53 protein-coding genes and 1 tRNA gene (1 of these 54 running past the window's edge) are annotated in these 56,981 nt (G+C 61.6%); 15 read left to right on the plus strand and 39 right to left on the minus strand.

Going from position 1 to position 56,981, the window contains the following annotated elements:
- Positions 1–266: 266 nt before the first annotated feature.
- Positions 267–1,391 (minus strand): AI-2E family transporter, encoded by a 1,125-nt coding sequence (locus SB822_RS43125; RefSeq protein WP_086915818.1) that lies wholly within the window; start codon positions 1,389–1,391, stop codon positions 267–269.
- Positions 1,392–1,651: 260 nt separating this feature from the next.
- Here SB822_RS43125 and SB822_RS43130 point away from each other — a divergent pair, with 260 nt between their 5' ends.
- From SB822_RS43130 to SB822_RS43145, 4 genes are all read left to right on the plus strand, one after another.
- Positions 1,652–2,866, plus strand: a complete 1,215-nt coding sequence (locus tag SB822_RS43130; RefSeq protein WP_007588103.1) for a DUF2863 family protein — start codon at positions 1,652–1,654, stop codon at positions 2,864–2,866.
- A 198-nt stretch (positions 2,867–3,064) separates the two neighbouring features.
- Complete coding sequence (locus tag SB822_RS43135; protein ID WP_007733697.1) at positions 3,065–3,946, plus strand: DNA-binding response regulator; 882 nt, start codon at positions 3,065–3,067, stop codon at positions 3,944–3,946.
- A 92-nt stretch (positions 3,947–4,038) separates the two neighbouring features.
- Positions 4,039–4,713: an energy-coupling factor ABC transporter permease gene (locus SB822_RS43140; protein WP_007733694.1), complete on the plus strand. Its 675-nt coding sequence runs from the start codon at positions 4,039–4,041 to the stop codon at positions 4,711–4,713.
- Positions 4,714–4,916: 203 nt separating this feature from the next.
- Complete coding sequence (locus SB822_RS43145) at positions 4,917–5,597, plus strand: BspC domain-containing protein (RefSeq protein ID WP_007733692.1); 681 nt, start codon at positions 4,917–4,919, stop codon at positions 5,595–5,597.
- A 124-nt stretch (positions 5,598–5,721) separates the two neighbouring features.
- On the opposite strand, the gene SB822_RS43150 is transcribed toward SB822_RS43145, so the two are convergent.
- Entirely contained in the window at positions 5,722–6,888 is a 1,167-nt protein-coding gene (locus SB822_RS43150; protein ID WP_007588107.1) for a M14-type cytosolic carboxypeptidase, read from the minus strand.
- A 29-nt stretch (positions 6,889–6,917) separates the two neighbouring features.
- Entirely contained in the window at positions 6,918–7,700 is a 783-nt protein-coding gene (yaaA, locus tag SB822_RS43155) for a peroxide stress protein YaaA (RefSeq protein WP_410857538.1), read from the minus strand.
- Positions 7,701–7,758: 58 nt separating this feature from the next.
- On the opposite strand from yaaA, the gene SB822_RS43160 reads away from it, so the two are divergent.
- Positions 7,759–8,277 carry a putative toxin-antitoxin system toxin component, PIN family gene (locus tag SB822_RS43160; protein ID WP_007588114.1) on the plus strand — a complete coding sequence of 173 codons (519 nt, stop codon included), beginning with the start codon at positions 7,759–7,761 and terminating at the stop codon, positions 8,275–8,277.
- Between the two features lie 140 nt (positions 8,278–8,417).
- Positions 8,418–9,608: a pyridoxal phosphate-dependent aminotransferase gene (locus SB822_RS43165; RefSeq protein ID WP_007588116.1), complete on the plus strand. Its 1,191-nt coding sequence runs from the start codon at positions 8,418–8,420 to the stop codon at positions 9,606–9,608.
- 92 nt (positions 9,609–9,700) lie between these two features.
- Here the strand turns inward: SB822_RS43165 and SB822_RS43170 are convergent, their stop codons facing one another.
- Positions 9,701–10,348 carry a glutathione S-transferase family protein gene (locus SB822_RS43170; RefSeq protein WP_410857539.1) on the minus strand — a complete coding sequence of 216 codons (648 nt, stop codon included), beginning with the start codon at positions 10,346–10,348 and terminating at the stop codon, positions 9,701–9,703.
- A gap of 127 nt (positions 10,349–10,475) precedes the next feature.
- Here SB822_RS43170 and SB822_RS43175 point away from each other — a divergent pair, with 127 nt between their 5' ends.
- From SB822_RS43175 to SB822_RS43200, 6 genes are all read left to right on the plus strand, one after another.
- Positions 10,476–12,044 (plus strand): 3-hydroxyacyl-CoA dehydrogenase, encoded by a 1,569-nt coding sequence (locus SB822_RS43175; protein WP_410857540.1) that lies wholly within the window; start codon positions 10,476–10,478, stop codon positions 12,042–12,044.
- Complete coding sequence (locus SB822_RS43180; RefSeq protein WP_410857541.1) at positions 12,044–12,832, plus strand: oxepin-CoA hydrolase, alternative type; 789 nt, start codon at positions 12,044–12,046, stop codon at positions 12,830–12,832. Before SB822_RS43175 ends, SB822_RS43180 begins: the two co-directional genes overlap by 1 nt.
- Positions 12,829–13,560 carry a histidine phosphatase family protein gene (locus SB822_RS43185; RefSeq protein WP_410857542.1) on the plus strand — a complete coding sequence of 244 codons (732 nt, stop codon included), beginning with the start codon at positions 12,829–12,831 and terminating at the stop codon, positions 13,558–13,560. The genes SB822_RS43180 and SB822_RS43185 overlap by 4 nt, the downstream gene beginning before the upstream one ends.
- 34 nt (positions 13,561–13,594) lie before the next feature.
- The gene (locus tag SB822_RS43190) at positions 13,595–14,683 is read left to right on the plus strand and encodes a phosphotransferase (RefSeq protein WP_410857543.1); all 1,089 of its coding nucleotides are present in this window, start codon (positions 13,595–13,597) and stop codon (positions 14,681–14,683) included.
- Between the two features lie 80 nt (positions 14,684–14,763).
- Positions 14,764–15,981, plus strand: coding sequence for an acyl-CoA dehydrogenase family protein (locus tag SB822_RS43195; protein ID WP_007588124.1), 1,218 nt, complete (start codon positions 14,764–14,766; stop codon positions 15,979–15,981).
- Between the two features lie 861 nt (positions 15,982–16,842).
- Positions 16,843–17,544 carry a glutathione binding-like protein gene (locus tag SB822_RS43200; RefSeq protein ID WP_410857544.1) on the plus strand — a complete coding sequence of 234 codons (702 nt, stop codon included), beginning with the start codon at positions 16,843–16,845 and terminating at the stop codon, positions 17,542–17,544.
- A gap of 26 nt (positions 17,545–17,570) precedes the next feature.
- On the opposite strand, the gene SB822_RS43205 is transcribed toward SB822_RS43200, so the two are convergent.
- The 28 genes from SB822_RS43205 to SB822_RS43340 form a co-directional block, all read right to left on the minus strand.
- A complete protein-coding gene (locus tag SB822_RS43205) occupies positions 17,571–18,035 on the minus strand; it encodes a MaoC family dehydratase (RefSeq protein WP_410857545.1) in 465 nt (154 codons plus the stop codon).
- Positions 18,032–18,490 carry a MaoC family dehydratase gene (locus tag SB822_RS43210; RefSeq protein WP_079499164.1) on the minus strand — a complete coding sequence of 153 codons (459 nt, stop codon included), beginning with the start codon at positions 18,488–18,490 and terminating at the stop codon, positions 18,032–18,034. Before SB822_RS43210 ends, SB822_RS43205 begins: the two co-directional genes overlap by 4 nt.
- A 34-nt stretch (positions 18,491–18,524) precedes the next feature.
- A complete protein-coding gene (locus tag SB822_RS43215; protein ID WP_410857546.1) occupies positions 18,525–19,652 on the minus strand; it encodes an acyl-CoA dehydrogenase family protein in 1,128 nt (375 codons plus the stop codon).
- Positions 19,653–19,662: 10 nt separating this feature from the next.
- Positions 19,663–20,859 carry an acyl-CoA dehydrogenase family protein gene (locus SB822_RS43220; protein WP_007743903.1) on the minus strand — a complete coding sequence of 399 codons (1,197 nt, stop codon included), beginning with the start codon at positions 20,857–20,859 and terminating at the stop codon, positions 19,663–19,665.
- 54 nt (positions 20,860–20,913) lie between these two features.
- Entirely contained in the window at positions 20,914–21,357 is a 444-nt protein-coding gene (locus SB822_RS43225; RefSeq protein ID WP_007588129.1) for a DUF1178 family protein, read from the minus strand.
- Positions 21,358–21,596: 239 nt separating this feature from the next.
- Positions 21,597–22,187 carry an NUDIX domain-containing protein gene (locus SB822_RS43230; RefSeq protein WP_410857547.1) on the minus strand — a complete coding sequence of 197 codons (591 nt, stop codon included), beginning with the start codon at positions 22,185–22,187 and terminating at the stop codon, positions 21,597–21,599.
- 41 nt (positions 22,188–22,228) lie between these two features.
- Positions 22,229–22,525, minus strand: a complete 297-nt coding sequence (locus tag SB822_RS43235) for a DUF2818 family protein (protein WP_007588131.1) — start codon at positions 22,523–22,525, stop codon at positions 22,229–22,231.
- Entirely contained in the window at positions 22,525–24,003 is a 1,479-nt protein-coding gene (gene nuoN, locus SB822_RS43240; protein ID WP_007588132.1) for an NADH-quinone oxidoreductase subunit NuoN, read from the minus strand. Before nuoN ends, SB822_RS43235 begins: the two co-directional genes overlap by 1 nt.
- 25 nt (positions 24,004–24,028) lie before the next feature.
- Positions 24,029–25,522 (minus strand): NADH-quinone oxidoreductase subunit M, encoded by a 1,494-nt coding sequence (locus SB822_RS43245; protein WP_007588133.1) that lies wholly within the window; start codon positions 25,520–25,522, stop codon positions 24,029–24,031.
- A 23-nt stretch (positions 25,523–25,545) separates the two neighbouring features.
- A complete protein-coding gene (gene nuoL, locus SB822_RS43250) occupies positions 25,546–27,612 on the minus strand; it encodes an NADH-quinone oxidoreductase subunit L (RefSeq protein WP_007588135.1) in 2,067 nt (688 codons plus the stop codon).
- Between the two features lie 18 nt (positions 27,613–27,630).
- A complete protein-coding gene (gene nuoK / locus SB822_RS43255; protein ID WP_007588140.1) occupies positions 27,631–27,936 on the minus strand; it encodes an NADH-quinone oxidoreductase subunit NuoK in 306 nt (101 codons plus the stop codon).
- An 18-nt stretch (positions 27,937–27,954) separates the two neighbouring features.
- Positions 27,955–28,623, minus strand: coding sequence for an NADH-quinone oxidoreductase subunit J (locus tag SB822_RS43260; protein WP_007743900.1), 669 nt, complete (start codon positions 28,621–28,623; stop codon positions 27,955–27,957).
- Between the two features lie 156 nt (positions 28,624–28,779).
- Positions 28,780–29,268: an NADH-quinone oxidoreductase subunit NuoI gene (gene nuoI, locus SB822_RS43265; RefSeq protein ID WP_007588142.1), complete on the minus strand. Its 489-nt coding sequence runs from the start codon at positions 29,266–29,268 to the stop codon at positions 28,780–28,782.
- 14 nt (positions 29,269–29,282) lie between these two features.
- Positions 29,283–30,347 (minus strand): NADH-quinone oxidoreductase subunit NuoH, encoded by a 1,065-nt coding sequence (gene nuoH / locus SB822_RS43270; RefSeq protein WP_410857548.1) that lies wholly within the window; start codon positions 30,345–30,347, stop codon positions 29,283–29,285.
- Positions 30,348–32,681: an NADH-quinone oxidoreductase subunit NuoG gene (gene nuoG, locus SB822_RS43275; protein ID WP_086914648.1), complete on the minus strand. Its 2,334-nt coding sequence runs from the start codon at positions 32,679–32,681 to the stop codon at positions 30,348–30,350.
- A 121-nt stretch (positions 32,682–32,802) separates the two neighbouring features.
- Positions 32,803–34,131, minus strand: a complete 1,329-nt coding sequence (gene nuoF / locus SB822_RS43280) for an NADH-quinone oxidoreductase subunit NuoF (protein WP_007588145.1) — start codon at positions 34,129–34,131, stop codon at positions 32,803–32,805.
- Positions 34,128–34,613, minus strand: coding sequence for an NADH-quinone oxidoreductase subunit NuoE (gene nuoE / locus SB822_RS43285; RefSeq protein ID WP_007588146.1), 486 nt, complete (start codon positions 34,611–34,613; stop codon positions 34,128–34,130). Before nuoE ends, nuoF begins: the two co-directional genes overlap by 4 nt.
- A gap of 160 nt (positions 34,614–34,773) precedes the next feature.
- On the minus strand, positions 34,774–36,027 hold the full coding sequence (locus SB822_RS43290; RefSeq protein WP_007588148.1) for an NADH-quinone oxidoreductase subunit D: 1,254 nt from the start codon (positions 36,025–36,027) through the stop codon (positions 34,774–34,776).
- Positions 36,028–36,036: 9 nt separating this feature from the next.
- The gene (locus SB822_RS43295) at positions 36,037–36,639 is read right to left on the minus strand and encodes an NADH-quinone oxidoreductase subunit C (RefSeq protein WP_007588149.1); all 603 of its coding nucleotides are present in this window, start codon (positions 36,637–36,639) and stop codon (positions 36,037–36,039) included.
- Between the two features lie 21 nt (positions 36,640–36,660).
- Positions 36,661–37,140 carry a NuoB/complex I 20 kDa subunit family protein gene (locus tag SB822_RS43300; RefSeq protein ID WP_006052903.1) on the minus strand — a complete coding sequence of 160 codons (480 nt, stop codon included), beginning with the start codon at positions 37,138–37,140 and terminating at the stop codon, positions 36,661–36,663.
- A 62-nt stretch (positions 37,141–37,202) separates the two neighbouring features.
- On the minus strand, positions 37,203–37,562 hold the full coding sequence (locus SB822_RS43305) for an NADH-quinone oxidoreductase subunit A (RefSeq protein WP_007588164.1): 360 nt from the start codon (positions 37,560–37,562) through the stop codon (positions 37,203–37,205).
- Positions 37,563–37,733: 171 nt separating this feature from the next.
- Positions 37,734–37,818: transfer RNA gene (locus SB822_RS43310), tRNA-Leu, on the minus strand.
- Positions 37,819–37,930: 112 nt separating this feature from the next.
- Positions 37,931–38,320, minus strand: a complete 390-nt coding sequence (secG, locus tag SB822_RS43315) for a preprotein translocase subunit SecG (RefSeq protein ID WP_007588165.1) — start codon at positions 38,318–38,320, stop codon at positions 37,931–37,933.
- 87 nt (positions 38,321–38,407) lie between these two features.
- The gene (gene tpiA / locus SB822_RS43320; RefSeq protein ID WP_410857549.1) at positions 38,408–39,187 is read right to left on the minus strand and encodes a triose-phosphate isomerase; all 780 of its coding nucleotides are present in this window, start codon (positions 39,185–39,187) and stop codon (positions 38,408–38,410) included.
- A gap of 155 nt (positions 39,188–39,342) precedes the next feature.
- Positions 39,343–40,359 carry an NAD(P)H-quinone oxidoreductase gene (locus SB822_RS43325; protein ID WP_007588167.1) on the minus strand — a complete coding sequence of 339 codons (1,017 nt, stop codon included), beginning with the start codon at positions 40,357–40,359 and terminating at the stop codon, positions 39,343–39,345.
- Between the two features lie 127 nt (positions 40,360–40,486).
- Positions 40,487–42,625: a polyribonucleotide nucleotidyltransferase gene (gene pnp, locus SB822_RS43330; RefSeq protein WP_007588168.1), complete on the minus strand. Its 2,139-nt coding sequence runs from the start codon at positions 42,623–42,625 to the stop codon at positions 40,487–40,489.
- 316 nt (positions 42,626–42,941) lie between these two features.
- The gene (gene rpsO / locus SB822_RS43335) at positions 42,942–43,214 is read right to left on the minus strand and encodes a 30S ribosomal protein S15 (RefSeq protein ID WP_007588169.1); all 273 of its coding nucleotides are present in this window, start codon (positions 43,212–43,214) and stop codon (positions 42,942–42,944) included.
- Positions 43,215–43,385: 171 nt separating this feature from the next.
- Positions 43,386–44,657: a branched-chain amino acid ABC transporter substrate-binding protein gene (locus SB822_RS43340; protein ID WP_007750180.1), complete on the minus strand. Its 1,272-nt coding sequence runs from the start codon at positions 44,655–44,657 to the stop codon at positions 43,386–43,388.
- A 177-nt stretch (positions 44,658–44,834) separates the two neighbouring features.
- Between SB822_RS43340 and SB822_RS43345 the strand changes: the two genes are divergently transcribed.
- The gene (locus SB822_RS43345) at positions 44,835–45,359 is read left to right on the plus strand and encodes a hypothetical protein (RefSeq protein WP_007588173.1); all 525 of its coding nucleotides are present in this window, start codon (positions 44,835–44,837) and stop codon (positions 45,357–45,359) included.
- Between the two features lie 130 nt (positions 45,360–45,489).
- Here the strand turns inward: SB822_RS43345 and SB822_RS43350 are convergent, their stop codons facing one another.
- Complete coding sequence (locus SB822_RS43350; protein WP_007588175.1) at positions 45,490–47,040, minus strand: 2-isopropylmalate synthase; 1,551 nt, start codon at positions 47,038–47,040, stop codon at positions 45,490–45,492.
- A gap of 163 nt (positions 47,041–47,203) precedes the next feature.
- On the opposite strand from SB822_RS43350, the gene SB822_RS43355 reads away from it, so the two are divergent.
- Complete coding sequence (locus SB822_RS43355) at positions 47,204–47,566, plus strand: hypothetical protein (protein ID WP_143327383.1); 363 nt, start codon at positions 47,204–47,206, stop codon at positions 47,564–47,566.
- A gap of 617 nt (positions 47,567–48,183) precedes the next feature.
- On the opposite strand, the gene pssA is transcribed toward SB822_RS43355, so the two are convergent.
- From pssA to SB822_RS43385, 6 genes are all read right to left on the minus strand, one after another.
- Complete coding sequence (pssA, locus tag SB822_RS43360) at positions 48,184–49,056, minus strand: CDP-diacylglycerol--serine O-phosphatidyltransferase (protein ID WP_007588176.1); 873 nt, start codon at positions 49,054–49,056, stop codon at positions 48,184–48,186.
- A gap of 20 nt (positions 49,057–49,076) precedes the next feature.
- Positions 49,077–49,715 (minus strand): phosphatidylserine decarboxylase, encoded by a 639-nt coding sequence (locus SB822_RS43365; RefSeq protein WP_007588177.1) that lies wholly within the window; start codon positions 49,713–49,715, stop codon positions 49,077–49,079.
- Positions 49,716–49,832: 117 nt separating this feature from the next.
- Positions 49,833–51,533, minus strand: a complete 1,701-nt coding sequence (gene ltrA / locus SB822_RS43370; RefSeq protein ID WP_090838154.1) for a group II intron reverse transcriptase/maturase — start codon at positions 51,531–51,533, stop codon at positions 49,833–49,835.
- A gap of 1,158 nt (positions 51,534–52,691) precedes the next feature.
- On the minus strand, positions 52,692–53,708 hold the full coding sequence (gene ilvC, locus SB822_RS43375; protein WP_007588179.1) for a ketol-acid reductoisomerase: 1,017 nt from the start codon (positions 53,706–53,708) through the stop codon (positions 52,692–52,694).
- Between the two features lie 103 nt (positions 53,709–53,811).
- Positions 53,812–54,303, minus strand: coding sequence for an acetolactate synthase small subunit (ilvN, locus tag SB822_RS43380; protein ID WP_007588180.1), 492 nt, complete (start codon positions 54,301–54,303; stop codon positions 53,812–53,814).
- Between the two features lie 111 nt (positions 54,304–54,414).
- The gene (locus SB822_RS43385; protein WP_007588181.1) at positions 54,415–56,178 is read right to left on the minus strand and encodes an acetolactate synthase 3 catalytic subunit; all 1,764 of its coding nucleotides are present in this window, start codon (positions 56,176–56,178) and stop codon (positions 54,415–54,417) included.
- A gap of 420 nt (positions 56,179–56,598) precedes the next feature.
- Between SB822_RS43385 and SB822_RS43390 the strand changes: the two genes are divergently transcribed.
- On the plus strand, positions 56,599–56,981 hold the 5' portion of the coding sequence (locus SB822_RS43390; RefSeq protein ID WP_007588182.1) for an RNA polymerase sigma factor. The gene runs 181 nt beyond the window's last position; only the first 383 of its 564 coding nucleotides appear in the window; the start codon lies at positions 56,599–56,601; its stop codon lies beyond the right edge, outside the window.

A 56,981-nucleotide genomic window follows, 5' to 3' on the forward strand; every position in this document is an offset into this window, starting at 1 on the left:
ATTCGCGGGAAGCGCCTTGCTTTCACCACGTTGCTGCGTCAGCAGCAGAGAAACGAGATTATGAAGAACCTTTTTCGTTTCGTCAACCGGTTTTTTTGGGCATCGCCTGAAAAACCCTGCTGACTTCACGACCGCGCCGTTTCTGCCGCGACCCCGTTGCGTCGCACCCAACTCCGTGCTGCTCAACGAGGACGCGAATCTTAGGCCATCCCGCGCCCCGTGACAAGGGTGTGACGCAAAGTTTTTCTCGAAAGCGGCTAGAACAATCATTCCTCCCGCGCCTTCTCCGCTCGCGCCACAGGATCTGCCGGTTTTCCGCCCGCCTTCGCGGCCAGCTCGCGAGCATCGGGCGAACCGATCGTCCAGTCATGCAGCACCGTATAAGCCACGGCGAGAAGCGTCGGCCCAATAAACACGCCGAGGAAGCCAAACGCGAACGCGCCGCCCAGAATGCCGAGCATCACGAGAATCAGCGGCATGTCGCTGCTCTTGCCGATCAGGATAGGCTTGACGACGTTATCGGACATGCCTACCACTATCACGCCCCACACCACGAGAAAGATCGCCCATCCAGTTTCGCCGCCGTGATACAGCCAGATCGCGGCGGGCAGCCACACCACGACAGGGCCACCGGGAATCACCGAAAGAAAGAACGTAACGAGGCCTAGCAACGCCGGCGTCGGCACGCCCGCAATCCAGCAGCCAAAGCCAGCCAGCACACCCTGCACCAGCGCCGTCCCGAGGATGCCGTACACCACGCCCTTCACCGTGCTGCCCGCCAACGCCAGCAAATAGTCGGCGCGCTCGCCGGCGATGCGCCGCATGCCCGCGTTGAGCCATGCCGCCGCGCCCTCGCCGCCGGTATAAAAGAAGAAAGTGAGAATGATGCTGAGCGCGAGCAATCCCAGCCCATGCGTGACGGCAAGCGCCGCCGCGAGAACCCACTTGCCCGCCGGCGCGGCCAGCACGCGCAGCTGCGCAACCATCTCGGAATTGCTGCTGGTCACGCGCTCCCAGAACGATTCGATGCTCGAACCGACGAGCGGAATCCGCGCGACCCAATCGGGCAGATCCGGCAGGCCTGATTCCGTCAGCCTCTGCACGAAAGCGGTGATGTCCTTGGTATGCGCGCCCAGCGCGAACCCCGCGTACACGAAGGGGCCCAGCACGACGACCAGAATGATGAGCACGATCAGCGTCGCCGCCCACTTGCGCCGCCCGCCGAGGGTCTGCGACAGCTTGCAGTACAAGCCCCACGAGCTGTAGCTGAGAATCGCGCCCCACAGCAGCGCGGTCGTAAACGGCGCCAGCACCAGCAGCGAGCCGCCGACCAGCAGCAGCAACGCGAACACGGCAGCCAGCCGCTCGATCAGTTGGTCCGACTTCACCATGCACCACCCCCGATACGATCCCACACTGATCTGAACGATGGCCGCTCAGACATCGAAACGTCTGCAGAACGAGTATAGGAAAGCTCAGGCGAAAGCCGCGAACGCAACCAGAGACACAGGCGGACAGCCACCACGAGCAAGCCCTTCACAGATTGACAAGCCCACACTGCGGGCAAATCGCTGCCAGCAGTGCGTGTCGATAATATGTCGACGAAGAAACGACTAGAATATATGGTTCTCTGCACACAACCTCCGGATTTATGCGCTCGCGAATCGCCAAACGTCTCCCTCCCGATGCCGACAAGCTGGTCGGTCTGTCGCTCGCGCTCTTCGCGTCGGGCAGCCGCACCGAAGACCGCTTCTGGGAATCCAAGCTCGACGCACTGCTCGCGAAAATAGTCCGCAACGGCAACCAGACGACGCTCGACGCCGCGCTCGACCATCTGCAGCAGAATCATCCGGACGCTTACGGCGCCCTTGCCGACATGGCCGAAACGCATAGCGAGTCGCTGATCGTCGAGCACGATGGCGTCCAGTACGAAGCGTTGCTGATCGCTGCGCCCGTGCTGGCCTGGACGCGCTACGCCATTCCGTCGGGCGCGCTCAAAGGCGACGCGGCCGACGCACTGCGCGCCCATCTGCAGGCACATGTGCTTGCAGCCGACACGCGCGTCGCGATGGCGCCCTTTATGTATAGCATTGACCAGTTGCCGCGTCATCACGTCGAAACCTGGCGGCTCGCGCAGCAACTGGCGCAGGCGGCCGTCGGCGGCGGCAACGCGAAAATCAACTTTGGCGAACTGCCGGAAACGTCGCCCATTCTGGCCGATCCGCGTTTCGTGCTGGCCGTCGTCGCAGCGCCCGTCGGCGCGCCCGTGTTCCGCTGGCAGGAAGAAGAAGGTGGCTCGCGCATCGAGCGCGGCCAATGCCTCGAGCAATGGGCGACACAAGGCGGTGCCAATCTGGCCGTCGTGCTGCCCGGCTGCGAGTTCGAATGCCTGTTGCCGGACGCCTACTACTCGGCCTGCCGCGACGCCGACGAGCGCGTACGCCCGCACACCGTTCGCACCGCGGTGCGCTATCTGTTCGACACGATCGGCGCGACGCCCGACGAACTGCGCGCAGTGGTCGCGGGCTTCGGCGAGCGGCGCATCGACGAATACCGGATCGGCTTCACGCGCCGCGGCAGCAACGATGTGATCTATGGCGTCGTGTGGCCGCTGTACGGCCGCGAGAACGGCGACCCGGGTATCGACGAAGAACCGCAAGAGGCGATGGCGGCCGAAGGTCCGCTCGAAGATATCGTCGCGCTGCTGAAAGAAACGGGCATCACCGATATCCGCCGTCACGCTGGCCGCTTCGAACCGGAATATTGTGACGACTGCGGCGTGCCACTTTATGCGGATCCGCTCGGCGAGATCGTTCACGCCGAAATGCCGGAAGATGCCGAGCCCGCTCAGCCACATTTCCACTGATCACTTCAGAGTTTTCTCTGCATCGAATCAAGCCCCGCCGCGTGCGGGGCTTTTTTCATGGCACTCGTCCTATGCCAACTGGACAGGCCGCCACGCGACTGGGAATTTGTCATCATCGACACGATGGTGCATCGCTGCGCGACGACGAAATCGTTGCGTGCATCGCGCCGCCACGACCGATCGATCAGGAGGCAATGCATGCGATTTTCAGTTTTCAACTCGGACGCCGAACGCAGGGAAGGACTCAAGACACTCTTACGGCAAATCGACCGGCAGGCACGGTTCGGCGAAGCACAGGACTGGCCGCAGGTCGAGCGCACGCTGCGCCGCCTGCAACCGGACCTGCTGCTGATCGACTGGGAGGACTGGATGTCGCCTCTCGACGCCCGCACGTTGCTCGCCAACCATCCCGGCCTGCCCGTCGCCGTGCTGGTCGACGACATCTCACCCGCCCATGTGCGCGCGTTCGTCGAGAAAGGCGTGCTCGGCGTGATTCCACGTTCCACTGATCCGCGCGTGATCGTGCGGGCGCTGGAAATGGTTTTGCTGGGCGTCCACTACATCCCTGCAGGCGCCCTTTCGTTCGATGCACCCGCGCCATCCAGCAAGCTGGTGCGTCCGCTGAACGACGCGCGCCCGCTCGAGCTGGTCGCGCCGCCAAAGCGGCCACGTCTGGGCGGCGGCCTTTCGCCGCGGCAAGAACAGATCATGCGCTGCGTGCACATGGGCAGTACGAATAAAATGATTGCTCGCGCGTTAGGCATCAGCGAGGGCACCGTGAAAATCCATCTGGCGACGATCTTCCAGCAACTGGGCGCACCGAACCGCGCCGCCGCCGTCGCGATCTACAACGGCTGGCTCACCGCGCAACTCGAAGTGCTGCGCAGCGGACACAATCGCATCCAGCGGCCCGCGCGCGTGACGTCCAACGTCGCGCCACTGCGCCAGCGCAAGCCGCGAACTTTCCGCTATCCGTTGCCTGCCAACGACACTGCCGGCGCACTGCCGATGGCCGCCGAAGCGACGACGCCCTACGACACACGGCGCAAGCGCCCGGAACGCGACGACGGCGCGATGTAAAAGTCGAAAGGAATCCACCGTGAATAGACATAAATCATCGCTGGCATGGAATCCGCTCACACGTTTCGCTATTCAACGAGTAATATGAAGACATGGGTTTCCTCTACACACCGCTTCCGTTGTGGGTCGCTGTCGGTGGCTGGATCGCCGCTGTGGCTTTGCTCGCGCTCGCACTCTGGAAGAACCCGTTCAAGCGCTTGCAGGAACCCGTGCTCCAGCATGTGTGGCTCGCCATCATCGTCGCCGTATCGGTGCTGTGGGCGACCAACGCATGGCTCGAAGATGGCACGGTGATTCACCTGCTCGGTGCAACGCTCGTCGTCACGCTATTCGACTGGGGGCTTGCGCTCATTGCGATGGCCATCGTGACAGGGCTTGCCGCCGTCGTCTTCGACGCGCCGTGGCAAGGCATCGCACTCACCTTCCTCGTGTTCGGCGCAGTGCCCGTCGGCGTGTCGACGCTCCTGCAACGCGCATGCGTCGCGTGGCTGCCGCGCAATCTCTTCATGTTCATCTTCGGCCAGGGCTTCGTGTCGCCCGCCATCGCGGTTACGGTGGCATCGGCCGTTGCGTTGGCAACGCATATCGCGCTCGCCGACGGTTCGATGTCCGTGATCCCGGCCGGCTATGCGTTTAGCGTGTTCCTGCTTGCGTCGGGTGAATCGTGGTTCACGGGTATGTCGACGGCATTGATCGCTGTCTATCGTCCCGCATGGGTCACGACTTATGATGTGCGCCGCTATCGCCTCGGTGGCCCGCGCACCTGATCTGATCCCGCAATTGCACTGCAACGGCATCGAGATGAATGCGCCTGTCCGGCGCGTTCGCTCGTGCATGCAGCATCCGCCTATCTATCGCTCGTTGAGCCTCCTCACCACGACACGACAAAATATTTGTGCCAGGATTGAACTCCTTCCTGCAGACGGGCATCTTATGTGCCTGACGTCTTCACAGCATTGATCATAGATAGATGGATCGCACCAACGCACCGCGCCGATTGCCGCGGTTGGTCGGCCGGTTGGCGGTGTGGATTGCGAGCGCGTCGCTCGCATGCTCGCTGCCTGCCTTCGCCGATCAACTCGGGCAGCACAACGACCTCGTCAGCAAATTCATCAACGATATGCACGCCGATCCGCTCGTCGCGGATTGCGCCGCGCATGGCGACTTCGTCGCGAGCACATCGACGGCTTTCGATCACGTCGAGTTTCCGCCCAGCTCTTTCGATAGCGCGCATGCAGCCGTCACGCCGTGGAACGATTCGTTCGACGAAGGCAAGCAGAAGGTCAAGGTCGACAGTGTCGTGACCGTCGAAGGCCTGGGCGTTCCGCAAGGCGGCGGCGACCCGGCGCAGCTCAAGTTCCGCTGCGGCTATGTCGGCGCGCAGATGCTCGCGTTCAGCTGGAATGACCCCGTGCCGCCATTGCGCTCGCGAAGTACGGCGTCGTCGGGCTCGACCACGGCTAAGGGCAAGCACGCCGTTAGCGGCAAGGGTTCGAAGAAGAACTCGGGCAAGTCGAAAGGCACGACGAACAAGTCGGGGAACAAGAAGTCGGGCAAATCGTCAGGCAAGGCCGTGACGGCCAAGAGCAGCGCCGCGAAGACGAACGCTAAAACGGGTGCGAAAAAGTCGACCACGAAGAAGACACATTGACGTCGCGCCTGCGCCTGATCTGAACATCGGATCAGGCGCACCACGCGAGCAACAAAAAGCGAGGCCACGCATCACGCGTGGCCTCGCTTTTTTACATACCTTTGCTATTCATCGATACAGCGCGTCAGGCAAACGTCTCCATATGCCAGAGAATCGCCTGCAGCATCGACGCGCCGAGCGACGCGCTGCGCTCGCCGTTCCAGCCCACCCGTTCGTCGGGCAGATTGGCGTTGTCCTTGAACGGCATCTCCAGCGTCAGCGACAGGCAACCGAACTCGTTGCCGATGTACTTCGACGCGAGCTTGAGCGCATCCTGCCGATACTTGCTCGCTTCATAACCGTACTTGTCCTGGAAATCGGGACTCGCGCGCTTGAAGTTCTCGATGAACGCCGTCTGCTCCTGGCGTTGGCGTTCGGTGAAACTCGGCAGCATCTCCGAGCCCGCGACGAACACATACGGCAGCGCTTCGTCACCGTGAATGTCGAAGAACAGATCACAGCCCGTCGCATGAATCGCGTCACGCACGAGCAGCACTTCGGGGCTGCGCGCGGCGTCCGGTTCCATCCATTCGCGATTCAGGTTCGCGCCGGCCGCATTCGTGCGCAGATTGCCGTGCACGCTGCCGTCCGGGTTCATGTTCGGCACGATGTAGAAGTCGGCGTAATCGAAGAGCTTGCGCGCGACGGGATCGCCCGACCAGTCGCCCCAACCCGCGAGTCGCTTCACGAGACCTTCGACGAACCACTCGGCCATCGTCTCGCCTGGATGCTGGCGCGCGATGATCCAGATGATCTTCTTCGGCTTCAGCGTGCCGTCTTCGAGCAAGGTCGGCGCGCCGAGCGTGAGCAGCGACATCGGCCGGCCTTCGACCGTCTTGCCCAGTTCCGTCAGCGCCGCATGCGGCATCTGTTGAACTGCGCCGAGAAATTCCGAGTGGCGCTCTTCGCTATACGGCTCGAAGTAGGCGTAATAGATGCGGTCGAAATCGGGCGTGTGATCGATGGTGAGCACGCGGCCGTCGTACGAGGTCGGCACGCGAAACCAGTTCACGCGGTCATAGCTCGCGCACGCCTGATAGTTGCGCCAGCCGTCGGCGAAGGCGCAGTCGGCGGCGTTCTCGAACGTCATCACGCAGCGCTCGCCGCGCGCGCCCGACAGGCGGAAATAGAACCACTGCGCAAAGTCGGCGTGGCTGTCCGGACGCACGCGCAAGCGGATGTTGTCGGCCTGCGCACAGGACAGGACTTCGATCGCGCCTGCGTCGAAATTGCTCGTAATGGATAGCGTCATGTTGGTATTCCTGCTGGTTCGGCGCGGCGTCAGTCCGCGATGCGCCGGCGAAAGACGTAGGTGGAATCGTTCGAAGCATCGGTGTCGAATGCGTAGCCTTCAGCGTCGAAATCCTTGAGTTGCTCCGGCGTTTCGAAGCGATTCTCCACCAGATAGCGCGCCATCAGACCGCGCGCGCGTTTCGCGTGAAAACTGATGATCTTGTAGCGCCCGCCCTTCCAGTCCTCGAACACGGGCGTGATGACGGGCGCGGCGAGCTTCTTCGGCTTGACCGACTTGAAATATTCCGTCGACGCGCAGTTGATCAGCACGCGCGAGCCGTCCTGCTTCTTTTCCAGTTGGCGGTTGAGCGCCTGCGTGATGCGCTCGCCCCAGAACGCGTACAGATCCTTGCCGCGCCGGTTCTCGAAGCGCGTGCCCATCTCGAGCCGATACGGTTGCAACAGATCGAGCGGACGCAGCAGGCCGTAGAGGCCCGACAGTACGCGCACGTGCTGCTGCGCATAGTCGAGATCGGATGCGGACAGCGACTTCGCGTCGAAGCCTTCGTACACGTCGCCGTTGAACGCAAGCACGGCTTGCTTCGCATTGGACGTGTCGAATTTCGGCGACCAGTCGGCGTAACGCTGGAAATTCAGATGCGCGAGCTGATCGGAAATGTCCATTAGCGACGCGATGTCTTGCGGCGACAAGCGGCGCAGATCGCCGATCAGTTCGGCGGCGTCATCGACGAAATCGGGGATCGTGTGCTTCTTGACGTGCGGCGGGGTGTCGTAGTCGAGCGATTTGGCCGGCGACAGAACGATTATCATAGAGGCTTTCAGGCACGCCGTGCCTGGCGGTCAAAGAACGAAAGCCAGATTGTAACGAATGCCCGAAACCCCTGCCTTGCCTGAACAGAACGCGCCTGCCGCAAGAAACGCGGCGGCGCCCGCCGTCGTGCTCGATTCGAACGTGTGGATCGATATTCTCGTGTTCGACGATCCGCACACGCGCCCCATTCTCGCCGCGCTAGAAAACGGTGCGCTGCGCGCGCTGATCGACGCGCGCTGCCTCGCCGAACTGACATACGTGCTCGACTATCCGCAGTTCGTCAAGCGCGCCGTCGACAAAACCGCCGCGCTCGCGACGCTCGCGCGGCTATCGACACTGGTCGAGCCGCCCGCGCCCGCCGAAAACGTGCCCGCGCTGCCCAAATGCAAGGACCGCGACGATCAGAAGTTTCTCGAACTCGCCTATGCGATGCAGGCGGACTGGCTCGTCTCGAAAGATCGCGCTGTGCTGAAGCTCGCGAAACGGATCGCGCGCGATTTCGGTTTTCGGATCGCGCAGCCCGCGCCGTTCGTCGCCGAATGTGCGCTGACGGCCGAAGCGCCCGTCGAGGCCTGACGCGCGCCCGCGCAGTCCGCAGACGGGACGCGACGCGCTACCGGGCGGCATAGCTAACCGCCGCGCGGATTTTCCCTACAATCGAGCTTCACGCCTGACCACAACGGCATCAACGACCACGACCGCATCCGGACCGCGACATGAACGCACCGCACGATCTGACGACCACGCCTATGACCACCATGCCCCCATCGTTCCCGTCCCGTCTGCCGAACGTCGGCACGACGATCTTCACCGTGATGAGCGCGCTCGCTGCAGAAAAGAACGCGGTCAATCTCGGCCAGGGTTTTCCGGATTTCGATTGCGATCCGCGTATCGTCGATGCCGTGGCCAACGCGATGCGCGAAGGCCACAACCAGTACCCGCCGATGGCAGGCGTCGCGCCGCTGCGCCAGGCGATCTCCGAGAAGATCTCAAGCCTGTACGGACGCCGCTACGACGCCACGACCGAAATCACGGTGACGGCAGGCGCCACGCAGGCGCTTCTGACGGCGATCCTGTGCGCGGTCCATCCGGGCGATGAAGTGATCGTCGTCGAGCCGACGTACGACAGCTATTTGCCGTCGATCGAACTGGCGGGCGGCAAGCCCGTGTTCGTCACGCTCGAAGCGCCCGACTACGCAATCCCGTTCGACAAGCTCGCCGCTGCGATCACGCCGAAAACGCGCATGATCCTGATCAACACGCCGCACAACCCGACGGGCACCGTCTGGCGCGCGGACGACATGAAGAAGCTAGAGGAGATCGTGCGCGGCACGAATGTGCTGATCCTGTCCGACGAGGTGTACGAGCACATGGTCTACGACGGCGCGCCGCACGAAAGCGTGGCGCGCTACCCGGAACTCGCGCAGCGCAGCTTCGTCGTATCGAGCTTCGGCAAGACGTATCACGTGACGGGCTGGAAGGTCGGCTACGTGGCCGCGCCCGCCGCGCTGATGGCGGAATTCCGCAAGGTCCACCAGTTCAACATATTCACCGTCAACACGCCGATGCAGCTCGGCCTCGCACACTACATGCAGGACCCGGCGCCGTATCTGAACCTGCCCGCCTTCTATCAGAAGAAGCGCGACTTCTTCCGCGCCGGTCTCGCGCAATCGCGCTTCAAGCTGTTGCCGTGTACGGGCACGTATTTCCAGTGCGTCGACTATTCGGCCATCAGCGACATGCCCGAAGCCGAATTCGCGCAATGGTTAACGAGCGAAATCGGCGTGGCCGCCATTCCCGTGTCGGCGTTCTATCACGAGTCGCATGAATCGGGCGTGGTGCGCTTCTGCTTCGCGAAGAAAGAAGACACACTCGCCACCGCGCTCGAACGGCTGGCGCGTCTCTGAGATGGCGCGCGATGCTGCGAACGAACCCAGGTTCTTCGTCATCGCGCGCGCGGCAACGCGGCGCCGATCCGGCACACGGACAAGCCACGCCCTCACTTCTTCTTTTGCGCCTCCATGTAGGCCTTGCGGTCGTCCGTCACGCGCTGCGCGGCCGGGCGTGCATTGATCGCCTTCACGTACGGCTTCCAGTCGATGCCGACATCGAGCAGAAAATCGCGCCCGTAAACCGCCTGCGTCGCCATGCCGACGAGCGGCAGGCTCACGAAGCCCGCCACGTCCGCGATGCTGAACTGCTCGCCACGCAGATACGGCATGAACTTCGCAAGCCGCCTGAAGCCGCGGATGTGATGGATCAGCAGTTTCTCGGTGCGCTCTTTCGTGGCATCGGTGATCGTGCCGCCGAAGAACGCCTGCTTGTACAGATTGCGCGCCGTCAGTTCGAGATGAACGTCGACGAACGTGATCAGCTCGCGCTCCTTCGCCGCTTCCCACGGATCACGCGAGAACATTGCCTTCTCGGGAAAAGCCGCGGCCAGATATTCGATGATCGCCTGCGACTCGCACAGGCTGCCATGCTCCGTGACGATGTACGGCACCTTGCCGAGCGGCGAGTGTTCGAGCATCGCCTCGTCCTGGCTGAACGGAACGCACACTTCCTCGAACGGAATGCCGAATTCGAGCAGCGCAAACTTCACTTTGTTGTAATAGTTGGACAGCGCAAAACCGTGCAGCTTGATCATCCGGTGTCTCCCTGCGGATGGTTGTCGAAAGTCGCTTGCGATTCGTCACGGCTCACGCGCATGCACGCACACACGACGAATTGAAACGAACGTACTATTTTAGAATAATCATGGAGTGAGTCACATCATGTCACCGAACACCTCTCGCCAGACCAGCATCGAGACCGTCGGCATCGTCGGCACGGGCGCGATGGGACGCGGCATTGCGCAGATCGCCGCGCTCGCGGGCCTCAAGGTCAGGCTTTACGACACGAATGCCGATGCTATCGGCGCAGCGCGCGATTACCTGTCCGACACCTTCTCGAAGCTGGTCGCCAAAGGCAAGCTCGACAACTCGCGCTCGCTCGCCGCGCTCGCGAACGTGACGGGCGCGACTGCGATCGACGAACTCAAGGACTGCGACCTCGTCGTCGAAGCGATTGTCGAAAAGCTCGACGTGAAGCGCGCGCTTTTCAAGGAACTCGAAGGCATCGTCAGCGAGCGCTGCATTCTCGCGTCGAATACGTCGTCGCTGTCGATCACGGCGATTGCGGCCGCGTGCGCCGATCCATCGCGCGTAGTCGGCTATCACTTCTTCAACCCGGTGCCGCTGATGAAAGTCGTCGAAGTGATCGACGGCCTGCGCAGCGATCCAGCCGCCGGCGACGCGCTGATGGATCTCGCGCGCCGCGTGGGCCACACGCCCGTGCGCGCGAAGGATATGCCCGGCTTCGTCGTCAATCACGCGGGACGCGGCATGAATACGGAAGGTTTGCGCGTCGCGGACGAAGGCGTCGCGAGCTTCGTCGAGGTCGACCGCATCATGCGCGAGCAGGCGGGCTTCCGCCTCGGGCCGTTCGAACTGCTCGATCTGACCGCGCTCGATGTGTCGCATCCCGTCATGGAATCGATCTATCACCAGTTCTATGAGGAGCCGCGCTTCACGCCGTCGCCGATCACGGGCACACGCCTCGCGGGCGGGCTGATCGGACGCAAGGCGGGCGAAGGCTTCTATGTGTATGTCGACGGCAAGCAGCAGGCGCCTGCGGAAGCACCCGCGCCGACCGAACTGCCGAAGCGCGTCTGGATCAGCGCGCGCGTGCCTGCTGCGCGCGACGCCGTGCTCGCGTTGATCGCGAAGACCGGCGTCGCCGTGGACGAAGGCGCGACGCCGGCCGCCGATTCGCTGATCGTCGTGACGCCGCTCGGCTTCGACGCGACGACGGCCGCTGTCGATGAAAACCTCGACGCGACCCGCGTCATCGCCATCGATACGCTGTTCCCGCTCCTCGACGCAAAACGCCGCACGCTGATGACCACGCCCGCGACCACACGCGCCGCGCGCGATTCCGCGCACGCCCTCTTCGCGCACGACGGCGTGCCCGTCACGGTGATCCGCGATTCCACCGGATTCGTCGCGCAACGGGTGGTGGCGACGATCGTCAACATTGGTTGCGATATCGCGCAGCGTCAGATTGCGTCGCCGCAGGACATCGATCTCGCCGTGACGCTCGGCCTCGGCTATCCGCGCGGGCCACTCGCACTCGGCGATGCGCTCGGCGCGCAAACCATCCTGACGATTCTGCGCAACATGTTCAGTGTGCTCAGCGATCCACGCTACCGTCCGTCGCCGTGGCTCGCGCGCCGCGCGCAACTCGGCATGTCGCTCACGCAAGCCGACGCCGCCGATCACGACAACGCAAAGGAGCAAGCGTAATGGCCGCCGAACTGCTCGCCTCCCGCCCAGCCGAAAGCGAATCGACGCTCGTGCTGACCCTGTCAAACCCGGGCGCGCGCAACGCGATGCACCCCGACATGTACGCCGCCGGCATCGAAGCGATCGACACGGCCGAGCGCGATGCGTCGATCGGCGCGGTCGTTATCACGGGCGCGGACAACTTCTTCTGCGCGGGCGGCAACCTGAACCGTCTGCTCGAAAATCGCGCGAAAGATCCGTCCGTGCAGGCGCAAAGCATCGACCTGCTCGGCGAATGGATCGCCGCGTTGCAGGCGTCGTCGAAACCGGTGATCGCGGCCGTCGAAGGCGCGGCAGCAGGCGCAGGCTTTTCGCTTGCGCTCGCGTGCGACCTGATCGTCGCCGCCGACGACGCGAAGTTCGTGATGTCATACGCGCGCGTCGGCCTCACGCCGGATGGCGGTGGCTCATGGTTCCTCGCGCGCGCGTTGCCGCGTCAGGCCGCGACGGAAGTGCTGATCGAAGGCAAGCCGATAGGCGCGCAGCGTCTGTATGACCTCGGCGTCGTCAACCGGCTCGTGAAAGCGGGCGCCGCGCGCGATACGGCGATCGCGTGGGCCGACGATCTCGGCAAGGTGTCGCCGAACGCGAAGGCACGCATCAAAGGCCTGATCGCGGCAGCGGGCGCGCAGTCGCTGCCCGAGCATCTCGTTGCCGAGCGCGACAGCTTCGTCGCGTCGCTGCATCATCGCGAAGGGCTCGAAGGCATCACTGCGTTCCTCGAAAAGCGTGCGCCCAACTACAAATGAGCACACCGACCGGGTCACGCTATCAGTTGCCGAAGCGCCGCCGCATCTATCTGATGCGGCACGGCGACGTCACGTACTTCGATGCGTCGGGCAGCACGATCGACCCGGAGCGCGTGCCGCTCAACGAAAACGGCCGCGCGCAGGCCGATGCCGCGGGCCGCGCGTTCGCCGAACAGAACGTGCGCTTTGATCGCGTGATCGCCAGCGGTTTGCCGCGCACAGTCGAGACGGCACAGCGCGTGCTCGCGCAAATGGGCAACCAGACTGCGATCGACGTCGAGCCCGCTTGGGAAGAAATACGCGGCGGAAAACCAGGCTCGATTCCCGCCTTCGATCTCGAAGCGGCATTCATCGGCGCGTTCGACGGCATCGTTGCCGAGGACGTGCAGTTTCTCGGCGGCGAGACGATTGGCGAACTGTTCGACCGCGTGCTGCCGGCGCTAGCCGCGCTGCGCGCTGACGCATCGTGGGACGTCGCGCTGCTCGTGCTGCATGGCGGCGTCAATCGCGCGATCCTGTCGCATGCGATCACGGCAGGCGGCCGCACGTTCTTCGGCCATCTCGCGCAGGCGACGGGCTGCGTCAATGCGCTCGACGTCGGCGCCGCGTCGCGCGACTGGGTGGTGAGGATGATCAATCATTCGCCACCGTCGCCGCTGCATCGTGACGTGCGCAACACATCGATGGAAATGCTTTACGCGCAATTTATTCAAAGCAGGCGCAGCTAGCAGATCGATCATTCGATCATCCAACGGAGGAGACATGCCGCAAGACGCGACACCTACTGACTACTCCGCTTTTGAAGGCACGCGGCCCGTCAGCGAACGGCAGCACATCGACATCGACGCCCTCTCCGCGTGGCTCGCGCAACATGTCGAAGGCTTCGCTGGGCCTCTGACGCTCGAACAGTTCGCGGGCGGCCAGTCGAATCCGACCTTCAAGCTGATTACGCCGACGCGTGCTTATGTGATGCGCGCGAAGCCCGGCCCGTCCGCGAAACTGCTGCCGTCCGCGCATGCGATCGAGCGTGAGTATCGCGTGATGCATGCGCTGCGCGACACCGACGTCCCCGTCGCGAAGATGCTCGCGCTGTGCGAGGACGAAAGCGTGATCGGCCGCGCGTTCTACGTGATGGAGTTCGTTCAGGGCCGCGTGCTGTGGGACCCGTCGCTGCCCGGCATGACGCCTGCGCAACGCGGCGCGATCTATGACGAGATGAATCGCGTGATCGCCGCGTTGCATGGCGTCGATGTCGACAAGGTTGGACTTGCGGATTATGGCAAGCCCGGCAACTACTTCGCGCGGCAGATCGGCCGATGGAGCAAGCAGTATCAGGCGTCGGAAACCGAACCGATCGACGCGATGCATCGCCTGATCGAATGGCTGCCGAAGCATATGCCCGCCGAGACGGGCGAGCGCGCGTCCGTCGTGCACGGCGATTACCGGGTCGACAATCTGATCTTTCATCCGCACGAACCGCGCGTGCTGGCCGTGCTCGATTGGGAACTGTCGACGCTAGGCGATCCCCTCGCCGACTTCGCGTATCACTGCATGGCGTGGCATGTCGATCCCGCGCAGTTTCGCGGCATCGCCGGACTCGACTGGGCCGAGCTCGGCATTCCCGACGAGGCACGGTACGTGCAACGCTATTGCGAGCGCACTGGCCTGACGATTTCCGACGACTGGAACTTCTACCTCGCGTACAACATGTTCCGCATCGCGGCGATCTTGCAGGGAATCATGAAGCGCGTGGTCGACGGCACGGCAGCGAGCGAACAGGCCGCTGACGCAGGACGGCGCGCCAGACCGATGGCCGAACTCGCGTGGCGCTACGCGCAGAAGGTGCGCTGAGTAAAGTGCGCTAACTGAGCTGCCGGCGCTGCCACGTACTCAATCTGTAGACCGGATTCAACGACATCCACGAGGGCAAGATGAATTTCGACTACACCCCGAAGGTTCAGGCATTGCGCGACAAGCTGCTCGCATTCTTCGACGAGCACATCTATCCGAACGAACAGGCCTATGCCGCCGAAGTCGCGCGCAACCGCCAGGCGGGCAACGCGTGGGTGCCGACGGAACTGATCGAGGCGCTGAAGCAGCAGGCGCGCGATGCCGGCTTATGGAACCTGTTTCTGCCCGATTCCGAGCGCGGCGCGGGTCTGACGAACCTCGAATACGCGCCGCTGTGCGAGATCATGGGCCGTGTGCCGTGGTCGCCCGAGGTGTTCAACTGCAATGCGCCCGACACCGGCAACATGGAGACGATCGAGCGCTACGGCAATGAAGAAAACCGGCGCGAATGGCTGGAGCCGCTGCTGCAAGGCCAGATCCGTTCGGCGTTTCTGATGACCGAGCCGGAGGTGGCGTCATCGGATGCGACCAATATTCAGACGAGCATCGTGCGCGACGGCGACGCGTATGTGATCAATGGGCACAAGTGGTGGTCGTCGGGTGCGGGCGATCCGCGCTGCAAGCTCTTCATCGTGATGGGCAAGACGGACCCGGATGCGCCGCGTCACGCGCAGCAATCGATGATTCTCGTGCCCGCCGACGCGACGGGGATCACGGTGCATCGTCCGTTGAGCGTGTTCGGTTATGACGATGCGCCGCACGGGCATATGGAGATTACGCTGGATAACGTGCGCGTGCCTGCCGTGAATATGTTGCTTGGCGAAGGGCGCGGGTTTGAGATTGCGCAGGGGCGGCTCGGGCCGGGGCGCATTCATCATTGCATGCGGTTGATTGGGCTTGCTGAGCGGGCTCTTGAGTTGATGTGCAGGCGCACGCTGCAGCGTGTGGCGTTTGGCAAGCCGATTGCGGCGCAGACTGTTACGCAGGAGCGGATTGCCGAGGCGCGGTGTCTGATCGAGCAGGCCCGGTTGCTGACGTTGAAGACGGCTTACATGATGGATACCGTCGGGAATAAGGGCGCGCGAGGTGAGATCGCGATGATCAAGGTTGTTGCGCCCAACATGGCGTGTCAGGTGATTGACTGGGCCATTCAGGCGCATGGCGCGGCTGGGATGTGTGATGATTTTCCTCTGGCTTATGCCTATACCACCGCGCGGTGGTTGCGGTTTGCTGATGGGCCCGATGAGGTGCATCGGAATGCTATTGCCAAGATTGAGCTTGGGAAGTACTCGGAGTGATGCGCTGGCAGCGCGGCAGCGGGGTTTGGGGATCTGTGGTGTAATTTTTTTTGTGTCTGCGACGCTGGGTGGTTTGCTTCTGTTTGCGCTGGCATCCGCGTTGCGGTTGTTGCTGCGCGTGCGGTTTGGTTTGCTGGTGTTTGCTTTGGCATCCGCGTTTTGTCTTTGGTGCGCATGCGTTGCCCCTGTGCGGGGCGGCACCTACTTTTCTTTGCCGCCGCAAAGAAAAGTAGGCAAAAGAAAGCGGCTAACACCGCTAATTCTTGTATTTGCCTGAGGGCCCCCAAATGGTCCCACGCTTCACTCGGCAACGTTTCATTTCATGCCCGTTGCTAACGCTTTGAATAAGCGGCTCACCCGCTTCAAACACCCGCACAACGGCTAGCGGCAGCGAATGGTAGGTGCCGCCCAGGTGGCAAACTGTGTGTAGGTTGTCGCGTCGTATAGCTTGGCGCTCTTACAGGGTGGAACGCGTGCGCTATCGGTCCGAAGTGAGACGTGTGTGGCGCTACGGCCTACACACAGTTTGCCACCTGGGCGGCCGTGGAATATCTGGCACGGCGTGCTGTGACACGGGCGCGTGAAGTGGGTGAGGCGTCAATTCAGAGCGTTGGCAACGAACATGAGTCACGTGGATGCCGTGTGAAGTGCGGGACCGGTTGGGGGCCCTCAGGCAAGAAGAAATGTTGGCGGTGTTAGCCGCTTTCTTTTGCCTACTTTTCTTTGCGGCGGCAAAGAAAAGTAGGTGCCGCCCCGCACAGGGGCGACGCTTGAAGCACGAAGGCAAAACGCGGATGCCAGCGCAAAGCACAAGCAAACCACACCAGCGTCGCAGACAAAACAAACCACCAGGAGCAATCAATGATCGACATCTACAGCTGGGCAACGCCCAACGGCCACAAGATCCACATCATGCTCGAGGAGACAGGCCTCGAATACCAAGCCCACCCGATCAACATCGGCGCAGGCGATCAATTCACGCAAGAATTTCTAGCCATCAGCCCGAACAACAAAATCCCTGCCATCGTCGACAGCGACGGCCCAAAGCGCCCGGACGGCAAGCCATTCTCCTTATTCGAGTCCGGGGCAATCCTGATCTACCTGGCAGAAAAAACCGGCAGATTTTTGCCGACAGACCCAGCGGCCCGCTACGAAACCCTGCAATGGCTAATGTTCCAGATGGGCAGCATCGGCCCGATGCTCGGTCAGACACACCACTTCCGCGTCTACGCGCCGCAACCGATCGAATACGCGATCAACCGCTACACCAACGAAACAAAGCGCCTGTACGGCGTGATGGACACCAAGCTCGGCAAGACGCGCTATCTGGCAGGCGACGACTACACCATCGCCGATATCGCCACGTTCCCCTGGACGCGTTCATGGCAAAACCAGGGCCTGCAAATCGACGAGTTTCCGAACGTGAAGCGCTGGCATGAAGAGATCGCCGCGCGTCCCGCCGTGCAACGCGGCGTCGAAGTGCTCGCCTCGGCGCGCGTGCCGCTGATGGACGAAAAAGCGAAGGAAATACTGTTCGGCGCGACGCAATACGCCAAGCACTGAGCATCGCGAGGCGCCGACGCGCGCAACTAGAAATAGTGTCGCGTGATGAACTCTGCGATGCACACGGGACGCTCGCTGCCCTGCCGTTCGAGCGTCACGTTCCACGCGATCTGCACGCCGCCCTCTTCGACATCCGTCACGCTCGCGACGACGAAGCTCGCGCGCAATTGCGACCCGACAGGCACCGGCGCCGTGAAACGCACGCGGTTGAGCCCGTAGTTGACACCCATGCGCTGCTCAAAACGAAACGTATCGACGAGCAACGCGGGGATCAGCGACAGCGTCAGAAAACCATGCGCAATCGGACCACCGAACGGCGACTCGCGCTTCGCGCGCTCCGGATCGACATGAATCCATTGATGATCGCCCGTCGCCACAGCAAAGCGATCGACGCTCGCCTGATCGACCTCAACCCACGCGCTCATGCGCGGCGGCTGGCCGACGAGCGCGCGCACGTCGTCGGCCGAAGCGAGCGTCAGGTCGGGCGTCATTCCGCCGCTCCGGGATTGCGCAGCCCGAAGATCGCCTTCGAGCGTACGGTAATCACCAGTTCGCCGTTCTGATTGAAACCCTGCCACTCCGTCGAAACGATGCCGCGATCCGGCTTGCTCGCCGACACGCGCTTGTCGAGCACGCTGTTCATCATCCGGATCGTGTCGCCGACGCGCACCGGCTTGAGCCAACGCAAATCGTCGATGCCAGGCGAGCCCATCGATGTCGAGCCCGCCAGCACGTTGCGCACCAGCATGCCCATCATCACCGAGCACGTATGCCAGCCGCTCGCGATCAGCGTGCCGTACGGCGATGCGGCAGCGCCCGTATCGCTGACGTGAAACGGCTGCGGATCGAACTGCTCCGCAAACCGGACGATCTCGTCGCGCGTGAACGTGTGCGAGCCGACTTCATACGACTTGCCGACTTCCATGTCCTCGTAGCTCAAACCCATCTTTCACCTCGTTTGCATGTGTTGGCGGCGGCGCTCATGCGTCGGCCGTTGCGAAGCCCGGCAGCGCGGCAAAGCGCGCCAGATGATGATCGACATCGCCGAGCGTGGTTTCGATGATAGCGAGACGCTTGAACAGATGCGCGGCCGCCACCTCGTTGGTCACACCCATGCCGCCGTGCAGTTGCACTGCCTGCTGTCCGACGAAGCGTGCGGCTTGCCCCATGCGCACTTTTGCCGCCGATACCGCGCGGCGACGCTCGTCGACATCGTCGCTGCCGTAGCGCACGGCGGCGAGATACGTCGCCGAGCGCGCCTGCTCGGTGTGGATCAGCATCTCGACCATCCGGTGCTGCAGCGCCTGAAAGCGCGCAATCGGCACACCGAACTGCTGGCGCGTCTTCGTGTATTCGACGGTTGCGTGATTCAGCGCGTCGAGCGCGCCGATCGCCTCCGCGCACAGCAACACCACGCCGTAATCCGCGATGTGCTCCAGCGCAGCGGCGCCCGCGTGCCTGCCGTTCAGCTTGCGCGCCGGTGTTGCATCGAATGCGAGCGTCGCGGCGCGCTGGCCGTCGATCGTCCGATAGTCGGTGATCTGTGTGTTCGCCGCGTGGCGCGCGACGACGAACAGCGCAATCTCGCCGTCGAGCCGCGCGGGCACGATCCAGTAATCAGCCTGCGCGCCATGCTGCACAACCGATTTCGTGCCGCTCAACGCGTACCCGTCGCCTTGGCGAGTCGCCGTCGTTTCGATCGAAAAAAGATCGTAGCGCGCGTCGGGTTCATGGAAAGCGACGGCGAGCTTGCTCTCGCCTTGCGCCGCGCGTTCGAGCAACGCGGCATCGTCGCCGTCGCCCGTGCCGGAAAGCTTCAGCGCCTCGATACCGACAGTCGTCGACCAGTACGGCTCGACGACGATCGCGCGCCCCAGTTCCTGCATCACAACCAGCATATCGACCGTGCCGCCATCGAAGCCGCCTTGCGCTTCGGGCACGGGCAACGCGGTCAGGCCCAGCTCGGCGAACGCGGACCAATGCGTGTCCGATACGCCTGCTTCCGTTCGAACGATCGCCTGTCGCGCCTCGAAACCATATTGCTTGTCGAGATAACGGCGCAGCGCGTCCGCGAATTGCTGTTGTTCGTCGGTGAAATTGAAGTTCATGCGCCGCTCCTCACAGTCCGAGAATCATCTGCGCGATGATGTTCTTTTGAATTTCGTTCGAGCCGCCGTAGATCGACGTCTTGCGATAGTTGAAGTAGTACGCGGCGAGCGGCGCGGCGTCGTCGTCACCCGCGATGCTGTGCGCGCGTTCACCTTCAAGGAACGGCACATCGAACGGCGCGGCAAGCGGCCCGACGGCTTCAAACATCAACTCCGTCAAACTCTGCTGCACTTCCGTGCCCTTGATCTTCAGCATCGACGCCTCTGGCCCCGGCCCGCGTCCGCCCGCTTCATTCGCGACTACGCGCTGCACAGTCACCTCAAGCGCCATCAATTCGATTTCGAGGCTCGCGACTTTCGCGGCGAACAGCGGATCGAGCAGCAAGGGCTTGCCGTTCTTCTTCTGATTCAGCGCTATGCGCTTCAGGAACGCGAGTTCGCGTTTCGACTGCCCAACGCGGGCGATGCCCGTACGCTCGTGACCGAGCAGATACTTCGCGTAAGTCCAGCCGCGGTTCTCGTCGCCAACAAGGTTTTCGACAGGGACTTTCACGTCTTCGAAAAACACTTCGTTGACTTCGTGATCTTCGTCGAGCGTGATGATGGGGCGCACGGTGATGCCCGGCGTCTTCATGTCGATCAGCAGGAACGAAATGCCCTCCTGCTTTTTCGCGCCGCTGTCAGTACGCACGAGACAGAACATCATGTCGGCGTGCTGGCCGAGCGTCGTCCAGGTCTTCTGGCCGTTGACGACGTAGTGATCGCCGACCCGCTCGGCGCGCGTGCGCACCGATGCCAGATCGGAGCCAGAGCCCGGCTCCGAGTAGCCCTGGCACCACCAGTCGGTGCCGTCGAGAACGCGCGGCAAGTAGTGCCGCTTTTGCGCTTCGCTGCCGTACTTCATCAGCACGGGCGCGACCATCGATACACCAAACGGCAGCACCATCGGCGCGCCGAGCTGGGCACACTCCTCGTCCCAGATATGACGCTGCGTTGCGTTCCAGTTCGGGCCGCCATACTCCGCAGGCCACGCAGGCGCCGACCAGCCGCGCTGGCCGAGCAGCTTGTGCCAGCTCGCGAAGTCATCGCGATTCAGACGCTTATGATTGAGGACTTTGTCGCGCAGCTCGTCAGGCAGATTCGCTTCGAGCCAGGCGCGGATGTCGGCGCGGAATGCGTCGTCAGCGGGGGAATAATTCAGGTCCATGCGCAGTGTCTCCTGGCCGCGGCCTTGCGCCGCCAGGAGCACTGCAAGCAATGGTTATTGCAGCGGCTCTTTCAGTGCGGCGGGTACAGGCAGCGGCATCACATCGATGCCTTCTTCGACGAGGGCTCGCGCATCCTCAGGCGTCGTGACGCCCCGGATGCTGCGAGCAGGCGCTTCGTTGTAGTGAATGCGCCGTGCTTCCTCGGCAAAGCGGTCGCCCACGTTCTCGGTCTTTTCCAGCACCTCGCGCAGCGCGCGCATCACGTGCGCCTGCAGCTCGCCAGCGTCCGCCGCCGCTTTTTCCTTCGATGCGTTCGACGCGCGCGTCGCACCCGACAGATTCAGGCGCGGCGCCGACGGCAAACGGCTCACTTCCGTCGCACCGCAAATCGGACATTCGACCAGCTTGCGGGACAACTGCGATTCGAAGTCATCGGCGGAAGCGAACCAGCCTTCGAACCGATGATCGTGGGGACACTGTAGATCGAGGACCTTCATGTGGAATCAGGGCTTGCGTACGAGTTTAGCGCAAAATGGAAATTTGTGAACGGTCGTTCGTTAAATGATTTTGCTTTTTTTACCGCCTGGCCGGCACGGTGACGAACGAGAATCAGCCATTCTAGCGCGTTGGCGCGGGACGCGCCGACGCTCGAACGGCTGCGTGCGACGCGACCGACGGAAATGCAAAACGGCAGCCCAAGGCTGCCGTTTTTGTTGGATGCGGAGTCCCGCGAGCGTCAGTCCGCTTCGGGCGCATTCTCCGGCCACGCGCCCGACAGCAGCTTCTCCAGCCAGAACGTGCCGATGATCGTCTTCACGTCGCTCAACTGCCCCGTGCGCACCCACTCGGACACATCCGACACCTTCGCGATGAACGTCTCCAGGAACTCGCCGTCGTCAAGCTTGCGCTCGCCCGCCGTCAAACCGCGCGCGACGTAGATATCGATGAACTCCGTCGAGTACGAAATGATCGGATGAACGCGCGTCAGATAGATGTATTCGCGCGCCGTGTAGCCGGTTTCTTCGAGCAGCTCGCGCTTTGCGCAGGTCAGCGGATCTTCGTTCGGATCGAGCTTGCCGGCCGGATACTCGTACATCACCTTGCCCATCGCGTACCGGTACTGGCTTTCCATCAGCACGCGGCCGTCGTCGAACAGCGGGATCACCATCACGGCGCCGGGATGTTGCACGTATTCGCGCGTCGCCTGCTTGCCGTCGGGCAAGCGCACGGTGTCGAATTTGACCGTCATGAACGGCCCTTGATAGGCGATTTCGCTCTTGAGACAGGTTTCTTTAAGCGCGGTGTCGTGATCGGGGAGTTCTGCCATGTGCGACCTCTTTGCGGCAAGAAGCGCGACGGCCGGAACCGTCAGCGCCGTTTGACGAGATATTGAAACGTGAAGCCCGGGAAGGCGAGCACGATGAACAGGCTGAACGTGATCGCGTAGAACTGCCAGCCTTGATCGAAGCGGTTGCCGGCGCGCGCTTCGAGCATGAAGCCGAGCGCGCCGACGATGAAATACAGCACGATCAGTTCGCCGAGCCTGAGCCACGCGCTTTTCTTCGTGGCCTTCAGCGGCATGACACCGAACAGCCGCTGATTCAGGAACGGCAGGTTGGCGCCGACGAGCGCCAACAGCACGATGAACCACCCCGCCGCCGACATTACAGCGGCAGAGTATGCGTAATCGCGTTCAGGCAGAGCGACATCAGCGGGCCCGGAACGATACCGAGCACCAGCACGGCCACGCCGTTGAGCGCGAGCAGCGCGCGCTTGCAGGTATCGCCTGCGATCGGTGTCGTGTCGACGGCGTCGTCGAAGTACATCAGCTTCACGATGCGCAGGTAGTAGAACGCGCCGAACAACGACGTGATCACCGCGAGCACCGCGAGCCACGTGAGGCCTGCGTTCATCGTCGCTTCGAGCACGGCGAGCTTCGCGTAGAAGCCGACCGTCGGCGGGATGCCGGCGAGCGAGAACATCAGCACCATCATCACGAATGCGAACACCGGGCTGCGCTGGTTGAGACCCTTGAAGTCGTCGAGCGTTTCGGCTTCGAAGTCGCGGCGCGCGAGCAGCATGACCACACCGAACGAGCCGAGCGTCGTCAACAGATAGACGATGCTGTAGAACATCGCCGAGCCGTACGCGCTCGCCGCTGCGCCCGTCTTGCCGTCCACGACGCCCGCCAGCAGGCCGAGCAGCACGAAGCCCATGTTCGAGATCGCCGAGTACGCGAGCATCCGCTTGATGTTGCGCTGGACGATACCCGTGATGTTGCCGACGATCATCGACAGCGCGGCCAGAATAACCAGCATTTCCTGCCAGTCGACGGCGAGCGGTAGCAGGCCCATCACCAGGAAGCGCAGGCCCCATGCGAACGCGGCAACCTTCGGACCGCCGCCGACGAGCATCGTCATCGCCGTCGGCGCGCCTTGATAGACGTCCGGCACCCACATGTGGAACGGCACGGCGCCCATCTTGAACGCGATACCCGCCACGATGAAGATCACGCCGAACAGCAGCACGACATCATTGATGTGGCCGGAAGCCACGGCCTTCAGCACTTCGTTCAGTTCGAGCGAACCCGTCGCGCCGTAGAGCATCGAGATGCCGTACAGCAGGAAGCCCGAAGCCAGCGCGCCCAGCACGTAGTACTTCATCGCGGCTTCGTTCGACGGCGCATGTTCGCGGCGCAGCGCGATCACGGCGTACAGCGACAGCGACATCAGTTCCAGACCGAGGTACAGCGTCAGGAAGTTGTTGCCGGAGATCATCACCAGCTGGCCGAGCAGCGAGAACATGCCGAGCAGGAAGAAGTTGCCCTCGTACAGGCCGCGATCTTCCAGATACTTGCGCGAGTAGACGATCGACACCGCGTAGCCCAGCGACACCACCGCCTTCATCACGTTGGCGAACGGGTCCACCACGTACATGCGCGAGAAGTAGTATTGCGGCCCGGCGCCCGGCGTGAAGGCATCGATGGCGAACCAGATGCCGGCCACGACCGTGGAAATCAGCGCGATGAAATACGTCGTGCGGCGGCTGTTCGGGCCAACGAACGTGTCGATAAGCCACGCAACGACGATAGCGGTCATCACTAGCGCGTCGGGTAACAGGGCGGTCATAGGTGCGTTTTGCATGATCTTTAAATTCCTCCGCTTCGCATTACTGCGACAGCGGCAGCTTCGACTGCGCAACGTGGGACAGAAGGTTCTCCACCGACACGTGCATTACTTCGGTAAAGGGCTTCGGATAGATGCCCATGTACAGCGTCAACGCGGCGAGCACGCCCAGCATGAAGAACTCGCGGCGATTGATGTCGACGAGGTTCTTCACGTGATCGTTCACCACCGCGCCGAAGTACACGCGCTTGTACATCCACAACGTATAGGCCGCGCCGAGAATCAGCGTGACGGCCGCACCGAACGCGATCCAGAAGTTGTACTGGACAGCGGCCAGAATCACCATGAACTCGCCGACGAAGCCGGAGGTGCCCGGCAGGCCGCAGTTCGCCATCGAGAACAGCATCACGAGCGCCGCGAACTTCGGCATCGTGTTGACGACGCCGCCGTAGTCGGCGATCTGACGCGAGTGCATGCGGTCATACAGCACGCCGATGCAAAGGAACATCGCGCCCGACACGAAGCCGTGCGAGATCATCTGCACGATCGCGCCTTCCGTACCGAGCTGGTTGAAGATGAAGAAGCCGAGCGTGACGAAGCCCATGTGCGCGATCGACGAGTACGCAACCAGCTTCTTCATGTCGGCCTGCACCATCGCGACGAGACCGATGTACACGACGGCGATCAGCGACAGCGTGATGACGACGGGCGCGAGCAAGTGGCTCGCATCCGGCGCGATGGGCAGCGAGAAGCGCAGGAAACCGTATGCGCCGAGCTTCAGCATGATCGCGGCCAGCACGACCGAGCCGCCCGTCGGCGCTTCCACGTGCGCGTCCGGCAACCACGTGTGGACAGGCCACATCGGCACCTTGACAGCGAACGCGAGGAAGAACGCGATGAACAGCAGCACCTGCGGCGTCATCGACAGCTTCGCGGCGTGCCACGTAGCCAGGTCGAACGTGCCCGTCGCCGTGTACAGATACAGCAAGCCGACCAGCATCAGCAGCGAGCCCATCAGCGTGTACAGGAAGAACTTGAACGCCGCGTACACACGGTTCGCCCCGCCCCACACGCCGATGATGATGTACATCGGAATCAGCGTCGCTTCGAAGAACACATAGAACAGCATGCCGTCGGCCGACGAGAACACGCCGACCATGATGCCCGACAGGATCAGGAACGCTGCCAGATACTGCGCGACGTTCTTCGTGATCACTTCCCATGCTGCGATCACGACGATCACCGTGATCAGCGCCGTCAACACGACGAACCACATCGCAATACCGTCGATGCCGAGGTGGTACGTGATGTTGAAGCGCTCGATCCAGTTAGCCTTTTCTTCGAACTGCAATGCTGCCGTACTCGTGTCGAAATCCGTCATCAACGGAATCGTCACGATGAAACTCAACACCGACCCGATCAGCGCAATCCATCGCGCCGGACCGGGATTGCGATCTGAACCGATGGCTAGAACCACCAGGCCGAAAATAATCGGCATCCAGATCGCGATACTCAGAATCGGAAACGTCGTGTGCATGAGAAGTGTCTCCAGCCTGTTCTTTATTTTCCGCCGAGCGTTACAAACAAGGTCAGGAGCCCCAGCATGCCGATGATCATGGCGAATGCGTAGTGGTAGATATAACCCGATTGCAGGAAACGGATCACGCTCGCAAACCAGCCGATGAAACGCGCGCTGCCGTTGACAATACCGTCAATGACCACGATGTCGCCTTCCTTCCACAGCCCGCGGCCGATGGCCACGGCGCCGCGCGCGAACACGACTTCGTTGATCTTGTCCATGTAGTACTTGTTATCCAGCAGCGTGTAGATCGGACCGAAACCACGCTTGATTACGGCGGGGAGATCCGGACGCTTCAGGTACAGGAACCACGAGACCACTACGCCAGCTAGCGCCAGCCACACGGGCAGGCCCGACGCAGCGTGCAGGCCCATCGAGGCCCAGCCCTGGAATTCTTCCGCCATCTCGTGCAGCGCCGGATGGTTTTCGCCGATGAAGATCACCTTGTCGAACGCCACGCCGTGCTGGAAGAAATCGCCATACAGCAACGGCCCGATTGCGATGGCGCCGATCACGATCGACGGAATGGCGAGCAGCACGAGCGGCAGCCAGACGACCCACGGTGTTTCGTGCGGCTCGTGAGCGTGATGGTCGTCATGACCGTGGCCGTGATCGTCGTGATGACCGTGGCCGTGCGCCGCTGCTTCCGCGCCCAGCGGCGAATCAGGATGCTTCGGACCGCGGAAGCGCTCTTCGCCGTGGAACACCATGAAGTACATGCGGAACGCGTACAGCGCCGTGACGAACACGCTCGCGACGACCGCGAAGTACGCGAAGCCCGAACCCGGCAGATGCGACAGCTTCACCGCATCGATGATCGAATCTTTCGAGTAGAAGCCCGAGAAGAACGGCGTGCCGATCAGCGCCAGCGAGCCGACCAGCGACGTGATCCACGTGATCGGCATGTACTTGCGCAGGCCGCCCATGTTGCGCATGTCCTGGTCGTGGTGCATGCCGATGATCACGGAGCCCGCGCCGAGGAACAGCAGCGCCTTGAAGAACGCGTGCGTCATCAGGTGGAACACGGCGACCGGGTATGCCGACACGCCCAGCGCGACCGTCATGTAGCCGAGCTGCGACAGTGTGGAGTAAGCGACGACACGCTTGATGTCGTTCTGCACGACGCCGAGGAAGCCCATGAACAGCGTCGTGATCGCGCCGATCACCGTGATGAACGACAGCGCCGAGTCCGACAGTTCGAACAGCGGCGACATGCGCGTCACCATGAAGATACCGGCCGTCACCATGGTTGCCGCGTGAATCAGTGCGGAGATCGGCGTCGGGCCTTCCATCGAGTCGGGCAGCCACACGTGCAGCGGGAACTGCGCGGACTTACCCATCGCGCCGATGAAGAGGCAAATACACGCGACCGTCAGCAGGCCCCAGTCGGTGCCCGGGAAGCTCAGCGAAGCCAGTTCGTGGCTCTTCGCGAACACGTCGCCGTAGTTCATCGAGCCGCCATAAGCGAGGATCAGACCGATGCCGAGAATGAAGCCGAAGTCGCCCACGCGGTTGACGATGAACGCCTTCATGTTCGCGTAGATCGCGCTTTCACGCTTGAAGTAGAAGCCGATCAGCAGGTACGACACGAGACCCACCGCTTCCCAGCCGAAGAACAGCTGCAGGAAGTTGTTGCTCATCACGAGCATCAGCATCGAGAACGTGAACAGCGAGATGTACGAGAAGAAGCGCTCGTAGCCGGTTTCCTCGTCGGCCATGTAGCCGATCGTGTAGACGTGCACCATCAGCGACACGAAGGTCACCACGCACATCATCATCGCCGTGAGCGTGTCGACGAGGAAGCCGACTTCGAACTTCACCTTGCCGACCGTCATCCATTCGTACACGGTCGCGTTGAAGCTCGCGCCGTGGAGCACATCGAGAAACACGATGCACGAAAGCACGAACGAAATCGCGACGCCGAGGATCGTGACCGAGTGCGCACCGGCACGTCCCACCGTCTTGCCGAAGAGCCCCGCAATCAGCGAGCCGGCCAGCGGTGCAAGCGCTACCGCCAGCAACAGGTTTTCATTGAGTGTCGTTGACATAACAGCCTGTGCCTGAAGTTAACCTTTGAGCTGATCGAGATCCTCGACATTGATCGTGTCGAGGCTACGGAACAGGGTCACCAGAATTGCAAGACCGATCGCCGCTTCCGCTGCCGCAACCGTCAGCACGAAGAAAACGAAGATCTGGCCATGCACATCGCCGAGATAATGCGAGAACGCGACGAAGTTCGTGTTGACCGCCAGCAGCATCAGTTCGATTGCCATCAGGATGATGATGACGTTGCGACGGTTCAGGAAAATGCCAACGATGCTGATCGCGAACAGGATCGCGCCGAGCACGAGGTAATGAGCAAGGGACAACATATTTTTCTCCTCCTGACGTCAGCTGTTCTTGCCGGCGCCAGCGTCGCCAGCGACGATTTCAGGTTCAGCCGGACCTTCCTTTTCCGCTGCCATCTTGACCACGCGCACGCGGTCCTGGGCGCGCACCTTCACCTGATCCGACACGCGCTGGCGCTTGCTGTCCTTGCCGTGACGGGTGGTCAGCGCAATCGCCGCGATGATCGCGACCAGCAGCACGAGGCCGGCCACTTCGAACGCGAAGATGTAGTCGGTGTAGATGACCTTGCCGATCAGGCGTGTGTTCGACCAGTCGGCAGCGCCAGCAACGGCGGCCGTCGTGTCGCGCACGGGTTGAACCGTCGCGCCGTAGCCGTGCCAGAGAATCAGCGCCGTCTCGATCACGATGATCGCGCCCACCAAGGTCGCCATCGGCACGAAGCGTTTGAAGTCGCGCCGCAGCACGTCGAGATTGATGTCCAGCATCATCACGACGAACAGGAACAGCACCATCACCGCGCCGACATACACCAGCACCAGCAGGATCGCGAGGAATTCCGCCTGCAGCAGCATCCAGATCGCGGCCGCGTTGAAGAACGCGAGCACGAGGAACAACGCGGACGCCACCGGGTTGCGCGAAGTGATCACCTTCAGCCCTGACACCGTCAGGAGTAACGCGAAGATGTAGAACAGTACGGTCGTGAAGTCCATGATTACCGATTCATCGTTAGGCCATCGTCAGGCTTGGTGCTTTGGCGCGCGTCGTCTTCTGCCTGTGTTGCATGACGCGGCGCCAGAGCGGTCTGGCAGCGTCGCGCGGTCTTGTGCCTGCCGGACCGCGCGCCGTCGAACTGCTGTTTCAACCTATCAACGATAGGGTGCGTCGGCTGCCTTGTTTGCAGCGATTTCCGTTTCGTAACGGTCGCCGACTGCCAGCAACATGTCCTTCGTGAAGTACAGATCGCCGCGCTTTTCGCCGTGATACTCGAGGATGTGCGTTTCGACGATCGAATCGACCGGGCAGCTCTCTTCGCAGAAACCGCAGAAGATGCACTTGGTCAGGTCGATGTCGTAGCGCGTCGTGCGGCGCGTATTGTCCGCGCGCGTTTCCGATTCGATCGTGATCGCGAGCGCCGGGCACACTGCTTCGCACAGCTTGCAGGCGATACAGCGTTCTTCGCCGTTTTCGTAGCGGCGCAGCGCGTGCAGGCCACGGAAACGCGGCGAGATCGGGGTCTTCTCTTCCGGGAACTGCACAGTGATCTTGCGCTGGAACGTGTAGCGTCCCGTCAGCGCGAGGCCCTTGAGCAGCTCGGTCAGAAAGAAGGTCTTGAAGAAGTTTTGGATTGCGGTCATGGTTCGTCCGCCCTTTAGTTCCAGATATTCAACGGCGACATGATCCAGAAGCCGACCACCACGACCCAGATCACGGTGACAGGCAGGAACACCTTCCAGCCCAGACGCATGATCTGGTCATAGCGGTAGCGCGGGAACGTCGCGCGCACCCAGATGAATACCGACAGCAGGAAGAAGACTTTCAGGACCAGCCAGAAAATGCCGGGGATGAAAGACAGGAATTCGAACGGTGCGCTCCAGCCGCCCAGGAACATGACCGAGGCCAGCGCCGAGATCACGATCATGTTGATGTACTCGGCGAGGAAGAACAGCGCGAACGCCATGCCCGAGTAATCGATCATGTGGCCGGCGACGATTTCCGACTCGCCTTCCACCACGTCGAACGGGTGCCGGTTCGTTTCTGCGATGCCCGACACGAAGTACACGACGAAGGCGGGCAGCAGCGGCAGCCAGTTCCACGACAGGAACGTCACGCCGTAGCTGGCGAAGATGCCGCGCATCTGCGAGCCGACGATGTCCGACAGGTTCAGCGAGCCCGCCGTCATCAGCACGACGACGAGCGCGAAACCCATCGAGATTTCATACGACACCATCTGTGCCGCAGCGCGCATCGCGCCGAGGAAGGCGTACTTCGAGTTCGACGCCCAGCCGGCCAGAATCACGCCGTACACGCCGATCGACGAAATCGCGATGGCGTACAGCAGGCCCGCGTTGATGTCGCCGAGCACGGCGCCCGCCTGGAACGGAATCACCGCCCACACGGCGAACGCGGGGACCACCACCATCACGGGGGCGATCAGGTAGATCCAGCGGCTGGCCTGCGTCGGCTGAATGACTTCCTTCAGCAGCAGCTTCAGCACGTCGGCGATCGGCTGCAGAAGACCTGCGGGGCCAACGCGGTTCGGCCCGATACGCACGTGCATCCAGCCGATCAGCTTACGTTCCCACAGGATCAGGTAAGCCACGCACAGCAGGATCGCGACGGCCACCACCAGGATGCGCACCAGCGCCCACACCGTGGGCCATGCCACGCCGAGAATCTCGGTGCCGCCCGCGTTGATCGATTCGAACAAGGTCATTTACGCCTTCTCCACCACCAGTTCACCGAACAGGCTGCCCAGCGCTGCACCGGCGGGCGTAGCCGCCGACACGCGGACGACCGTCTCCGCAAGATTCGCATCACGCACGGCGGGTATCTGCACCGAGCGATCGCCCTGACGAACGCGCACTGCGTCGCCTTCCTTCAAACCCAGCTTGTCGAACAGCGCGGCGGGCAGCCCCACCGAGTTGGCGGCGCGCGCGGCTGCCGTCAGATGCAGCGACTGCGCGCGGCGCACGAGCTGATCGGCGTGGTAGATCGGCACGTCAGCGATGCGCTCGAACGTGCCTTCCGCGGCCTTCGCGCCATTGCTGCGCGCGACGCTCGCCGACGTTTTGTTCGACAGGCGCGGCGTGAGGTCGCCATCGCCCAGTGCCACGGCGCGCACCTGCTCTGCTGTATCGTAGTCGAAGCCCGACGCGCCGAGCAGATTGCCCAGCACGCGCAGCACCTTCCATGCGGGACGCGCATCGCCAAGCGGACGCACGACGCCGTTGAACATCTGCACCGTCCCTTCCGCGTTCACGAACGTGCCAGCCGTTTCCGTGTACGGCGCGATCGGCAGCAGGACGTCTGCGTATTCTGCGCCCGTCTGGAACGGCGACATCACGACGACCATTTCCGCCTGGTTCAGCGCGGCAAGCGCCTGCGCCGGGTTGGCCGTATCGAATTCCGGTTCGAGGTTCAGCAGCACATAACCCTTGCGCGGCTGCTCGAAAACTTCGCGAGCATTCAGGCCGCCCTCGCCCGGCAATGCGCCGACGAGATGCGCACCGACCGTGTTCGCCGCTTCCGTCAGGAAGCCGAGCGTAGCCCCCGTTGCTTCAGCGATCCATTGAGCCGCAGCGTGGATGCGCGCGAACTCCGGATGCTGGACCGCGCCGTTACCGAGCAGCACGACGCGCGTTTCACCGGCGCCGAGTGCAGCGGCGGTCTTCTTTGCGGCATCCGTTGCCGTCGCGCCTGCGAAGGCTTCCGGCAGTGCCACGCCCTTCGCTTCGGACACGGCAGCAGCGATACCCGCAAGTTCATTGAGCCATGCCGACGGCGCAGCAGCGATGCGTGCAGCTTGCGGGATCAGCGCGTCGTCGCGCGTCGCCTGCAGCAGCGTGATCTTTGCGCCGCTCTTCGCTGCCTGGCGCAGACGCGCCGCAAACAGCGGATGGTCGCGACGCAGCGACGAGCCGATCACGAGCGCGCTGTCGACCATCGACAGGTTCGCGATCGACGTACCGAGCCACGGCGTGCCATTTGCAGCGGCCGTGAAGTCCGTCTGACGCAGACGGAAATCGACGTTCGGCGTACCGACGGCTTGCGCAACCTGCTTGAGCAGGAACAGTTCTTCGACCGTGCTGTGCGCGCTGCCAAGCGCGGCAATCCCGTTCGCGCCATGGTCGGCCGAGATGCCCTTCAGACCCTTCACGACATATTCGAGCGCCGTCTGCCAGTCCGTTTCGATCCACTGGCCGTTTTGCTTGAGCATCGGACGCGTCAGACGTTCCGGGCTGTTCAGGGCTTCGTACGAGAAGCGGTCCTTGTCCGAAATCCAGCATTCGTTGATCGCTTCGTTTTCGAACGGCAGAACGCGCATCACGCGGTTGTTCTTCACTTGCACCACGAGGTTCGCGCCGACGGAATCGTGCGGGCTCACCGACTTGCGGCGCGACAGTTCCCACGTACGGGCGCTGTAGCGGAACGGCTTGCTGGTCAGCGCGCCGACCGGGCACAGGTCGATCATGTTGCCCGACAGTTCGGAGTCGACCGTCTTGCCGACGAACGACGTGATTTCCGAGTGTTCGCCGCGACCCAGCATGCCGAGTTCCATCACGCCGGCAACTTCTTCGCCGAAGCGGACGCAACGCGTGCAGTGAATGCAGCGCGACATTTCTTCCATCGAGATCAGCGGGCCGACGTTCTTGTGGAACACGACGCGCTTCTCTTCGCTATATCGCGACGACGACTTGCCGTAACCGACGGCCAGATCCTGCAACTGGCATTCGCCGCCCTGGTCGCAGATCGGGCAATCGAGCGGGTGATTGATCAGCAGGAATTCCATCACGGATTGCTGACCCTTCACCGCCTTTTCCGACTTCGTGCGCACGATCATGCCCGCCGACACCGGCGTTGCGCATGCAGGCACGGCCTTCGGCATCTTCTCGACATCGACAAGACACATCCGGCAGTTGGCCGCAATCGACAGTTTCTTGTGATAGCAGAAGTGAGGAATGTAGGTATCGACCTTATGCGCAGCCTGAATGATCATGCTGCCTTCGGCCACCTCTACTTTCTTGCCGTCTATTTCAAGTTCAACCATGATGGTCAATCTTCCTTAACCTGTTACCGCTCAATCGTTCGCCCGCTCGCCGCTACATAGCGGCGGCGCCCGCGTTTGACTCTGGCTCGCGTTGGCCTTGCATCGGCCTCGCATTGACCTCTTAAGCGGCGACCGTTTCCGTGGCCGCCGCCGCGCCGGCGTGACCGCCGACGACGCAACGCTTGTTGGCGACGTGATACTCGAATTCGTCCCAGTAGTGCTTGAGCATGCCTCGCACCGGCATCGCTGCCGCATCACCGAGCGCGCAGATCGTGCGGCCCATGATGTTCTCGGCGACCGAGTTCAGCAGATCCAGATCTTCCTTGCGGCCCAGACCGTGCTCGATACGATGCACGACGCGATACAGCCAGCCTGTGCCTTCGCGGCACGGCGTGCACTGACCGCACGACTCTTCGTAATAGAAGTACGACAGGCGCAGCAGCGAGCGCACCATGCAGCGCGTCTCGTCCATCACGATGACGGCGCCCGAGCCCAGCATCGAACCCTGCTTCGCGATCGAGTCGTAGTCCATGTCGGTTTGCATCATCAGATCGCCCGGAATCACGGGTGCTGACGAACCGCCAGGAATCACGGCCTTGATCTTCTTGCCGCCGCGCATGCCACCCGCGAGGTCCAGCAGCGTCGCGAACGGCGTGCCGAGCGGGACTTCATAGTTGCCCGGACGCTCGACGTCACCCGACACCGAGAAAATCTTCGTGCCGCCGTTGTTCGGCTTGCCCATCTCGAGGTAGTTCTGCGGGCCGACGGCCAGCAGGAACGGCACGGCTGCGAAGGTTTCCGTGTTGTTGATCGTGGTCGGCTTGCCGTACACGCCGAAGCTCGCCGGGAAAGGCGGCTTGAAGCGCGGCTGGCCCTTCTTGCCTTCCAGCGATTCGAGCAGTGCCGTTTCTTCGCCGCAGATGTACGCGCCGTAACCGTGGTGCGCGTGCAGCTGGAACGAGAAGCCCGAGCCCATGATGTTGTCGCCGAGGAAGCCCGCTGCGCGCGCTTCTTCCAGCGCTGCTTCGAAGCGTCGATAGACTTCGAAGATTTCGCCGTGAATATAGTTGTAGCCGACCGAGATGTTCATCGCGTACGCGCCGATGATCATGCCTTCGATCAGCGAGTGCGGATTCCAGCGCAGGATGTCGCGGTCTTTGAACGTGCCAGGCTCGCCTTCGTCCGAATTGCAAACGAGGTACTTCTGCCCCGGGAACTGACGCGGCATGAAGCTCCACTTCAGGCCGGTCGGGAAGCCCGCACCGCCACGGCCACGCAGACCCGAAGCCTTGACGTCGGCGATCACCTGCTCGGGCGGAATCTTTTCTTCGAGGATACGGCGCAGCTGCTTGTAGCCGCCGCGCTCGACGTAGTCCTGAAGATGCCAGTTGTCGCCGTTCAGACCGGCGAGAATCAGCGGCTTGATGTGACGATCGTGTAAAGACGTCATTTCGAAAGTTCCTCGAGGAGCTGGTCGATCTTCTCGCGGCTCATGAAGCTGCACATACGATGGTTGTTCACGAGCATCACGGGCGCATCACCGCACGAACCCATGCATTCGCCCTCTTTGAGGGTGAATTTGCCGTCCGCGGTGGTTTCGCCGAAGTCGATACCGAGCTTCTGCTTCAGATATTCGGCGGCGCTGTCCGAGCCGCCATCGGGACCGAGCTGGCACGGCAGGTTCGTGCAGAGCGTGATCTTGTATTTGCCGACGGGCGACGTCTCATACATCGTGTAGAAGGTCGCAACCTCCTGCACGGCGACGGCCGGCATGCCGAGATAGTCCGCGACGAACTGCATGAGTTCGGGCGACAGCCAGCCAAGTTCTTCCTGGCCGACCGCCAACGCCGACATCACGGCGGACTGTTTCTGATCGGCGGGATACTTTGCGATCGCGCGATCGATTTCTTTCAGGCCTTCAGCTGAGATCATTTTCAGACACGACTCTTTCAATTCCTACCGAACGAAAACCCGTCGCGCACTGCGTGTTGCGACAGACCCGGCGTTCCTTTGCTTGACGCGCGCTCCGCTTCTCATGCTTTATCGGCCACGTGAGCGCGTGCCTTGATGAAAACCGCTTATGACGACCGCGCTAGCGATCCACTTCACCGAACACGATGTCCTGTGTGCCGATGATCGTCACGGCGTCCGCGATCATGTGGCCGCGCGCCATTTCGTCGAGCGCGGACAAGTGGGCATAACCCGGCGCGCGAATCTTGAGGCGGTACGGCTTGTTTGCGCCATCCGACACGAGATAGATGCCGAACTCGCCCTTCGGATGCTCGACAGCGGCATACGCTTCGCCTTCCGGCACATGGAAGCCTTCCGTGAAGAGCTTGAAGTGGTGAATCAGATCTTCCATGTTCGACTTCATGCCCACGCGCGACGGCGGCGCGATCTTGTGATTGTCGGTCATCACAGGACCAGGATTCTTACGCAGCCATTCAATGCACTGTTTCGCGATCCGCGTGGATTGACGCATTTCTTCGACGCGCACCAGATAGCGGTCGTAGCAGTCGCCGTTCACGCCGACGGGAATGTCGAAATCCATCTGGTCGTACACTTCGTACGGCTGCTTCTTGCGCAGATCCCACTCGATGCCCGAACCGCGCAGCATCGGACCCGTCATGCCCAGTTGCAGCGCGCGCTCCGGACTCACGACGCCGATGCCGACCAGACGCTGTTTCCAGATGCGGTTGTCGGTGAGCAGCGTTTCGTACTCGTCGACGCACTTCGGGAAGCGGTTGAAGAAGTCTTCGATGAAGTCGAGCAGCGAACCTTGGCGCGTCTCGTTCATCTTCGACAAGGCCTTCGCATTGCGGATCTTCGATGCCTTGTATTGCGGCATTGCGTCCGGCAGATCGCGATACACACCACCCGGACGATAGTACGCCGCGTGCATCCGTGCGCCGGATACCGCTTCATACACGTCCATCAGGTCTTCGCGCTCGCGGAAGGCGTAGAGGAACACGGCCATCGCGCCGACGTCGAGCGCGTGCGCGCCGATCCACATCAGGTGGTTCAGCACGCGCGTGACTTCGTCGAACAGCACGCGGATGTATTTCGCACGGATGGGCACATCGATGCCGAGCAGCTTTTCGATCGCCATCACGTAGCCGTGCTCGTTGACCATCATCGACACGTAGTCAAGACGGTCCATGTACGGCACGGACTGAATGAAGGTCTTGCTTTCCGCGAGCTTTTCAGTTGCGCGGTGCAGGAGGCCGATGTGCGGATCGGCGCGCTGGATCACTTCGCCGTCGAGCTCGAGCACGAGGCGCAGCACGCCGTGCGCTGCCGGGTGCTGCGGGCCGAAGTTGAGCGTGTAGTTCTTGATCTCTGCCATGGCGTTCTCTTAGTGTTTCAGGCCGCCATAGCGATCCTCGCGGATCACGCGCGGCGTGATTTCCCGAGGCTCGATCGTCACCGGCTGATAGACGACGCGCTTCTCTTCCGGGTCGTAACGCATTTCGACGTAACCGGAGACAGGGAAATCCTTGCGGAACGGGTGACCGATGAAACCGTAATCGGTCAGGATGCGGCGCAGGTCGGGGTGGCCTTCGAAGACGATGCCGTACAGGTCGAACGCTTCGCGCTCGTACCAGTTGGCCGAACTCCAGATGTCGACGACCGACGCGACGAGCGGCACTTCGTCGTCCGGTGCGAACACACGCACGCGCAGGCGCCAGTTGTTCGACACGGACAGCAGATGCAGGACGGCGGCAAAACGCGGACCTTCGTAAGCGCCTTCACCGTAGGTTTGATAGTCGATACCGCAGAGGTCGATCAACTGCTCGAAACGCAGCGTCGCGTCGTCGCGCAGACGCTTCGTCACTTCGAGGTAATCGCCTGCCTTCACGACGATCGTCAGCTCACCGATCGATTCGGTGATGCTCGTCAGGCGGCCGCCAAAGGCCGCCTCGAGGTTCGCTTTGAGAGTCTCGAGTTTGCTTGCCATATTGTGGGGAGGCTTGGGCTTTTATTGACGGGCGATGGTGTTGGTCCGGCGGATCTTTGCCTGCAGCTGGATCACGCCGTACACCAGCGCTTCAGCTGTGGGCGGACAGCCCGGCACATACACATCGACAGGCACGATACGGTCACAGCCACGCACCACCGAGTACGAATAGTGATAGTAGCCGCCGCCGTTCGCGCACGAACCCATCGAGATCACCCAACGCGGCTCGGCCATCTGGTCGTAGACCTTGCGCAGCGCAGGCGCCATCTTGTTGCACAGCGTGCCGGCGACGATCATCACGTCCGACTGACGCGGACTCGGACGAAACACCACGCCGAAACGGTCAAGGTCATAACGGGCAGCGCCCGCATGCATCATCTCGACCGCGCAACACGCGAGACCGAACGTCATCGGCCACAGCGAACCGGTACGCGTCCAGTTGATCAGCTTGTCAGCCGTGGTGGTGACAAACCCTTCCTTCAAGACCCCTTCGATACTCATTTGTTTTCCACTCCAGACAGGCGGCGAGCCATCGCCACCTACACACACCGGCGATTAACCCGTCATTCCCAGTCGAGACCGCCTTTCTTCCAGATATAGGCGAAGCCCAACAGGAATTCGAGCAGAAAAATCATCATCGAGATGAAGCCGGGCCAGCCGATATCGCGCAGGGCCACGCCCCACGGGAACAGGAATGCCGTTTCAAGGTCGAAGATGATGAAGAGAATGGCGACCAGGTAGTAGCGCACATCGAACTTCATGCGCGCATCTTCGAATGCTTCGAAGCCGCACTCGTACGGTGCGTTCTTTTCGGTGTCCGGTCGATTCGGACCGAGGATCTTACCAATACTGACCAGTGCTACGCCTAAACCGGTGCCCACGAGGAGAAACAACAAGACGGGGAAATAGGCTGCGAGGTTCAAAGTATCCTCAATCGGTTGGTTCTGAGTGACGTCAGGAGACGTTGACTACGCCGAACAACCCCTGACGCGAAACACTTCGGGATGCTTGATGTTGAAAGCCCACAGCAAACACCACCTCAGAAGTGAAAATGCCAGCCGAAGCTGAAGCAAGCGGCTGGCATTAGATAACATTGGTGCCGACGGCGAGACTCGAACTCGCACAGCTTTCGCCACTACCCCCTCAAGATAGCGTGTCTACCAATTTCACCACGTCGGCACTGTCTGCAATCCGGGAAAACAACTTGTAAAACCCGCGAATCGCTTCAAGACTTGAATTGTAACCCGGTCAAACAGTTTGTTCAACGCACAAACGTGTTTTTCCGGAAAATTTATTTCGGCACGTCCTGACCTGGCGCAGAAGCTGCAGACGCAGCAATTGCAGCCGAGGCATTGACGGGTGCCGACGCACCAGCAGCGGCCGATGTCGCAACAGGTGCCGTTGCCGGCACGCCGCCCAACACGCCCGCCGAAGGCGTCGCGCGATAAGCACCGAGGTACGTCAGTGTCAACGTGGTGACGAAGAACACAGCTGCCAGTATCGCAGTGGTACGTGACAGAAAATTAGCAGAGCCTGTCGCGCCAAAGAGACTGCCCGATGCGCCACTACCAAAAGCCGCGCCCATATCGGCACCCTTGCCGTGTTGCAGGAGCACGAGGCCGATGACGCCAAGCGCCGACAGCAACTGCACGACAATGATCAACGTTTTCAAATACAGCATCACACTCACCTGAGTCTTTATTTAACCGCACAGCACGACATGCTGCACGCAATGGGTCATCCTCGCCCGGGCACTCTGCCTTGATGCTCAGCGCGCGGCCGTTGCCGCGACAGCTGCCGTGCAGATTGCCAGGAAATCCTTATCCTTCAACGACGCACCACCAATCAGGCCGCCATCGATATCCAGCTGGCTGAACAGGTCTTCCGCGTTCTCCGGCTTCACGCTGCCGCCATACAGCAGCGGCACGTCGGCGGCATCGCCGCCCTTTGCGACGAGACGCGCGCGCAGGAACGCGTGAACGTCCTGTGCCTGCTGCGCCGTCGCGCTCTTGCCAGTGCCAATTGCCCACACAGGCTCATACGCGACCACGAGCCGAGCCGCCTCTTCCACCGACAGCTTCACGAGCACCGCATCCAGTTGCTCACCGACGATCTGCTCGGACTTGCCACCCTCGCGCTCTTCAAGCGTTTCGCCGACGCAGACGATCGGCGTCAAACCTGCTTCGAGCGCACGCTGCGTCTTCACAGCGACGATCTCAGCGCTTTCGCGATGATACGCACGACGCTCCGAATGCCCGACGATCGCGTACGACGCGCCAAACTCGGCAGCCATTTCAGCCGCGACCTCTCCGGTAAACGCGCCTTGTGTGTGCGCGGAGATATCCTGCACACCCCACGCGACGCGGCCGCTTTCGAGCAGCGTTTGCGCCTGCGCCAGATACGGGCACGGCACGCACACGCCGACTCGCACATCGTCCGGAAGATCTTCGGCGCCGCGCGATACCGCCTGCAGCAGCACGCGGTTATCGGCCAGCCGGCCGTGCATCTTCCAGTTACCGACTACCAGTTTTGCTCGTTGTTTCGCCATCGTCTCGCTCGTTTTATCGTGGTACGGGTGATGAACGCATCCGCTTCGTCGGCGCTCGGTACCCGCTCCGCATGCAAAAACCATGCAGAACGCGCAAAACACGCGATTTTACTGTGTGCTGACAGACTGGGTCAAACTCAATTAAACGACCGCTGTCAAGCACCCGCGCCCCAATTCAACACGATCTTGCCGACGTGCGTGCTGCTCTCCATCAGCTCATGCGCCTGCGCAGCCTCGGCGGCGGGGAACACCTTGAAGATCACCGGCTTGATCGTGCCGTCTTCGAGATGCGGCCATACGCGCTCTTTCAGTTGCGCCGCGATCTTCGCCTTGAACTCGACGGGCCGCGGACGCAGCGTCGACCCCGTAACCGTGAGCCGGCGGCGCAGAATATCATTCAGATTCACTTCCGCCTTCGCGCCGCCCAGCAGCGCGATGATGGCGAGACGGCCGCCGTCGGCGAGCGCCTTCAGTTCGCGCGGCACGTAGCTGCCCGCCACCATGTCGAGGATCACGTCGACGCCGCGGTCGTTCGTGAGCGACTTGATCACCTCGACGAAATCTTCCGTCTTGTAGTTGATCGCCCGCTCGGCGCCGATTTCCTCACATGCGCGGCACTTCTCGTCGGTGCCGGCCGTCGCGAACACGCGAAAGCCGAGCGCGTGCGCAATCTGGATCGCCGTCACGCCGATGCCGCTCGAACCACCCTGCACCAGAAACGTTTCGTTCTCGCCGCCCTCGCCTCTGCCGAGCATCGCACGGTCAAAAACATTGCTCCAGACCGTGAAGAATGTCTCCGGCAACGCAGCCGCTTCGATATCGGAGAAGCCCTTCGGCACGGGCAGACATTGCAGCAACGGTACGCTCGCATATTCCGCATACCCGCCGCCCGCCATCAGCGCGCACACGCGGTCGCCGATCTTCAGACCGAACGGATTGCGCTTCTCGTCGATGTTTCCGCCGACGATTTCGCCCGCCACTTCCAGCCCCGGCAGGTCCGATGCGCCCGGCGGCGGTGCATAGCCGCCCTTGCGCTGGAACACGTCCGGGCGATTCACGCCCGACGCGGACACCTTGATCAGCACTTCACCCGCTTTCGGTTCGGGCATCGGCCGCTCGGCGAGCTTCAAGACTTCCGGCGCACCGAATTCGGTGATTTCGATTGCGTTCATCGTCGTCTCTCCCAGGTCTGGATTGCGCTGCAAACCGGCCGTGCAAACCCGTTCGCACTGCAATCCACCCTACATGAAAAACGGCCGGCGCGCAGTTGCGCTACCGGCCGTTCCCACTTTCACCGCGTTACTGCTGCGGCGTCGGCTCCGTTTGTGCTGCTTCGTTCAGGAGCGCCTTCGCCGACAGACGCACACGACCCTTCTCGTCCGTCTGGATGACCTTGACCTTCACTTGCTGGCCTTCCTTCAGGTAGTCGTTGATGTCCTTGATACGCTCGTTGGCGATTTCGGAGATGTGCAGCAGACCATCCTTGCCCGGCAGCAGGTTGACGATCGCGCCGAAGTCCAGCAGCTTGAGAATCGTGCCTTCGTAGACCTGGCCGACTTCGACTTCCGCCGTGATGTTCTCGATGCGCTTCTTCGCGTCGGCCATGCCTTCGCTGCTCGTGCTCGCGATCGTGACAACGCCGTCGTCCGAAATGTCGATCGTCGTGCCCGTTTCTTCCGTCAGCGCGCGGATCACCGAACCACCCTTGCCGATCACGTCGCGGATCTTTTCCGGATTGATCTTGATGGTGATCATGCGCGGCGCGTAGTCGGACAGTTCCGTGTTCGCACCGGAGACAGCCGAGGTCATCTTGCTGAGGATATGCATGCGGCCTTCCTTCGCCTGCGCGAGCGCGACCTGCATGATTTCCTTCGTGATGCCCTGGATCTTGATGTCCATCTGCAGTGCCGTCACGCCAGCTTCCGTGCCCGCCACCTTGAAGTCCATGTCGCCGAGGTGATCTTCGTCGCCGAGGATGTCGGTCAGCACGGCGAACTTGTTGCCTTCGAGGATCAGGCCCATCGCGATGCCGGCGACGTGCGCCTTCATCGGCACGCCGGCGTCCATCAGCGCGAGGCAGCCGCCGCACACGGAAGCCATCGACGACGAACCGTTCGATTCCGTGATTTCCGACACGACACGGATCGAGTAACCGAACTCTTCCGCGCTCGGCAGGCATGCGACCAGCGCGCGCTTCGCGAGACGGCCGTGACCGATTTCACGACGCTTCGGCGAGCCGACGCGGCCCGTTTCGCCCGTCGCGAACGGCGGCATGTTGTAGTGGAGCATGAAGCGCTCACGGTATTCGCCTTCGAGCGCGTCGATGATCTGCTCGTCACCCTTCGTGCCGAGCGTCGCGACGACTAGCGCCTGCGTTTCGCCACGCGTGAAGAGTGCCGAACCGTGGGTGCGCGGCAGGACGCCCGTGCGGATTTCGATCGGACGAACCGTGCGCGTGTCACGGCCATCGATACGCGGTTCGCCGTTCAGGATCTGCGAACGGACGATCTTCGCTTCGATGTCGAACAGCACGTTGCCGACGGATGCCTTGTCGGCTGCCACCGTGCCCGCTGCCGCGGCTTCTTCTTCGAGCTTGGCTTGCGTGGCTGCGTAGACGGCCTTCAGCTTCGTCGAGCGAGCCTGCTTGTCGCGCGTCTGATATGCCGACAGCAGTTCGTTGCCCGCGATTTCGTTGACGCGCGAGATCAGCGCTTCGTTCTTCGGCGCGGCTTGCCAGTCCCACTCGGGCTTGCCGCCTTCACGGACCAGTTCGTGGATCGCGTCGATAGCCGTTTGCATCTGCTCGTGACCGAACACGACGGCGCCCAGCATCACGTCTTCCGGCAGTTGATCCGCTTCGGATTCGACCATCAGCACCGCGCGCTCCGTACCGGCGACGACGAGGTCCAGGCTCGATTCCTTGACTTGCGAGCGGGTCGGGTTCAGCACGTACTCGTTGTTGATGTACGCAACGCGCGCTGCACCTACCGGGCCGTTGAACGGCAGACCCGACACGGCGAGCGCCGCCGATGCGCCGATCAGCGCGGGGATGTCGGCGGGGACTTCCGGGTTGATCGACATCACGTGGATGACGACCTGCACTTCGTTGTAGAAGCCTTCCGGGAAGAGCGGACGCAGCGGACGGTCGATCAGACGCGAAATCAGCGTTTCGCCTTCCGAGGGACGGCCTTCGCGGCGGAAGAAGCCGCCAGGGATCTTGCCTGCCGAATAGGTCTTTTCGATGTAATCGACGGTCAGCGGGAAGAAGTCCTGGCCCGGCTTCGCCGTCTTCGCGCCGACGACGGTCGCGAGCACGACGGTGTCTTCGATGTCGACCAGCACGGCACCGCCCGCCTGGCGGGCGATTTCACCCGTTTCCATGCGGACCGTTTGCTGGCCCCACTTGAACTCTTTGACGACCTTGTTAAACAGAGACATTTGTCCTCCTTGATCTTTTGGTCATGCCGCGCAAAACTGCGCGCGGCACCGTCAGGACCGGACCTTTCGGGTAGAGGAGTGTTATGCCATTCCAGAGAATCACGTGGATGCATCGATTTGCACGCGAACCGCTGGAATGACACAGCGCCCTACCCTGAAGCCCGGCTTTATTTCGTTTTACCCGCGGCGCAACCGGCACGCCTGACGGGTGGTATCAACGGCAAACCTCACACGAAGCGCACCGTTGAAAAACAAAATGCCTGTATCAGCGGAACTGACACAGGCATCTTGCTGACAGAAAGTCCGATGCGCCGGATTACTTACGCAGACCCAACTTCTCGATCAGAGCGCGGTAACGGTCAGCGTCCTTGCCCTTCAGGTAGTCGAGCAGCTTGCGACGACGGCTCACCATGCGCAGCAGACCGCGGCGGCTGTGGTGGTCCTTCGTGTGGGCCTTGAAGTGGACCGTCAGTTCGTTGATGCGCGTGGTCAGCAGAGCGACCTGAACTTCGGGCGATCCGGTGTCGTTAGCAGCGCGTGCGAATTGCGCGACGACGTCGGATTTCTTGGTGATTTCAGCTACGGACATGTTGATTTCCTTTGAATCGACAGGCGGTCACGGAAGAAAGGCCGTGCCGTGGGTTACAGCAAAACGAGTCGCGTATTGTAGCACAGCCCGTTCATCCGGCGAACCCCGCCGTTTCGGGCTGTGCTTCTGGCCAGGCCCGAATCCCGCCACGGCTGGACGCTCACGGGCCGCTCAGGGCCGCTTCATCCGGCATGTCGTGGGTGGCACCGTACGCTCGGGCGGCAGCGCCAGCACCGTTCTGAAGCCGTAACCCGAGCCTTCGTTGTCGAAATGGACGCCCGGCGTGCCTGCCTTGTCCATTTCCATCACGTAAAGGGGCTGGATCAACTGATGGTCGTCGGCGCGCATCCACGACGCGTGAAAACCATTGTCGTACTTCATCCCTTCCAGCGCCTTCGCAACCTTCTCCGGCTGCGCGCTGCCCGCACGGCTCATCGCCGCCGCGAGCATCTCGATCATCAGCGGCATGCGCAGCACGGGATAATCGTCCTGCGCGGCCGGGAAACGCTGCCGGAACGACGCGTACCACGCGTCCGACGCCGCGCCGCCCGCGTTCGGATGCCAGTCGGCCACGGCGATCACGCGCTTCACGCCCGCGTCGCCGAGCGCGGCCGGCGCACCCAGACTGTTGCCGTAGAACGTGTAGAACTTCGTGTCGAGGCCCTGCTCACGCGCCGCCTTCACAAGCAGCGTCAGATCGTTGCCCCAGTTGCCCGTGATCACCGCGTCCGCGCCGCTCGCGCGAATCTTCGCGATGTACGGCGCGAAATCTTTCACGCGTCCGATCGGATGAAACTCGTCGCCAACCACCGCGACATCCGGCCGCTTGGATGCGAGCGCCGCGCGCGCCAGCGTGCTCACGTCATGCCCGAAGCTGTAGTCCTGATTCAGCAGATAGACCTTCTTCACCGACTTGTCGCGCTGGATGACATCGGCGAGCGCGTCCATTCGCATGCCCGCGTGCGCGTCGAAGCGGAAATGCCAGAAGCTGCAGTTCGCGTTGGTGAGCGCGGGGTCGTCGGCGGAATAGTTGAGGAACAGCTCGCGGTTGTCCGGTTCGCGCGTATTCTGCTTGTCGATCGCCGTGAGCAAGGCGGCAGCCACGGCCGAACTGTTGCCTTGCGTGATGAAACCGATGTGTTTGTCGGCGGCGGCGCGCAGTTGCACGAGCGCCTCTTCCGCGCTGCCCTTGCTGTCCAGCACGACGAGCTCCAGCGGATGCACGCCGTCCGCCAGTTTCACGCCGCCGCGCGCGTTGACCGTTTCAACGCCGAACCGCAGGTTCCGCTCGACAGCCGCGCCCGCGTTCGCGAACGGGCCGGACATGCCTTCGATCATCGCAATGCGAATCGGTGCGCCCTGCGCATGCACATTGGCGGCAGGAATCGTCGCCGCGGCCAGCGTCATCGCCGTCACTATCGCCTTTGCCCACTTTGCTTTCATCAGCGTCTCATCTGTCGATCGAAGCGCGGATCATAGGACGGCGCGCGGGCCGCAAGCAAGCGAATAGCGCGCGAAGGCCCGTCCCGGCGGGCGAATGCCCGAAAATCTTTTGACGCGGCGCGTGTCAAAATATCAGCCTAGAACAACAACCACTCATCGAACACCACCGGAGGTGTCATGTTCAACCGCCTTTCATTCGTGCGCCCGGCGCGCGGCGCGCTAGCGGCTCTCGCGTGCGCCGTGACGCTCGCCGGCTGCGCGCAGCCCTGGCAGAACTATCAGGCGGGCGCGGATCAGTCGACGATCGTCGCCCGCCTCGGTCCGCCGCGCGAAGTGTACGACCTGCCCAACGGCGGCAAGCGCCTGATGTGGCCGACGCAGCCGATGGGCGAAACCACCACGGCCGCCGACGTCGACGCGTCGGGCAAGATCGTGAACGTGCGCCAGGTGCTGCAGCCGAACGAGTTCTATCGCGCGGAAATCGGCACATGGACGCGGGACGACGTGCTCGTCAACTTCGGACGCCCGGTTGAAACGAACTATTTCCCGTTGATGAAGCGCGAAGTGTGGACGTATCGGTATCTGGAAGACAACGTCTGGTACATGATGTACAGCTTTTATTTCGACGATCAGGGCATCCTGCGTCTGACGCAGAAGACGCCCGATCCGCTGCACGATCCGGATCGCCGCAGCCTGTTCTGAGTTGCTTCGGCGTCAATCGGAAAAGCCGCCTCGCAAGGCGGCTTTTTCATGATTTTTCATCGCGCATGCACAAAGAAAAACCCCGCCGCAGCGGGGTTTTCTCATTGCGACTGAACACAGCAAACGCGCATCAGATTTCCGAGCGTTGCGGATTCAGCTTGTCGTATCCGGAATACAGACGGTTCAGCGCCGAGATATACGCCTTCGCCGATGCGGCGACGATATCCGGATCCGTGCCGACGCCGTTCACGATACGTCCCGCCTTCGACAGGCGCACGGTCACTTCACCTTGCGCCTGCGTGCCCGTCGTAATGGCGTTGACCGAGTACAGCAGCAGTTCCGAGCCGCTGCCCACTTCCGTTTCGATCGCGTTCAGCGTCGCGTCGACGGGACCGTTGCCGTTCGCTTCGCCGACCACTTCCTTGCCCGCGACCGAGAACACGATGCGCGCATGCGGACGCTCGCCCGTTTCCGAATGCTGCGACAGCGACACGAACTTGTAATGCTCCCGCTCCTGCGCTTCAGCCGATTCTTCCGTGACGATCGCGATGATGTCCTCGTCGAAGATTTCGGACTTGCGATCCGCGAGTTCCTTGAAGCGCTGGAACGCGAGGTTCAGTTCGGTTTCGCTGTCCAGCGAGATGCCCAGTTCCTGCAGACGCTGCTTGAACGCGTTACGGCCCGACAGCTTGCCGAGCACGATCTTGTTCGCGGTCCAGCCCACGTCTTCCGCGCGCATGATTTCGTAGGTGTCGCGCGCCTTCAGCACGCCGTCCTGGTGGATGCCCGACGCGTGCGCAAACGCGTTCGCGCCGACTACCGCCTTGTTCGGCTGCACGACGAAACCCGTGATCTGCGATACGAGCTTCGATGCCGGCACGATCTGCGTCGTGTCGATGCCGAGATCGAGACCGAAATAATCCTTGCGCGTGCGCACCGCCATCACGATTTCTTCGAGCGACGTGTTGCCAGCGCGCTCGCCGAGCCCGTTGACCGTGCACTCCACCTGACGTGCACCGCCGATCTGCACGCCTGCCAGCGAATTCGCGACGGCCATGCCGAGGTCGTTATGGCAGTGCACCGAGAACACGGCCTTGTCCGAGTTCGGAATGCGTTCGCGCAGCGTCTTCACGAGCTGGCCGTACAGTTCCGGCACACCGTAGCCGACGGTATCGGCGATATTGATGGTCGTCGCGCCTTCCGCGATCACGGCTTCGAGCACGCGGCACAGGAAGTCCATATCCGAGCGGCTGCCGTCTTCCGGCGAGAACTCGACGTCGTTCGTGAACTTGCGCGCGAAACGCACGGCCAGCTTCGCCTGCTCGAACACCTGATCGGGCGTCATGCGCAGCTTCTTTTCCATGTGCAGCGGCGACGTCGCGATGAACGTGTGGATGCGGAAGTGATCGGCGGGCTTCAGCGCGTCGGCGGCGCGCTGGATGTCCTTGTCGTTCGCACGCGCGAGCGAGCAGATCGTGCTGTCCTTGATCATGCCGGCGATCGTGTGGATCGCATCGAAGTCGCCGTTCGAGCTGGCGGCGAAGCCTGCTTCGATCACGTCGACTTTCATCCGTTCGAGCTGCTTCGCGATACGGATCTTTTCTTCCTTCGTCATCGACGCACCGGGCGATTGCTCGCCGTCACGCAACGTCGTATCGAAAATGATGAGCTTGTCTGCCATCTCGGGTCTCCAGGGGGATTCGGTCAATTTGAATTGGAAAACGGAATTCGAGTGTTTGCGCCATCACCGCAGACGACGCTAAACAACGAACGAGGCAGACGGAGGGCGAAAACGATCAGCGCGGCAGGCGCGCTAGAGCTAGCGAGCGTAGTAGCTTGCCAGCTTGAAGAGACAGGAAGGGGAACTTGGAAAGTGCCATGCCAGAGACTATAGCGGCAATGCCGGAAACGTGCAATTGGGGGCCCTGCGGGTCGGGCTTTTTGGTTTGGTTTTGGGTTTTTGCTGCGCGGGCGGTTTGGTTGAGGTGGCTTTGCGCTGGTATTCGGGTTGGCGCCTTCGCGGCGCGGGCGGTTTTGTTTGGTGTTTTGGTCTTTGTGCTGGCATCCGCGGTTTGCCTTCGTGCTTCAAGCGTCGCCGTTTGGTGTTCTGGCCTTTGCGCTGGCGTCCGCGTTACGTCTTCGTGCTTCACGCGTTGCCCCTGTGCGGGGCGGCACCTACTTTTCTTTGCCGCCGCAAAGAAAAGTAGGCAAAAGAAAGCGGCTAACACCGCTAATTCTTGTGTTTGCCTGAGGGCCCTCAACCGGTCCCACACTTCACACGGCAACGTCTTTGTTCGCGTTCGTTGCCAACGCTTTGAATACACGCCTCACCCACTTCACACACCCGCACAAGGGCTAGCGGCAGCGAATGGTTTCTGCCGCCCAGGTGGCAAACTGTGTGTAGGTTGTCGCGTCGTATAGCTTGGCGCTCTTACATGGTGGAGCGCGTGCGCTATTGGTCCGAAGTGAGGCGTGTGTAGCGCTACGGCCTACACACAGTTTGCCACCTGGGCGGCAGTGGAATATCTGGCACGGCGTGTTGCGACGCGGACGCGTGAAGCGGGTGAGGCGTCAATTCAGAGCGTTGGCAACGAACATGGGTCACGTGATTGCCGTGTGAAGCGTAAGACCCTTTGGGGGCCCTCAGGCAAATACAAGAACTGGCGGTGTGAGCCGCTTTCTTTTGCCTACTTTTCTTTGCGGCGGCAAAGAAAAGTAGGTGCCGCCCCGCACAGGGGCGACGCTTGAAGCACGAAGGCATAGCACGGATGCCAGCGAAAAGCACAAGCAAACCACCCCAGCGTCGCAGACAACCCAAAAAACCTTAACCCGGCCGCTGCGAGGAACGAGCCGGATTCCCCATCCCCCTTACCACGCGATACGCCCAAAACACATACCCCGACAGGCCATAAAGCACAAACAGCCCAAACAGCATCAAAGGCGGATCCGACGAAACCAGCACAAACGCAACCACCACAAGCAAAATCGCCGCAAACGGCACGCGATGCCGCACATCCAGCGCCTTACCACTATAAAACGGCGCATTCGACACCATGGTCACGCCAGCGTAGATAGTCAAAGCAAAAGCAACCCACGGCAGCCAGACCAGCTTCAAAGGCACGCGATTATCGGTAGCAAGCCAGACAAAACCGGCGATCAACGCAGCCGCAGCCGGGCTCGGCATACCCTGAAAGAACCGCTTATCAACGACACCAATATTCGTATTGAACCGCGCCAGCCGAAGCGCCGCGCCCGAGCAATAAACAAACGCCGCGAGCCAGCCCCAGCGCCCGAGATCCTTCAGAATCCACTCATACATCACAAGCGCCGGCGCAACGCCAAACGACACCATGTCCGACAGACTGTCGAACTGCTCCCCAAAAGCGCTCTGCGTATGCGTCATACGCGCAACACGCCCATCCATGCCATCGAGCACCATCGCGACAAAAATCGCAATCGCAGCGACTTCGAAACGCACGTTCATCGCCTGCACGACGGCGAAGAACCCGCAGAAAAGCGCCGCCGTCGTGAATGCGTTAGGCAGCAGATAAATCCCGCGCTTGCGCAGAAACTGCTGTCGCGCGGCGCGCCGGCTGTCGATCACGGATTCCGTGACGGCGGACGGCTTGTTGCGCCTGAACGGTCGCGGCTGCGGCGCACCGCTGCTACGAGGACGACGCGGTTTGAATGCGGCCATCGAACCCTCCCTGTGCCGCTTTATAGTTCAGCCAGAACCGTGGACGAAGCCGAAACCTTCTCGCCGATCGACACACGCGGGCGGCTGCCCACGGGCAGATACACGTCGACGCGCGAACCGAAACGGATGAAGCCGTAGCGCTGGCCGCGCGTAAGCGGCTCGCCTGCCCTGACGTAGCAGAGAATGCGCCGCGCGATCAGGCCCGCGATCTGCACCGACGTCACCGTCGCGCCGCTCGCCGTTTCGATCACGACCGCGTTGCGCTCATTCTCCGTCGACGCTTTGTCGACAGCGGCGTTCAGGTACGCGCCCGGAAAATATTCGACCTTCGAGATTGCGCCATCGACGGGCGAGCGCTGCGAGTGCACGTTGAACACGTTCATGAACACGCTGATCTTCAGCGCTTCACGGTTCGCGTACGGATCGTGCGCGGTTTCGACAGCGACGATGCGGCCGTCGGCCGGGCACAGCACCGCGTTGGCCTGCGTCGGGATGGGACGCGCCGGGTCGCGGAAGAACTGCACGACGAAGATGAGCAACAGCCAGAAAATCCAGGCAATGCCGAACCCTGCGATGAAGTGGATCAACAACGCAACGACGGCCGCGATGGCAATGAACGGCCAGCCTTCGCGCGCGATGATCGGATGAGGGTAGTTCATAAATGGGTTCAGTCTTTTTGGAGGGTAGCCCCCCTTCCTCGCGGAAGAGGAGCCCCCTGAGAACCGTACGTGCGAGTTTCCCCGCATACGGCTCAAATCTACAAACAAAGCCCGGTCTTAGAACCGGGCCGGCTTAGTTACTACAATTTTACCTGCGTGCACCTGCCGGTGACAGTCCGGGTGAAGCAAGACCCTGTTTGAGAGAGCGTCTGACCCACCATGCATCCGATATTCCAGATGATGGTCATGCCAACCGGTCTCCCGTGTCAGGGCACAGCCACAGTGCGCACATAACCCGCCCTGCGACATGTACAACGAGACCCATTGCCGTCGGTGCCGCATCGAGTGCTCCATGCGTGCCTCCCGCAACTGCTCGCCGTACTGCTCCCACTCTGGGTCAAAGGGATTAAATTCCCCTTTGACCTTCCTGTGTCGCCTGATGTCAGTACCGCTGAGCTGGTACAACTCAAGCAAACCCTTGTTTCCATCTTCACGAACTATCGGAACGGCGAACACCCAATGCCGGCTACCTTCCGAGTGAAAATATTTCCTTCTCACCCAGTCGGCGCTCTTGTTCGGATGCCGCCTCTTCGACCACCGCCAAAGCCTCCGGAAAATCAGAGACTCCATGCGGCTGTACGCCTCTTTGGCGACCACGGGGCTGTGATACTGCGCCCATCCCCGTAGCATCGGGTTCAGCAGTCGAATCAGATTCTCGTGCTTAACCGTCTTGTTGCCGTTGATCGTTTCCGCCACCTTGCGGTAGAACGCTTGCGCATTCTTCTTGCTCGGCTTGATGAGCAGAGTTCCCGAGTACTTCCGGAAGTTCCACCCAAGGAAATCGAAGCCTGCGTCGATGTGTGTAATCCGCGTTTTCTCCTCAGAGAGTTGCAGCCCGCGAACAGCCAGGAATGCCTCCACCCAAGGTCGGACCTCTTGTTCCAGTATCTCTTTCGAGTCACCGGTGATCACGAAGTCGTCCGCGTACCGCACCACATTAACCTTCAACTTCTTAGCCTTCGCGACCCCGAGCTTCGCACCAAGGTGCGCGACCAGTTGCCGCTCCAACCCATTCAACGTCACATTCGCCAGCGTCGGGGAGATGATCCCTCCCTGCGGCGTACCGGCTTCAGTCGCCTGTAGCTGCCCTTTGTAAATCAGGCCAGCCTTCAACCACTTCCGGAGGATTTCCGTGTCCATGGGGACATGGCTCTCCAACCAATCATGGTTGATGTGGTCAAAACAGCCCCTAATATCCGCTTCCAGCACCCAACGAGCTGAGCCCTTTTGGGACATGGCAACGAAAATCTGCGACATGGCGTCAGCCGTCGAACGGTTCAACCTGAACCCATAGGAGTTCGGGTCGCTCGTCGATTCCGACACCGGCTCCAGAGCCAACAGATACAAGGCTTGCATCGCCCTGTCCCGCATGGTCGGAATGCCCAGAGGGCGTTCCTTCCCGTTGGCCTTGGGGATAAAGACTCTCCGTAGAGGCAGGGGCTTATATCCGCGCCGTTTCAACCTGCCGATGGCGTTCCACCGGCCTTCAGGCGAATCCCATAGCTCGCGATCGACTCCCGCCGTTCGCGCACCCTGGTTCTGCGTAACACGTCGTACCGCGTACAGCTTCGCGGACAACGTGCGGGTCAACATCCGTTGCAGGGCCTTCACCCTGCGCCAGTCGTTGTCCCGCGTCGCCTTCGCAATTCGAATCTGCATCCCTCTCACGTTCCGTTCAACCCGACGCCAATCTACGGCGTGCCAGTTGTCTGGTGCGTGGGAAAGCGCAGATCCATCCTTTCGGACAGATACTTTCATGCTGCTCTCCTACTCGAAGAAGTGAGGCCCGAGCGGAGAACAGATCGCCCCTTGCGGGAGCGATCTGCTCCCGCGCGGGGGTTAAAGACTTACGCTAATGGCAAGGACGCCATCAGCAATCACTTTTCCAGCTAAAGGGCTAGTCAGCCATCTTGCGACGGTAGACCAGACGGAAGTCTGCCCGCTTTCGCGTGAGGTAATGTCGCAACCCCTATCCGATCCATTACAGACCGGCCTTCGCTTTTTCCGTCATCCCATACCTGCACAATTAACAGCGTCCCTCACGGTTCGCCTGCCAGCCAAACTACGGCCGGCAACCATACAGGCTTACCACGTTCCCGGCATGTCACACGACTGACTTAGGTTCTGCCTATTCCCCAGCGGTCCAATGACGACGTAACCCGAATTTACAGCGGGTTATCCGACCGCACACCTTTTGGTTGATGCCTATCAGCAGCTTTGGCACCGTCCTACTTACGAGGTTTATCAGCAGTTCACTTCCGTTAACCGTATCAGCCAGCCTAGCGTCTCAACCCCAGTGCTGCTGGGAGTCTCCGAGGGACGGTCTCACGACCGTCACCCCGCCCTGAACGTCGGGGACTACATTGTCAGAGAAGCTTCACACCTCACCGTTGCCAGTGACGCATGTCCTCCTAGGCTACTGCTGGTCGTACAGCAGGTTCACTTCACTCGCCAAGCTGCCGGCGAGGCCGAACAATGACACACCGAGCTTTTCGCTCGTATCGCGTAGCGAATTCACCTTCCTAGGGCGGTGAAATTGCAAACAACACTCCGCTTTGTCAGCGGAGGTGAAGCCGCTGACTGGGCGGGATCTGGCGGTAACCAGATCATTGCAATGCGTTCCCCGACCATGCAGCGCCGAGGTTCGCTTCATCAAGGGAATGGCCAAGGCCACCCCTACTTCTACAAGGGCGCGACCCACAAGGGGGCCGCCTGCGGAGGGCATGGCACTCGAAACCGAAGTTCCGAGCGATAACCCTCTAGTCGATGCCTCATAACGCGAGGCTCACGGACACGAGCGTGCGTGTCGCACGTAAAACCGTAGGATAGCAAAAGCCGTCCAGGGTTCAGCACACCTGGACGGCTTTTTGACGCTTCCGGCGCATTTCGTGCGCCGGAGCAAGAAAAACGGGCAGATTAGTTCTTCGACTGATCGACCAGCTTGTTCTTCGCGATCCACGGCATCATCGCGCGCAGCTTCGAGCCCACCTGCTCGATCTGGTGCTCAGCCGTGATACGGCGACGCGATTGCAGCGTAGGCGCGCCAGCGCGGTTTTCGATGATGAAGCTCTTCGCGTACTCGCCCGTCTGGATATCCTTCAGGACTTCCTTCATCACCTTCTTCGTTTCATCCGTGATGATGCGCGGGCCCGTCACGTACTCGCCGTATTCGGCGTTGTTCGAGATCGAGTAGTTCATGTTCGCGATGCCGCCTTCGTAGATCAGGTCGACGATCAGCTTCAGTTCGTGCAGGCACTCGAAGTACGCCATTTCCGGCGCGTAGCCCGCTTCGACCAGCGTTTCGAAACCCGCCTTGATCAGGTCGACCGTACCGCCGCACAGCACGGCCTGTTCGCCGAACAGGTCGGTTTCCGTTTCTTCGCGGAAGTTGGTTTCGATGATGCCGGCACGGCCGCCGCCGTTCGCCGCTGCGTACGACAGCGCGATGTCGCGTGCTGCGCCCGACTTGTCTTGCGCGACTGCGATCAGGTGCGGAACGCCGCCACCTTGCGAGTACGTGCCGCGCACCGTGTGGCCCGGGGCCTTCGGCGCGATCATGATGACGTCCAGATCCGCGCGCGGGATCACCTGGCCGTAATGCACGTTGAAACCGTGTGCGAACGCGAGCGCTGCGCCCTGCTTGGCGTTGCCGTGCACTTCCTTCGCGTAGACCTCGGCGATCTGCTCGTCGGGCAGCAACATCATTACGACGTCGGCGCCCTTCACGGCTTCAGCCACTTCCTTCACCGTGAGGCCCGCGTTCTCAGCCTTGCTCCACGATGCGCCGCCCTTGCGCAGACCGACCGTGACGTTCACGCCGCTTTCCTTCAGGTTCAGCGCGTGCGCATGGCCTTGCGAGCCATAACCGATGATGGTGACCTGCTTGCCTTTGATGAGGGAGAGGTCGGCGTCCTTGTCGTAGAAAACTTTCATGTCTGTTCCTTGGCGAAATTCAGAAAAAATGTTGCGTGTGTAGTGCTTGGGCCGGGCGCTTGACGCAACGCCCGGCGCGGATCGAACCGATGTTGCCTGGCCGTTAAACCTTCAGGATACGCTCGCCGCGTCCGATGCCGGAACCGCCCGTGCGGACCGTTTCGAGAATCGCGGTGGCGTCGAGCCCTTCGATGAACGCGTCGAGCTTCTCGCTCGCGCCCGTCAGTTCGATCGTGTAGGTCTTTTCGGTGACGTCGATGATGCGGCCGCGGAAAATATCCGACATCCGCTTCATCTCCTCACGTTCCTTGCCGACCGCCCTAACCTTGATCAGCATCAGCTCGCGCTCGATATGGGCGCCCTCTGTCAGGTCGACCACTTTCACCACCTCGATCAGGCGGTTCAGATGCTTCGTGATCTGTTCGATCACGTCGTCCGAGCCAATGGAAACGATGGTCATGCGCGACAGCGAACGGTCTTCGGTCGGCGCCACCGTCAAGGTTTCGATGTTGTAGCCGCGTGCGGAAAACAGGCCAACCACGCGCGACAGCGCGCCCGGTTCGTTTTCCAGCAGAACGGAAATAATGTGTCTCATGTTCGCTTCTTCCAGATATCGATGTATGCGATGCGTGCGTTCCACACCGCTCCGTCCGCGCTCACCTTTTGTGGAGATGTGCATGACGGAGCCGGCGCAGGAAAGCGCTCGTTATAGATCTTCCGATCCGAGGAGCATCTCCGTGATGCCCTTGCCGGCCTGGACCATCGGCCAGACGTTTTCGGTCGGATCAGTCTGGAAGTCGAGAAACACCGTGCGATCTTTCAGGCGCAGTGCTTCCTTCAACGCCGGTTCCACGTCAGCGGTCTTTTCGATCCGCATACCAACGTGGCCGTACGCTTCGGCGAGCTTCACGAAGTCGGGCAGCGCATCCATGTACGAATGCGAATAGCGCTTGCTGTATTCGATCTGCTGCCACTGGCGCACCATGCCCAGATAGCGGTTGTTGAGCGAAATGATCTTGATGGGCGTGTCGTACTGCTTGCAGGTGGACAGTTCCTGGATGCACATCTGGATCGAGCCTTCGCCCGTGATACAGAGCACGTCGTCATCCGGGTGCGCCATCTTGACGCCCATCGCCGCGGGCAGGCCGAAGCCCATCGTGCCGAGACCGCCGGAGTTGATCCAGCGGCGCGGCTTGTTGAAGCGATAGAACTGCGCCGCCCACATCTGGTGCTGGCCGACGTCGGAACACACGAAGGCATTGCCGTCCGTCAGTTCCCACGCCTTTTCCACCACGTATTGCGGCTTGATGATCTCGCTCTTGCGGTCGAACTTGAGGCAGTCTTTCGAGCGCCACTCTTCGATTTCCTTCCACCAGTCGGCAAGCGCCGCGGTGTCCGGACCATGCTCGGCCGTCTGCAGTTGCTCGATCAGTTCCTTCAGTACTTCCTTCACGTCGCCGACGATCGGAATGTCGACCTTCACGCGCTTCGAAATCGACGAAGGGTCGATGTCGATGTGAATGATCTTGCGCGGACGCGACGAGAAGTGCGCCGGGTCGCCGATCACGCGGTCGTCGAAACGCGCGCCGATTGCGATCAGCACGTCGCAGTGCTGCATCGCCATGTTGGCTTCGTACGTGCCGTGCATGCCGAGCATGCCGAGGAATTTCTTGTCCGACGCGCGGTAGCCGCCAAGACCCATCAGCGTGTTCGTGACGGGGTAGCCGAGCAGATCGGCGAACTGGTTCAGTTCGCGCGACGCATCCGCGAGGATGATGCCGCCGCCCGTGTAGATATACGGACGCCTGGCCGACAGCAGCAGCGCGACGGCCTTGCGGATCTGACCCGAGTGACCCTTCGTGACGGGGTTGTACGAGCGCAGCGACACGCTTTTGAGCGGTTCGTACTGGCAAGGCGCCTTCGACACGTCTTTCGGAATGTCGATCAGCACCGGGCCGGGACGACCGGTACGGGCGATATAGAAAGCTTTCTTGACGGTGGCGGCGAGATCGCGCACGTCCTTCACGAGGAAGTTGTGCTTCACGCAGGGACGCGTGATGCCGACGGTATCGCACTCCTGGAACGCATCCTGCCCGATCGCAGCAGTCGGCACCTGGCCGCTGATGATCACCATCGGGATCGAGTCCATATAGGCCGTCGCGATGCCCGTCACCGCGTTGGTGACGCCGGGGCCGGAGGTCACGAGACAGACGCCGACCTTGCCGGTCGAACGCGCGTAGGCGTCGGCGGCGTGAACCGCGGCCTGCTCGTGGCGCACGAGGACGTGCTGGAATTTGTCCTGCTTGTAAAGCTCGTCGTAGATGTAGAGTACCGAGCCGCCGGGATAGCCCCAGACGAATTCGACGTCTTCGTCGGCCAGTGCCTTCATGAGCACGGTGGCGCCGATAGAGTCAGCTTCGTGATGTGGAGTGGTATCCGACGTGGAGAATTCCGCGCTGGGCATATTCATCGTTCACCTTTCGAATTTTCGGCAAAAAATTGATCGGGTGCTCTCTGCCGGGCTTGTGGCTCGGGTTCAAGCGGCGCGTCCAGTTTGACAGGAAGGCTTCTTGGGCCAACCTCAAATGAGACAAGTCACTTATGTTGCGAACCGTAGACGATATCTACGATAAGTCCGATGGTCAAGCAAATATTTCCATGATTGACGGCAAACCCGGTTTCGTCGTCCACTTCTGACCGTTTTACATACGCGTTACGCGCGCCTTTCGGACGTCTTGCATGGAACGGCATATTTCGCGGCCGAAGTTCGATTCAAGGCAAAAGCCTGCCGCGTTTTTCCCCGGCTCGGGTGAAAGTTTGTTAGCATCCGCGAGTTTTACGACATTTTTCGACCGATTCCGCGCACACTCGCTGCGCCGACCCCCAACGGATGGCATCAGACAAGGAACTCGCCGATTTTCTGGCGGGCGTCGAAAGGCGCGCGTTCAAGCAGACCGTCTACGCCGTGCGGGACGATGACGCGTCGCTAGACATCGTGCAGGACGCGATGATCAAGCTCGCCGAAAAATACGGCGACCGTCCTCCCGCTGAGCTACCGCTTTTGTTTCAGCGTATTCTCCAGAATGCGATGCACGACTATTTCCGTCGGCAGAAGGTGCGCAATACCTGGGTGACCCTGTTCTCGTCGCTGGGCAATGCCGACGATGAAGACTTCGACCCGCTGGAGACGTTCGAAAGCCAGGACGGCTCGACGGGTGTGGAAAGCAGCGAGCAGCGGCTCGAACGCGAACAGGTCCTGCAGTTGATCGACGA

This window comes from Paraburkholderia sp. SIMBA_054 (assembly GCF_046534875.1).
Lineage (GTDB): Bacteria > Pseudomonadota > Gammaproteobacteria > Burkholderiales > Burkholderiaceae > Paraburkholderia > Paraburkholderia hospita.

Bases quoted from the DNA above. Each gene is read 5' to 3' on its own strand.
- SB822_RS43125 (WP_086915818.1), bottom strand. From the start codon at position 1,391: ATGGTGAAGTCGGACCAACTGATCGAGCGGCTGGCTGCCGTGTTCGCG.
- SB822_RS43130 (WP_007588103.1), top strand. From the start codon at position 1,652: ATGCGCTCGCGAATCGCCAAACGTCTCCCTCCCGATGCCGACAAGCTG.
- SB822_RS43135 (WP_007733697.1), top strand. From the start codon at position 3,065: ATGCGATTTTCAGTTTTCAACTCGGACGCCGAACGCAGGGAAGGACTC.
- SB822_RS43140 (WP_007733694.1), top strand. From the start codon at position 4,039: ATGGGTTTCCTCTACACACCGCTTCCGTTGTGGGTCGCTGTCGGTGGC.
- SB822_RS43145 (WP_007733692.1), top strand. From the start codon at position 4,917: ATGGATCGCACCAACGCACCGCGCCGATTGCCGCGGTTGGTCGGCCGG.
- SB822_RS43150 (WP_007588107.1), bottom strand. From the start codon at position 6,888: ATGACGCTATCCATTACGAGCAATTTCGACGCAGGCGCGATCGAAGTC.
- yaaA (WP_410857538.1), bottom strand. From the start codon at position 7,700: ATGATAATCGTTCTGTCGCCGGCCAAATCGCTCGACTACGACACCCCG.
- SB822_RS43160 (WP_007588114.1), top strand. From the start codon at position 7,759: ATGCCCGAAACCCCTGCCTTGCCTGAACAGAACGCGCCTGCCGCAAGA.
- SB822_RS43165 (WP_007588116.1), top strand. From the start codon at position 8,418: ATGAACGCACCGCACGATCTGACGACCACGCCTATGACCACCATGCCC.
- SB822_RS43170 (WP_410857539.1), bottom strand. From the start codon at position 10,348: ATGATCAAGCTGCACGGTTTTGCGCTGTCCAACTATTACAACAAAGTG.
- SB822_RS43175 (WP_410857540.1), top strand. From the start codon at position 10,476: ATGTCACCGAACACCTCTCGCCAGACCAGCATCGAGACCGTCGGCATC.
- SB822_RS43180 (WP_410857541.1), top strand. From the start codon at position 12,044: ATGGCCGCCGAACTGCTCGCCTCCCGCCCAGCCGAAAGCGAATCGACG.
- SB822_RS43185 (WP_410857542.1), top strand. From the start codon at position 12,829: ATGAGCACACCGACCGGGTCACGCTATCAGTTGCCGAAGCGCCGCCGC.
- SB822_RS43190 (WP_410857543.1), top strand. From the start codon at position 13,595: ATGCCGCAAGACGCGACACCTACTGACTACTCCGCTTTTGAAGGCACG.
- SB822_RS43195 (WP_007588124.1), top strand. From the start codon at position 14,764: ATGAATTTCGACTACACCCCGAAGGTTCAGGCATTGCGCGACAAGCTG.
- SB822_RS43200 (WP_410857544.1), top strand. From the start codon at position 16,843: ATGATCGACATCTACAGCTGGGCAACGCCCAACGGCCACAAGATCCAC.
- SB822_RS43205 (WP_410857545.1), bottom strand. From the start codon at position 18,035: ATGACGCCCGACCTGACGCTCGCTTCGGCCGACGACGTGCGCGCGCTC.
- SB822_RS43210 (WP_079499164.1), bottom strand. From the start codon at position 18,490: ATGGGTTTGAGCTACGAGGACATGGAAGTCGGCAAGTCGTATGAAGTC.
- SB822_RS43215 (WP_410857546.1), bottom strand. From the start codon at position 19,652: ATGAACTTCAATTTCACCGACGAACAACAGCAATTCGCGGACGCGCTG.
- SB822_RS43220 (WP_007743903.1), bottom strand. From the start codon at position 20,859: ATGGACCTGAATTATTCCCCCGCTGACGACGCATTCCGCGCCGACATC.
- SB822_RS43225 (WP_007588129.1), bottom strand. From the start codon at position 21,357: ATGAAGGTCCTCGATCTACAGTGTCCCCACGATCATCGGTTCGAAGGC.
- SB822_RS43230 (WP_410857547.1), bottom strand. From the start codon at position 22,187: ATGGCAGAACTCCCCGATCACGACACCGCGCTTAAAGAAACCTGTCTC.
- SB822_RS43235 (WP_007588131.1), bottom strand. From the start codon at position 22,525: ATGTCGGCGGCGGGGTGGTTCATCGTGCTGTTGGCGCTCGTCGGCGCC.
- nuoN (WP_007588132.1), bottom strand. From the start codon at position 24,003: ATGCAAAACGCACCTATGACCGCCCTGTTACCCGACGCGCTAGTGATG.
- SB822_RS43245 (WP_007588133.1), bottom strand. From the start codon at position 25,522: ATGCACACGACGTTTCCGATTCTGAGTATCGCGATCTGGATGCCGATT.
- nuoL (WP_007588135.1), bottom strand. From the start codon at position 27,612: ATGTCAACGACACTCAATGAAAACCTGTTGCTGGCGGTAGCGCTTGCA.
- nuoK (WP_007588140.1), bottom strand. From the start codon at position 27,936: ATGTTGTCCCTTGCTCATTACCTCGTGCTCGGCGCGATCCTGTTCGCG.
- SB822_RS43260 (WP_007743900.1), bottom strand. From the start codon at position 28,623: ATGGACTTCACGACCGTACTGTTCTACATCTTCGCGTTACTCCTGACG.
- nuoI (WP_007588142.1), bottom strand. From the start codon at position 29,268: ATGACCGCAATCCAAAACTTCTTCAAGACCTTCTTTCTGACCGAGCTG.
- nuoH (WP_410857548.1), bottom strand. From the start codon at position 30,347: ATGACCTTGTTCGAATCGATCAACGCGGGCGGCACCGAGATTCTCGGC.
- nuoG (WP_086914648.1), bottom strand. From the start codon at position 32,681: ATGGTTGAACTTGAAATAGACGGCAAGAAAGTAGAGGTGGCCGAAGGC.
- nuoF (WP_007588145.1), bottom strand. From the start codon at position 34,131: ATGACGTCTTTACACGATCGTCACATCAAGCCGCTGATTCTCGCCGGT.
- nuoE (WP_007588146.1), bottom strand. From the start codon at position 34,613: ATGATCTCAGCTGAAGGCCTGAAAGAAATCGATCGCGCGATCGCAAAG.
- SB822_RS43290 (WP_007588148.1), bottom strand. From the start codon at position 36,027: ATGGCAGAGATCAAGAACTACACGCTCAACTTCGGCCCGCAGCACCCG.
- SB822_RS43295 (WP_007588149.1), bottom strand. From the start codon at position 36,639: ATGGCAAGCAAACTCGAGACTCTCAAAGCGAACCTCGAGGCGGCCTTT.
- SB822_RS43300 (WP_006052903.1), bottom strand. From the start codon at position 37,140: ATGAGTATCGAAGGGGTCTTGAAGGAAGGGTTTGTCACCACCACGGCT.
- secG (WP_007588165.1), bottom strand. From the start codon at position 38,320: ATGCTGTATTTGAAAACGTTGATCATTGTCGTGCAGTTGCTGTCGGCG.
- tpiA (WP_410857549.1), bottom strand. From the start codon at position 39,187: ATGGCGAAACAACGAGCAAAACTGGTAGTCGGTAACTGGAAGATGCAC.
- SB822_RS43325 (WP_007588167.1), bottom strand. From the start codon at position 40,359: ATGAACGCAATCGAAATCACCGAATTCGGTGCGCCGGAAGTCTTGAAG.
- pnp (WP_007588168.1), bottom strand. From the start codon at position 42,625: ATGTCTCTGTTTAACAAGGTCGTCAAAGAGTTCAAGTGGGGCCAGCAA.
- rpsO (WP_007588169.1), bottom strand. From the start codon at position 43,214: ATGTCCGTAGCTGAAATCACCAAGAAATCCGACGTCGTCGCGCAATTC.
- SB822_RS43340 (WP_007750180.1), bottom strand. From the start codon at position 44,657: ATGAAAGCAAAGTGGGCAAAGGCGATAGTGACGGCGATGACGCTGGCC.
- SB822_RS43345 (WP_007588173.1), top strand. From the start codon at position 44,835: ATGTTCAACCGCCTTTCATTCGTGCGCCCGGCGCGCGGCGCGCTAGCG.
- SB822_RS43350 (WP_007588175.1), bottom strand. From the start codon at position 47,040: ATGGCAGACAAGCTCATCATTTTCGATACGACGTTGCGTGACGGCGAG.
- pssA (WP_007588176.1), bottom strand. From the start codon at position 49,056: ATGGCCGCATTCAAACCGCGTCGTCCTCGTAGCAGCGGTGCGCCGCAG.
- SB822_RS43365 (WP_007588177.1), bottom strand. From the start codon at position 49,715: ATGAACTACCCTCATCCGATCATCGCGCGCGAAGGCTGGCCGTTCATT.
- ltrA (WP_090838154.1), bottom strand. From the start codon at position 51,533: ATGAAAGTATCTGTCCGAAAGGATGGATCTGCGCTTTCCCACGCACCA.
- ilvC (WP_007588179.1), bottom strand. From the start codon at position 53,708: ATGAAAGTTTTCTACGACAAGGACGCCGACCTCTCCCTCATCAAAGGC.
- ilvN (WP_007588180.1), bottom strand. From the start codon at position 54,303: ATGAGACACATTATTTCCGTTCTGCTGGAAAACGAACCGGGCGCGCTG.
- SB822_RS43385 (WP_007588181.1), bottom strand. From the start codon at position 56,178: ATGAATATGCCCAGCGCGGAATTCTCCACGTCGGATACCACTCCACAT.